General features: G+C 53.9%; 52 protein-coding genes, 3 tRNA genes and 1 CRISPR repeat array (2 of these 56 running past the window's edge). Of the genes, 22 read left to right on the forward strand and 33 right to left on the reverse strand.

What is annotated here, in order from left to right:
* Window positions 1–2494 carry the 3' portion of a maltodextrin phosphorylase gene (gene malP, locus E3E37_RS01240; protein ID WP_167714477.1) on the forward strand. 5 nt of this gene lie to the left of the window's left edge, so the window shows 2494 of its 2499 coding nt (coding positions 6–2499); its start codon lies beyond the left edge, outside the window; it ends in the stop codon at window positions 2492–2494.
* Between the two features lie 27 nt (window positions 2495–2521).
* Here malP and E3E37_RS01245 read toward each other — a convergent pair whose 3' ends face one another.
* From E3E37_RS01245 to dcd, 6 genes are all read right to left on the reverse strand, one after another.
* Window positions 2522–4240 carry a glutamate--tRNA ligase gene (locus E3E37_RS01245; RefSeq protein ID WP_167715235.1) on the reverse strand — a complete coding sequence of 573 codons (1719 nt, stop codon included), beginning with the start codon at window positions 4238–4240 and terminating at the stop codon, window positions 2522–2524.
* 77 nt (window positions 4241–4317) lie between these two features.
* A complete protein-coding gene (dnaG, locus tag E3E37_RS01250; protein WP_088864248.1) occupies window positions 4318–5712 on the reverse strand; it encodes a DNA primase DnaG in 1395 nt (464 codons plus the stop codon).
* Entirely contained in the window at window positions 5709–6110 is a 402-nt protein-coding gene (locus E3E37_RS01255) for a toprim domain-containing protein (protein WP_167714478.1), read from the reverse strand. Before E3E37_RS01255 ends, dnaG begins: the two co-directional genes overlap by 4 nt.
* 74 nt (window positions 6111–6184) lie before the next feature.
* Window positions 6185–7459 (reverse strand): TIGR04013 family B12-binding domain/radical SAM domain-containing protein, encoded by a 1275-nt coding sequence (locus E3E37_RS01260; protein WP_167714479.1) that lies wholly within the window; start codon window positions 7457–7459, stop codon window positions 6185–6187.
* A gap of 71 nt (window positions 7460–7530) precedes the next feature.
* Window positions 7531–7734, reverse strand: coding sequence for an archaeal histone HpkA (gene hpkA / locus E3E37_RS01265; protein ID WP_088864251.1), 204 nt, complete (start codon window positions 7732–7734; stop codon window positions 7531–7533).
* A 340-nt stretch (window positions 7735–8074) separates the two neighbouring features.
* Entirely contained in the window at window positions 8075–8545 is a 471-nt protein-coding gene (gene dcd, locus E3E37_RS01270) for a dCTP deaminase (RefSeq protein WP_167715237.1), read from the reverse strand.
* Between the two features lie 48 nt (window positions 8546–8593).
* Between dcd and E3E37_RS01275 the strand changes: the two genes are divergently transcribed.
* Window positions 8594–8669, forward strand: a tRNA-Arg gene (locus E3E37_RS01275).
* A 185-nt stretch (window positions 8670–8854) separates the two neighbouring features.
* Here E3E37_RS01275 and E3E37_RS01280 read toward each other — a convergent pair.
* From E3E37_RS01280 to E3E37_RS01320, 9 genes are all read right to left on the reverse strand, one after another.
* Window positions 8855–9151, reverse strand: a complete 297-nt coding sequence (locus E3E37_RS01280) for a hypothetical protein (RefSeq protein ID WP_167714480.1) — start codon at window positions 9149–9151, stop codon at window positions 8855–8857.
* 98 nt (window positions 9152–9249) lie between these two features.
* On the reverse strand, window positions 9250–9567 hold the full coding sequence (gene rpl12p / locus E3E37_RS01285) for a 50S ribosomal protein P1 (RefSeq protein WP_088864254.1): 318 nt from the start codon (window positions 9565–9567) through the stop codon (window positions 9250–9252).
* Between the two features lie 76 nt (window positions 9568–9643).
* On the reverse strand, window positions 9644–10663 hold the full coding sequence (locus E3E37_RS01290) for a 50S ribosomal protein L10 (RefSeq protein WP_088864255.1): 1020 nt from the start codon (window positions 10661–10663) through the stop codon (window positions 9644–9646).
* Between the two features lie 5 nt (window positions 10664–10668).
* A complete protein-coding gene (locus E3E37_RS01295; protein WP_088864256.1) occupies window positions 10669–11319 on the reverse strand; it encodes a 50S ribosomal protein L1 in 651 nt (216 codons plus the stop codon).
* 79 nt (window positions 11320–11398) lie between these two features.
* Window positions 11399–11890: a 50S ribosomal protein L11 gene (locus tag E3E37_RS01300; RefSeq protein ID WP_088853943.1), complete on the reverse strand. Its 492-nt coding sequence runs from the start codon at window positions 11888–11890 to the stop codon at window positions 11399–11401.
* A 26-nt stretch (window positions 11891–11916) separates the two neighbouring features.
* Window positions 11917–12375 (reverse strand): transcription elongation factor Spt5, encoded by a 459-nt coding sequence (locus E3E37_RS01305; protein WP_088864257.1) that lies wholly within the window; start codon window positions 12373–12375, stop codon window positions 11917–11919.
* A 20-nt stretch (window positions 12376–12395) separates the two neighbouring features.
* Window positions 12396–12581, reverse strand: coding sequence for a protein translocase SEC61 complex subunit gamma (locus E3E37_RS01310; RefSeq protein WP_088864258.1), 186 nt, complete (start codon window positions 12579–12581; stop codon window positions 12396–12398).
* Between the two features lie 39 nt (window positions 12582–12620).
* Window positions 12621–13742, reverse strand: coding sequence for a cell division protein FtsZ (ftsZ, locus tag E3E37_RS01315; RefSeq protein ID WP_088864259.1), 1122 nt, complete (start codon window positions 13740–13742; stop codon window positions 12621–12623).
* Between the two features lie 121 nt (window positions 13743–13863).
* Window positions 13864–14682: a D-aminoacyl-tRNA deacylase gene (locus E3E37_RS01320; RefSeq protein ID WP_167714481.1), complete on the reverse strand. Its 819-nt coding sequence runs from the start codon at window positions 14680–14682 to the stop codon at window positions 13864–13866.
* Window positions 14683–15059: 377 nt separating this feature from the next.
* On the opposite strand from E3E37_RS01320, the gene E3E37_RS01325 reads away from it, so the two are divergent.
* The 4 genes from E3E37_RS01325 (at window position 15060) to E3E37_RS01340 (ending at window position 20941) form a co-directional block, all read left to right on the forward strand.
* Window positions 15060–16973 (forward strand): KamA family radical SAM protein, encoded by a 1914-nt coding sequence (locus E3E37_RS01325; RefSeq protein WP_198362188.1) that lies wholly within the window; start codon window positions 15060–15062, stop codon window positions 16971–16973.
* A gap of 161 nt (window positions 16974–17134) precedes the next feature.
* On the forward strand, window positions 17135–18172 hold the full coding sequence (locus E3E37_RS01330) for a TAXI family TRAP transporter solute-binding subunit (protein ID WP_088864261.1): 1038 nt from the start codon (window positions 17135–17137) through the stop codon (window positions 18170–18172).
* 73 nt (window positions 18173–18245) lie between these two features.
* The gene (locus E3E37_RS01335) at window positions 18246–18635 is read left to right on the forward strand and encodes a DUF1850 domain-containing protein (protein WP_157723214.1); all 390 of its coding nucleotides are present in this window, start codon (window positions 18246–18248) and stop codon (window positions 18633–18635) included.
* Window positions 18635–20941, forward strand: coding sequence for a TRAP transporter fused permease subunit (locus E3E37_RS01340; RefSeq protein ID WP_088864263.1), 2307 nt, complete (start codon window positions 18635–18637; stop codon window positions 20939–20941). Before E3E37_RS01335 ends, E3E37_RS01340 begins: the two co-directional genes overlap by 1 nt.
* A 67-nt stretch (window positions 20942–21008) precedes the next feature.
* On the opposite strand, the gene E3E37_RS01345 is transcribed toward E3E37_RS01340, so the two are convergent.
* Window positions 21009–22217 carry a hypothetical protein gene (locus tag E3E37_RS01345; RefSeq protein ID WP_167714482.1) on the reverse strand — a complete coding sequence of 403 codons (1209 nt, stop codon included), beginning with the start codon at window positions 22215–22217 and terminating at the stop codon, window positions 21009–21011.
* Window positions 22218–22277: 60 nt separating this feature from the next.
* Here E3E37_RS01345 and E3E37_RS01350 point away from each other — a divergent pair, with 60 nt between their 5' ends.
* Together E3E37_RS01350 and E3E37_RS01355 are read left to right on the forward strand one after the other, a co-directional pair.
* Entirely contained in the window at window positions 22278–22862 is a 585-nt protein-coding gene (locus E3E37_RS01350) for an RNA ligase partner protein (protein ID WP_088864265.1), read from the forward strand.
* A 41-nt stretch (window positions 22863–22903) separates the two neighbouring features.
* Window positions 22904–22980: transfer RNA gene (locus E3E37_RS01355), tRNA-Thr, on the forward strand.
* A 317-nt stretch (window positions 22981–23297) separates the two neighbouring features.
* Here E3E37_RS01355 and E3E37_RS01360 read toward each other — a convergent pair.
* Window positions 23298–23375: transfer RNA gene (locus E3E37_RS01360), tRNA-Pro, on the reverse strand.
* 169 nt (window positions 23376–23544) lie between these two features.
* Here E3E37_RS01360 and topA point away from each other — a divergent pair.
* A complete protein-coding gene (topA, locus tag E3E37_RS01365) occupies window positions 23545–25692 on the forward strand; it encodes a DNA topoisomerase I (protein WP_167714483.1) in 2148 nt (715 codons plus the stop codon).
* On the opposite strand, the gene E3E37_RS01370 is transcribed toward topA, so the two are convergent.
* The 3 genes from E3E37_RS01370 to E3E37_RS01380 are packed head-to-tail and all read right to left on the reverse strand — an operon-like array spanning window position 25693 to window position 27777.
* A complete protein-coding gene (locus E3E37_RS01370) occupies window positions 25693–26874 on the reverse strand; it encodes an NAD(P)/FAD-dependent oxidoreductase (protein ID WP_167715239.1) in 1182 nt (393 codons plus the stop codon).
* 5 nt (window positions 26875–26879) lie between these two features.
* The gene (locus E3E37_RS01375; protein WP_088864267.1) at window positions 26880–27083 is read right to left on the reverse strand and encodes a DUF362 domain-containing protein; all 204 of its coding nucleotides are present in this window, start codon (window positions 27081–27083) and stop codon (window positions 26880–26882) included.
* A complete protein-coding gene (locus E3E37_RS01380) occupies window positions 27055–27777 on the reverse strand; it encodes a transcriptional regulator (RefSeq protein ID WP_167714484.1) in 723 nt (240 codons plus the stop codon). Before E3E37_RS01380 ends, E3E37_RS01375 begins: the two co-directional genes overlap by 29 nt.
* 131 nt (window positions 27778–27908) lie before the next feature.
* Between E3E37_RS01380 and E3E37_RS01385 the strand changes: the two genes are divergently transcribed.
* The 3 genes from E3E37_RS01385 to cas2 all read left to right on the forward strand — a co-directional run bounded on the left by E3E37_RS01385 (window position 27909) and on the right by cas2 (window position 33267).
* Entirely contained in the window at window positions 27909–28589 is a 681-nt protein-coding gene (locus tag E3E37_RS01385; protein ID WP_088864269.1) for a thioredoxin family protein, read from the forward strand.
* 117 nt (window positions 28590–28706) lie between these two features.
* A complete protein-coding gene (locus E3E37_RS01390; protein ID WP_167714485.1) occupies window positions 28707–29639 on the forward strand; it encodes a hypothetical protein in 933 nt (310 codons plus the stop codon).
* A gap of 6 nt (window positions 29640–29645) precedes the next feature.
* Window positions 29646–32495: direct repeats of the CRISPR family, unit length 30 nt; unit sequence GTTTCAATTCTCCTAGAGTCTTATTGCAAC.
* A 514-nt stretch (window positions 32496–33009) separates the two neighbouring features.
* Entirely contained in the window at window positions 33010–33267 is a 258-nt protein-coding gene (gene cas2, locus E3E37_RS01395) for a CRISPR-associated endonuclease Cas2 (protein ID WP_014788235.1), read from the forward strand.
* Here the strand turns inward: cas2 and E3E37_RS01400 are convergent.
* From E3E37_RS01400 to E3E37_RS01440, 9 genes are all read right to left on the reverse strand, one after another.
* Entirely contained in the window at window positions 33264–33977 is a 714-nt protein-coding gene (locus E3E37_RS01400; protein WP_240921879.1) for a PD-(D/E)XK nuclease family protein, read from the reverse strand. The genes cas2 and E3E37_RS01400 overlap by 4 nt on opposite strands.
* 4 nt (window positions 33978–33981) lie before the next feature.
* Window positions 33982–34962 carry a type I-B CRISPR-associated endonuclease Cas1b gene (cas1b, locus tag E3E37_RS01405; protein ID WP_167714486.1) on the reverse strand — a complete coding sequence of 327 codons (981 nt, stop codon included), beginning with the start codon at window positions 34960–34962 and terminating at the stop codon, window positions 33982–33984.
* Window positions 34963–34971: 9 nt separating this feature from the next.
* Window positions 34972–35505, reverse strand: coding sequence for a CRISPR-associated protein Cas4 (cas4, locus tag E3E37_RS01410; protein WP_167715243.1), 534 nt, complete (start codon window positions 35503–35505; stop codon window positions 34972–34974).
* Between the two features lie 35 nt (window positions 35506–35540).
* A complete protein-coding gene (gene cas3 / locus E3E37_RS01415) occupies window positions 35541–37718 on the reverse strand; it encodes a CRISPR-associated helicase Cas3' (protein ID WP_167714487.1) in 2178 nt (725 codons plus the stop codon).
* On the reverse strand, window positions 37715–38332 hold the full coding sequence (cas5b, locus tag E3E37_RS01420; RefSeq protein ID WP_167714488.1) for a type I-B CRISPR-associated protein Cas5b: 618 nt from the start codon (window positions 38330–38332) through the stop codon (window positions 37715–37717). Before cas5b ends, cas3 begins: the two co-directional genes overlap by 4 nt.
* 4 nt (window positions 38333–38336) lie before the next feature.
* Window positions 38337–39425, reverse strand: coding sequence for a type I-B CRISPR-associated protein Cas7/Cst2/DevR (cas7i, locus tag E3E37_RS01425; RefSeq protein WP_167714489.1), 1089 nt, complete (start codon window positions 39423–39425; stop codon window positions 38337–38339).
* On the reverse strand, window positions 39422–40858 hold the full coding sequence (gene cas8a1 / locus E3E37_RS01430; RefSeq protein WP_240921880.1) for a type I-B CRISPR-associated protein Cas8b1/Cst1: 1437 nt from the start codon (window positions 40856–40858) through the stop codon (window positions 39422–39424). The genes cas7i and cas8a1 overlap by 4 nt, the downstream gene beginning before the upstream one ends.
* Window positions 40859–41617: a CRISPR-associated endoribonuclease Cas6 gene (cas6, locus tag E3E37_RS01435; RefSeq protein ID WP_167714490.1), complete on the reverse strand. Its 759-nt coding sequence runs from the start codon at window positions 41615–41617 to the stop codon at window positions 40859–40861. It lies immediately after the preceding gene.
* A gap of 276 nt (window positions 41618–41893) precedes the next feature.
* Window positions 41894–42592 (reverse strand): acetate--CoA ligase family protein, encoded by a 699-nt coding sequence (locus tag E3E37_RS01440; protein ID WP_167714491.1) that lies wholly within the window; start codon window positions 42590–42592, stop codon window positions 41894–41896.
* 142 nt (window positions 42593–42734) lie between these two features.
* On the opposite strand from E3E37_RS01440, the gene E3E37_RS01445 reads away from it, so the two are divergent.
* Entirely contained in the window at window positions 42735–44051 is a 1317-nt protein-coding gene (locus tag E3E37_RS01445) for a DUF4139 domain-containing protein (protein WP_206203994.1), read from the forward strand.
* Here the strand turns inward: E3E37_RS01445 and E3E37_RS01450 are convergent.
* A complete protein-coding gene (locus E3E37_RS01450) occupies window positions 44048–44281 on the reverse strand; it encodes a hypothetical protein (RefSeq protein WP_088864284.1) in 234 nt (77 codons plus the stop codon). The two genes, E3E37_RS01445 and E3E37_RS01450, sit on opposite strands and share 4 nt — an antisense overlap.
* A gap of 93 nt (window positions 44282–44374) precedes the next feature.
* Between E3E37_RS01450 and E3E37_RS01455 the strand changes: the two genes are divergently transcribed.
* From E3E37_RS01455 to trmBL2, 3 genes are all read left to right on the forward strand, one after another.
* The gene (locus E3E37_RS01455) at window positions 44375–44917 is read left to right on the forward strand and encodes an SWIM zinc finger domain-containing protein (protein ID WP_088864285.1); all 543 of its coding nucleotides are present in this window, start codon (window positions 44375–44377) and stop codon (window positions 44915–44917) included.
* Window positions 44918–44956: 39 nt separating this feature from the next.
* Window positions 44957–48622: a reverse gyrase gene (gene rgy, locus E3E37_RS01460; protein WP_088864286.1), complete on the forward strand. Its 3666-nt coding sequence runs from the start codon at window positions 44957–44959 to the stop codon at window positions 48620–48622.
* Between the two features lie 366 nt (window positions 48623–48988).
* Window positions 48989–49783 (forward strand): HTH-type transcriptional regulator TrmBL2, encoded by a 795-nt coding sequence (gene trmBL2, locus E3E37_RS01465; protein WP_167714492.1) that lies wholly within the window; start codon window positions 48989–48991, stop codon window positions 49781–49783.
* 52 nt (window positions 49784–49835) lie between these two features.
* On the opposite strand, the gene E3E37_RS01470 is transcribed toward trmBL2, so the two are convergent.
* Genes E3E37_RS01470 through E3E37_RS01480 form a run of 3 tightly spaced genes read right to left on the reverse strand, consistent with a single transcriptional unit; the run spans window position 49836 to window position 51104 of the window.
* Complete coding sequence (locus E3E37_RS01470; protein ID WP_088864288.1) at window positions 49836–50048, reverse strand: ArsR family transcriptional regulator; 213 nt, start codon at window positions 50046–50048, stop codon at window positions 49836–49838.
* Window positions 50045–50374, reverse strand: coding sequence for an Sjogren's syndrome/scleroderma autoantigen 1 family protein (locus E3E37_RS01475; RefSeq protein ID WP_167714493.1), 330 nt, complete (start codon window positions 50372–50374; stop codon window positions 50045–50047). Before E3E37_RS01475 ends, E3E37_RS01470 begins: the two co-directional genes overlap by 4 nt.
* A gap of 4 nt (window positions 50375–50378) precedes the next feature.
* Window positions 50379–51104 carry an arginase family protein gene (locus E3E37_RS01480; protein WP_088864290.1) on the reverse strand — a complete coding sequence of 242 codons (726 nt, stop codon included), beginning with the start codon at window positions 51102–51104 and terminating at the stop codon, window positions 50379–50381.
* Window positions 51105–51243: 139 nt separating this feature from the next.
* On the opposite strand from E3E37_RS01480, the gene hxlAB reads away from it, so the two are divergent.
* The 6 genes in view from hxlAB to E3E37_RS01510 are tightly spaced (at most 9 nt apart) and all read left to right on the forward strand, a layout consistent with a single transcriptional unit that may run on beyond the window.
* Window positions 51244–52464: a bifunctional 3-hexulose-6-phosphate synthase/6-phospho-3-hexuloisomerase gene (gene hxlAB, locus E3E37_RS01485; protein WP_088864291.1), complete on the forward strand. Its 1221-nt coding sequence runs from the start codon at window positions 51244–51246 to the stop codon at window positions 52462–52464.
* A 9-nt stretch (window positions 52465–52473) separates the two neighbouring features.
* A complete protein-coding gene (locus tag E3E37_RS01490; protein ID WP_167714494.1) occupies window positions 52474–53229 on the forward strand; it encodes a hypothetical protein in 756 nt (251 codons plus the stop codon).
* 1 nt (window position 53230) lies between these two features.
* Window positions 53231–53875, forward strand: a complete 645-nt coding sequence (locus E3E37_RS01495; protein ID WP_088864293.1) for a TIGR02253 family HAD-type hydrolase — start codon at window positions 53231–53233, stop codon at window positions 53873–53875.
* The gene (locus E3E37_RS01500; protein ID WP_167715247.1) at window positions 53872–54051 is read left to right on the forward strand and encodes a hypothetical protein; all 180 of its coding nucleotides are present in this window, start codon (window positions 53872–53874) and stop codon (window positions 54049–54051) included. The genes E3E37_RS01495 and E3E37_RS01500 overlap by 4 nt, the downstream gene beginning before the upstream one ends.
* Complete coding sequence (locus E3E37_RS01505) at window positions 54048–54857, forward strand: glutamate cyclase domain-containing protein (RefSeq protein WP_167714495.1); 810 nt, start codon at window positions 54048–54050, stop codon at window positions 54855–54857. Before E3E37_RS01500 ends, E3E37_RS01505 begins: the two co-directional genes overlap by 4 nt.
* Window positions 54858–54861: 4 nt before the next feature.
* Window positions 54862–55432, forward strand: the 5' portion of a protein-coding gene (locus tag E3E37_RS01510; RefSeq protein WP_167714496.1) for an HD domain-containing protein. The gene runs 50 nt beyond the window's last position; 571 of the gene's 621 nt are visible here — the first part of the coding sequence; it begins with the start codon at window positions 54862–54864; its stop codon lies off the right edge, out of view.

Here is a 55432-nt window from a genome sequence, read left to right on the forward strand (position 1 = left end):
TGAACTTGACACCTGTACCCAGGATGTAATCAGGGAGAAGCTTCCGCATCCCCTGAAGGATCTTGCGGAGCTGGCCTACAACTACTGGTGGAGCTGGAACCGGCGCGCAACAAAGCTGTGGGAGTACATAGACCCGGAGCTCTGGACGGAGCACAAGAACCCGGTTAAGCTTCTCCTCGACGTCCCCCAGAGCCGCCTTCGCGAGCTTCTCAAAGATGACGATTTTATGAACCTCTATGAACTCGTCATGGACCAGTTTGAGAGCTACATGAATCCACAGTCCACGTGGTTCTCCACGAATTACCCAAAGTGGGACCGTCCGATAGTGTACCTGTGCATGGAGTACGGCATAAGCAGGAGTCTGCCGATATACTCCGGCGGGCTGGGCATACTGGCCGGGGACCACGTCAAGACCGCCAGCGACCTTGGCTTGCCCTTCATCGCGATTGGCCTTCTCTACAAGCACGGCTACTTCCGGCAGGAGATAGAGAAGGACGGCAGGCAGAGGGAAGTCTTCCCGGAGTATAAACCCGGAGAGATGCCGATTAAACCCGTTCTCGGCAAGGACGGAAGACCTCTGCTGGTGGAGGTTCCCATAGAGGACAGGATAGTTTACGCTCGGGCCTTCGAGGTGACCGTGGGGAGGGTGAAGATATACCTCCTCGATACTGACGTGCCTGAAAACGGTGCCGACGACAGGACGATATGCGACTACCTCTACAACGCGGAGATAGACAAGAGGATAAAGCAGGAGATCCTCCTTGGAATCGGTGGTATGAGGCTCCTGAAAGCCCTCGGCATAGAACCAGGCGTGGTTCACCTTAACGAAGGCCATCCAGCCTTTGCAAACCTCCAGAGGATCGCCTGGTACATGGAGGATGGCCCCACGTTCACAGAGGCTCTCAGCATAGTCAGGGGAACAACCATCTTCACTACCCACACGCCCGTGCCAGCGGGCCACGACAGGTTCCCGATTGAGGAAGTTCGGAAGCGCCTTGCCAAGTTCCTTGAGGGGAGGGAGGAGCTCCTTGAGCTCGGCAGGGAAGGTGACCAGGTCAACATGACCCTCCTGGCAATAAGGACATCGAGCTACGTCAACGGCGTGAGCCAGCTCCACGCCGAGGTCAGCAAGAGAATGTGGAAGGACCTCTGGCCCGACGTCCCGATAGACGAGATACCCATCGAGGGCATCACCAACGGAATCCATACCATGACCTGGGTTCACAACGAAATGAGGAAGCTCTTCGACCGTTATCTCGGCAAGATCTGGCGCGAGCATACGAACCTTGAGGGTCTATGGTACGCCGTTGAGATGATACCCGATGAGGAACTCTGGGAGGCCCACCTTGAGGCCAAGAGACAGTTCATAGAGTTCCTCAGGAGAAAGGTCATGAGGCGGAACGAGCGCCTTGGCACAGACGACCCGTTACCCGATATGGACGAGAACGCACTCATAATAGGCTTTGCCAGGCGCTTCGCGACCTACAAACGTGCGACCCTTCTGTTCACCGACCTTGAGCGGCTGAAGAGAATTCTCAACGACCCCGAAAGGCCGGTTTATCTGGTCTTCGGCGGAAAGGCCCATCCAATGGACGAGGCCGGAAAGGAGTTCCTCAAGCGTGTCTACGAGGTCAGCCAGATGCCCGAGTTCCGGGGCAAGATATTCGTGATGGAGAACTACGACATGGGAAGCGCCAGGCTGATGGTTGCCGGAGTTGATGTCTGGCTCAACACGCCTCGCAGGCCGATGGAAGCCAGCGGGACCAGCGGCATGAAGGCCGGTCTGAACGGCGTCCTCAACGCGAGCATCTACGATGGCTGGTGGGTTGAGGGCTACAACGGCAAGAACGGCTGGGTCATTGGAGAGGAGAGCACGGAACCGGAGACTGAGGTTGATGATGTCAAGGATGCCCATGCCCTCTACGATCTCCTTGAGAGGGAGATAATCCCGACCTACTACGGCAACAGGGAGAGATGGATATACATGATGAAGGAGAGCATCAAGAGCATCGCACCTCGCTTCAGCACCCACCGGATGGTCAAGGAGTACGTCGGCAGGTTCTACGCCAAGGCCATGAGCAACCACATATGGCTTACCCGCGAGAACTACCGTGGAACCAGGGAAATAGCCGCATGGAAGGACCGTGTTACCGCATCGTGGAACAACGTCGTGATAGAGGCAGTTAAGGTCAGAGATGACCGGGGGGGCCTTGAGGTTACCGTTTACCTTGACGGCCTTAATCCGGAAGACGTAAGGGTCGAGCTCTACTACGGCGTCAAGGCTGAGGGCTACCATGTTGAGAAGCCCTACATCATAGAGCTCAGACACCCTAAGGACCTCGGCGGCAACCGGTGGCTATACGCCTACGAGGGAACTGCCCTGAGGCACTTTGGCGACCCCTGCTGGCACTACGCGCTCCGCGTTTATCCGCACCACGAGAAGCTGCCCCACAGGTTCCTGCTGGGTCTTGTAAAGTGGAGGGGCCTGGAGTAGCCCCGTCCCTTTTGAAATTTTAAAAGGTCACTTGTGGGCAAATATCGCCACGACCTTTTCCCCGACCTCGTCTATTCTGACGAAGCCAAAGCGCTCGAACTGGACTACCTCATCGACCTTGAGCTCAGCGCCGCTCTCCAAGAGACCCTTTCTGACAATCAGCTCGTCTCCCTCCGGGACGAGAACCTCGCAGGGCTTCCCCTCGGTGACCCAGTGGACCATTCTCCAGCGGTGTTCTCTAGCTATTTCGTACTCGACGCTGTGGAACTTTGCCCTAATCCCTTCTTCGCTCACCTCGATTATCTCGACGTTGAAGAGGTCCTTGAGCCTTACGAAGTTGCCGGGCTTGAAGAGCTCCATGTCGTCCTTTGAGACGTAGACCGGTTTCCCAGGTGTGAATTTAAGCCTTCTAACGCCCCTCTCCGGATAATCGGGGTGGAGCGGTATCTCGGCCGTGAATTCCTCCTCATAACCTTCAACCCACATCGGAATCGGGTCGGCGACGAAGAAGTAGCGGTTGGCTATTGGTTCGATAATCCTCCTGTTTATAGCCGCGAGGTTGTCCCAGCTTATTGTCGTGTCGCTCCTCTTCAGCCCGACCTCGATGATGAGTTCCCTTATTGCCTCTGGCCTTATACCGCGCCTTCTCAGGGCACGAATGGTTCCAAGCCTCGGATCGTCCCAGCCGAGGTACTTGCCCTCCTGGATTCCCTTTCTCGTCTTCGACTTGCTGAGGATTACCCCCTCTATACTCAGCCTTCCGTGGTGAACCGTGACCGGGTACTCCCAGCCGAAATAGTCGTAGATATAGCGCTGCCTTGTCTCGTTCTCCGCGTGCTCCTGTCCGCGGAAGATGTGGGTAACGCCAAGCTCATAGTCGTCTATGGCCGAGGCAAAGTTGTAGAGCGGCCAGACGCGGTACTTGTCACCCACGCGCGGGTGGTTGGCGTTGTCAATTATCCTGAGCGCCGGCCAGTCCCTTACTGCAGGGTTGGGGTGATTGAGGTCGGTCTTTATCCTCACCACTGCTTCGCCCTCTTTGTACTCTCCGTTCAGCATCTTCCTCCAGCGCTCCAGCTGGACCTCAACGGGCTCGTCCCTGTGGGGACAGGCGATGCCCTTGTCCCTTAGCTCACGGAACTTCTCCGGCTCACAGGTGCAGACGTATGCTTTTCCCATCCTGATGAGCTTCTCAGCGTAGTCGTAGTAGATTTCGAGCCTGTCGCTGGCGATGTGTATCTCGTCTATCTTGAAGCCAAGCCATTCCAGGTCCTCCTTGATCCACTCGTAAAAGATTGGCTCCGGCCTTTTGACCTTCGGGTCGGTGTCGTCGAAGCGGAGTATGAACTTGCCGCCGTAGAGCCTCGCGTACTCGTGGCTGAGAATGGCCGCCCTCGCGTTCCCGAGGTGGAAGGCTCCATCGGGGTTGGGGGCGAAGCGTGTAACGACCTTTCCTTTCTCGGCCTTCGGGAGGGGTGGAAGGCCCCTCTTCTCTTCCCTCTTCTCCTTCTTGGCCTCGAAAAACTCCGGGTAAATCTCCTTTAGCTTTGACTCCTGCTCCTCGATGCTCATGCCGTTAACTCTCTCAACAATTTCGTTCACGAGGGGGATTATCTCTTTCGCCTTAGGCCTCAGCTCCGGATTCTCGCCGAGAACCTTTCCTATAACAGCCTTTGGGTTTGCCTTCCCTTTGTGGGTGTAAGCGTTTATGAGCGCGTACTTCAGTATGAGCTCCTCCACGTTCATTCTCCTCACCGGGGGGAGAAAGGTGGGAGTGGTTATAAAGTTAGTCCTCAAGAATGGGGGGAAAAGGAGGGCGGAGCTCACTCCGCGAAGGTAACTATCTTGAGGTTTATCGGCCTTCTGACGACGTTGTACTTCCTTGCGCCCACTAGGTATTTGACACCGCTCTCGCTCACCGTGTCTATAAGCCTCTGGGTTATAACGCCGTTGAAAACCACCGCGTAGATGTCCTTGCGCTCCTTGAGCTGGTTAGTTAGCTCCCTGACAGGTATCTCGGCGACGATGTTCTTGTCCTTGTCGAGGAGAAGTGCCATGGACTCCTTGGAGGCTTTGACCTTCTCTATGAACTCGCCGAACTCGTCGAGCTCGCTCGGCTTTGGCTGCTGAATGGGCTTTATTATGCGCTCCTCCTTCTTGGGCTCGGGCTGGTGCTTCCTCTCCTCGACCTTCTGTGGCTGTGCCGGTGCCACTACCTGTGCGGGCGGTTTGGATTCCCTCTTTTCCTCCCTGCCCTTTGCCTTCTCCTTTTCCTTGATAACGTCGTAGAAGTTCCTGCCCTTGTAGAATATCTCCGTTATGACCTGCTCGGCCGGAACCTTGCTCCTGAGGGACTTGACTATCTCCTTCTTGGTCAGTTCCTCAACCTCTTTGCCCTCAGGGGCGCGGGCCACGTAGTCTACATCTGCAACCTGCAGGAGCTCCTTGAGTATGAGCTCGCCGCCGCGGTCGCCGTCTGTGAAGGCCGTAACGATGCGCTCCTTGCTGAGCTTGATTATCGTCTCCGGAACGGAGGTTCCTTCAACGGCTATGGCGTTCTTTATGCCGTGTTTGAGGAGGTTGAGCACGTCGGCCCTTCCTTCAACGACTATGATTGAGTCAGAGAACGGCACGTGCGGACCGGCTGGAAGCTTCTCCGGACCGTACTCTATGAGCTCCTTCGCCCTTACCGCCTTCTTGACCTCTTCCGTGAGCTCCTGCGTTTCCGGAATCTCCTGCTCCATAAGGCTTTCGAGTATCTCCTTGGCCCTCTCTATTATGTACTTCCTTTTGGTTGCACGAACGTCCTCAATGCGGAGGACCTTTATCTTGGCCTCGGCCGGACCGACGCGGTCTATGGTCTCCAAAGCGGCCGCGAGGATGGCCGTCTCGACCCTGTCGAGGCTCGACGGGACGGTTATAGTTCCGTAGGTCTTTCCGGCCTTCGTGTGAACCTCAACCCTTATCCTTCCAATCCTACCGGTCTTCTGGAGTTCCCTTAAATCGAGATCGTCACCCAGAAGGCCCTCAGTTTGACCAAAAATAGCACCAACGACGTCGGGCCTTTCAACAATTCCGTTCGCTTCAAACTCCGCATATATCACGTATTTCGTGGTTCCAAACTCGTCCTTGGCTGACATACCACCACCTTCTTTCCGTTTTTCAAACTTTTGCTTTTCAGCCAAAATGTGGTGAAGCACTGTCTTCTTCCTCTTCATCGAATCCCCTCCAAGTGGGGGTCAGAAACGGAGACGACCTTAAGGTAGAGACCGTAGAGGTCCTCAATCCCTTTGATGTCCTTCTTTGCTATTCTCCTGAGCTCTCTGCGCGTCTCTGCATCAACCCTGCAGGGATAGCCCTCCATATATCGGAGGAGCTTCCTTGCGAGTTCTTCCCCCTTTCTGTCGAAGTCTGTAAGTATCATGACCTCTTTATGTGATGACGCGATGAGCGCAACTTCCGTTAAAGGCAGGCGGGAGAGCCTTATTATCTCCGCCCTGACCCCCAGATTCCTCAGAGCCACCTCGTCTCGCGGGCCCTCCACGATGAGGGCTCCCTCAAACTCTCGCAGTTTATCTATAAGCTCCAGGAATCTTTTATAGTTTTCGGCGTACATATTGCCGTCGGTTAGGTAACGAAGGAATGGGGTTATAAGCTTATTGGATAATTTTTGACCCCTTCCTGTCTACCTCAGCAGACGTTGTGCACGGGCACTGTATGGCTCATTGGCTCCTCGTAGAACTCGTCCATGAGCTTCTGGAGCCGTTTTGAGAGTTCAATTTGCTTGCCCCACGAGCCCTCTATCTTCCCCTTAGCCGCCATCCTGCCCAGGAAGCGCTTCATCTCCTCGCTCAGAGGTGAAGGCTTACAGCGCGCCCAGGGGGTTCCTGGGAGGGGCATGAAGTAGTGGGCGCGAACCTTTCCACCCTTTCTCATTATCCACCTCATAAGCTCGATGCTCTTTTTCTGGCTCTCCTCGCTCTCGTTCGGCAGGCCCACGATGAAGTCAACCACCGGTTCGAAGCCGTACTCGAGCATGTAGTCAACTGCCCGCTGGACGTGTTCCACCCGGTGAATCCGGTGCATGGCTTTGAGCATCGCATCGTCACCGCTTTGAGCACCTATGGCCAACCTCTTGTTGTCTGCATAGTCGATGAGGAGCTCCAGCGTCTCCGGGATGACGAACTCAGGCCGGACCTCGCTCGGAAAGGTCCCGTAGAAGAGCCTCCTGCCCTCTTTCCTTAGGGGCTGGAGAGCCTTTAGAAGGGCCTCAAGCTTGTTGAGTTTCAGTATCGCACCCGGTGAGCCGTAAGCAAAGGCGTTGGGGGTTATATAGCGCATGTCCTTCATCCTGCGGGAGTATTTTACAATCTGGTCTATGGGCCTGTGCCTCATCCGGAGCCCCTTGATGTAGGGCGTCTGGCAGTAGTAGCAGCCGAAGGGGCAACCGCGCGTTATCTCTATCGGAGAGATAAGTCGAACGCTTTCTGGGTACGGTGGAAAGCGCCAGAAGTCCTCCACCTTTGCGAAGCCTGTGAAGACGAACTCGCCGTTGAGGTGGAAGGCGAGGCCTTTGATGTCAAGGAACTCCCTTGTAACACGGTATTCTGTCTTTTTCAGCAATGCGAGTAGCCTGTAAAGGACCTCCTCCCCTTCCCCGATAACCGCTACGTCAAACCCGAGCTGATTGAGCGTATGTTTGGGCATCGCTATCGCGTGGTAGCCACCGGCAACGAGAAGGGCGCCCTTTTCCTTCAGCAGCCTGACCTCCTCGGGCAATGGGCCCCAAATCTCCTCTGTGAAGAATGAATAAAGAACCACCTTCGGCCGGGCTTTCAGTATTTCCCTGAAGTCCTTGGATATCAGAAGCTCGCTCAAGTCGAAGCCCTGACTTTCCAAGGCACCGAGAAGATGTACGAAGGCGTTGTGGTTGCGCTTGGTCATTCGGACGGCTATCTCCGGCATGGTTGAAGCCTGGAGAAGGGACTTAAAACGCTAACGGTTGAGAAATGGGAAGTAAAAGAAGCCAAAGGCCTTCAAGCCTTGATGGCGAGCTTGATGTCCTCGGCCTTGACGGTCTTTCTGCCGGCGTGCCTGGCGAACTGGACGGACTTCCTAGCAAGCTCAACAGCGTACTCCTCGAGGTACTCGGCGAGGACCTTGGCGGCCTCCTCGCTGACCCTCTCAGCGCCGGCCTTCCTTATAAGCCTGTCAATCGGGGCAATCGGCAACTCAGCCATTCACAACACCTCCGGGAAGAGTTTTTCGGTATTCTTTAAGGAAATGGAGATATATAAACCTTTCGGTAAATAGAGCCGTCTACGTCGGCCAGATAGCCAATGCGCCTTTGCATACAATCGGCTTGACCAGTGGAATATTTTTATTAGCATTCCCGGCGATAGGTAACCCGATAAAAGCAGAACATTCTATAGAGGGCCTCACCTGGATGGTGCCTTCTCGCGCCCATAATCCGATTATGGCTGGAAATATCGATTATTGGAAACCAGAAAAATCCGGGTTGATTTCTATCTGCCAGAGGATGTTCCAAGAAATGGAACGAGGGTCAATGGGCAGATTTGGTTATTTTACCTTCCGCTTCGAAAGCGCGAGATGCTGGCTCCCCTGGTAGTTCCCCCTGTAGGGATTTTTCGCAGGTCCCTCCAGCCTGATGAAGGCTATCTGAACAAATCGCTCTCCGTAGGCGAGTTCAACCGGTTCAGAGGAGGCATTGTATATTCCAAGGGTGAGGTTGCCGTCCCAGCCGGGATCGACCCATGCGAATGAGCCAAGGAGACCTTCCCTGGCGAGGCTGCTCCTGAGCTTCATGTCGCCCATCACATCATCCGGGAGCCTGACACGCTCAAGGGTCAGGATGAGGGAGTACGTCTTGGGGGGAATCACGACTTTTCCGGTCCCTTCCACGTCGATGAGTTCCCCGTTTATGTATGCCTCCCGGCCAACCCGCAGGTCGTAGCCCGCCGGCTGGAGGGACTTCTCGTTGAACGGCTCGATGAGAATTTCCTTCCTGATTTTCCAGTCCGGGAGCATCATTGCCAACCACCGCAAGCTTTATTTTGCCGCCCCTTAAAACACTTCCGAGGGCCCGTGGCCTAGGGGACATGGCGCCGGCCTTCGGAGCCGGTAGTCGCGGGTTCGAATCCCGCCGGGCCCGCCAGAAATACAAACTTTCGCTTGGCGAAATTTTGAGCAAAGTCTGCGACTCACGGGTTTCACAGTGTTCCCCACAAGGTGTCCTTCGGACGCGAGAAGCATATGGCTGTGGATTTGAAGTTGAAGCCAGTAATAGAATTGCAAAGCCGGAGTGGCTATAAAACCTAATACCAAAAAAATGAAAGGGTCTCATTCCTGAGTTAGGCTTCTTATGAGGTCGTCAAGCGCTTTGTAGGCCTCGCTGGTTGCGTAAACCTTCCCCATCGTGTTCATAATCTTGTAATGGGCATCGACGCGGTAGGCCCCGATGTTCTTCCTCAGCCCGTACGGACCGACGAGAACTTCACTAACCATGCTGACCCATTCGATATAGACTGTCATAAGCTCCTCAAGAATCATCACCTTGGAGGCCATCCCCATCTCCTGGAGGGCCTCGTTGAGGGGTTTGCCACCCGTTTTTTCAAGGGTTATGGGCATGGAAACCACCGGAGAATTATGGAATTCATGTTATTTAACGGTGGCGAATTACTGCAAAGAAAAGTGGTTAAACGTCCGCCGGAGGGCGGACAAAAAGGGAAGGGATTTCAGCCGAAGAGGGCTCCGAGACCGGCGAGGGCCTCCTCCTCGCTGGCCTCCTCTTCCTCTTCCTCCTCTTCCTCCTCCTGGGCCTCAGCCGGAGCCTCAGCGGCCGGGGCAGCGGCAACTGCCACCGGAGCGGCAACCGGCATGGCGGCCTTCTCGATGACCTCGTCGATGTTGACGCCCTCAAGGGCGGCAACGAGAGCCTTTATCCTGGCCTCGTCCGGGCTAACTCCAGCAGCCTCAAGGATTGCCTTAAGGTTCTCCTCGGTTATCTCCTTACCAGCGGCGTGGAGCAGCAGAGCGGCATACACGTACTCCATTTTTCGCACCTCCAATCATCTTCATTTTCATTCATTTCACACGGATTTGTTCAGGGATACGAGGGAAATGGAAAGTTCAGCCGAAGAGCGCGCCCAGTCCCGCGAGCGCGTCCTCCTCGGAGGCTTCCTCTTCTTCCTCCTCTTCTTCCTCAGCCTCCTCAACCTTCTCCTCCTGAGGCTGAGCGGCAACGGCTATTTGTGCCTGTTGGTTTAAAAGCTCTTTGGTCTTTTCGTCGAGCAGGTCCTCAGGCAGCTCCTGCGCTATGAGCAGTACTGCACGCAGGGCCCTGCCAAAGATGTCCTCGACTGTCTCTGGGGTAATGTATCCAGCCTCCACAGCGACGTTCTTCGCGCCGAGGAAGGCCTTTTGGATGATAGCCTCGATGGTCTGGCTGGTCGGATAGGCGGTGTTGACGGAGAGGTTGAAGGCGTGCATGTAAGCCTGCTGGAGCAGGTTGATGTACTCGCTCTCGTCTATCGCAAGAACCTCTGGGGTGTAGACTATGCCGTCCTCGTAGGCCGCGAGCAGGTTGAGACCGACCTCCAGCGGCTCGATGCCGAGCGCGTTGAGGATCCTCGCGAGCTGGTCGGTTATGACCTCACCCGCCTTGAGGACGGTGTAGTCCTTCTGGATGCTGACCTTACCCTTCTCGATTCTCGCGGGTATGCCAAGAGCCTGCATCTCACCGACAAGGGGACCCGGTGAGATTGAGGTTGGACCCGCTGGAATCACGACGTCCTTGGGAACCGGCACGCCGGGCTTTGCTGGGGCAGGGGTCTTGCTCTCCTCAAGGAGCTTGTAGAGCTTGAAGGGGTTCATCTCGGTGGCGAGGATTCCGGCTCCGCCCTGAATGTAGTCAATGAGCTTCTCAAGGTCTGGGTTGTTGAGCTCCTGGGCGGCCCTCTTTATGGCGAGCTCTATGAGGGTGTTCCTGCTGACCCTGAGGAGTGCCTTTCCGCGGAGCTTCTCACGCATCTTGCTGAGCGGGTAGGCAGGGACGTTGGCAACGTCAACTAGAGCTATCACTGGGTGGCTCTTGATGATGTTGGCGAGTTCTTCAACTTCCTTCTTCTTCCACTCGGCTACGTGGGCCATCTCCCTCACCTCTCCACCTTAACTGCCGGTCCCATGGTGGTCTTGACGTACACTGACTTCACTTGGTTCTCGCCGCGCTCCAGCTTGTTGATGATGGCGTTAAGAACGGCCTCGGCATTCTCTGCCAGCTTCTCGTCATCCATGTCCTCGGTTCCTATCCTGGCGTGCACAACGGGGTTGTTCTTGAGCTGTATCCTGACGGTCTTTTTGAGCCTGGCAACTATCGGTTCAAGGTTGGTCATGGTCGGCGGAACTACCTGCGGCATCTTGTTCCTTGGACCGAGGTACCTACCGAGGTACCTACCGATCTTTGGCATCAGCGGTGCGGCCGCTATGAAGAAGTCGTAGTTCTTCGCCAGCTTCCTTGCCTCCCTTGGGCTCTTGGCAAGTTCCTCAAGCTGCTCTCCACTAATCACATCAAGCCCGAGCTTTTTAGCCGCCTCGGCAACGGCACCATCAGCGATGACCGCGATTTTGGGCTCCTTCCCACGACCGTGGGGCAGCACAACCTCAAGCTTAAACCTGTTCTCCGGCTTGCGGAGGTCTATATCCTTGAGGTTGACTGCCATTTCGACGGTCTGTGTGAAGTTGCGCGGCTTAGCCCGGGCCTTCGCCTCCTTCACCGCTTCCACGAGTTTCTGCCTGTCAAAGGCCATTTACAGCCCTCCTTTCGTTTTTGATTTAAGCAACGAAAAGTCAAAAATGCGTAAAAAGAGGGATTTTTAAACTTTTCCCTCACTCCTCGGCGTTGGCGAAAATCTCGTCGTAAACGCCTTCGTCAATCTCCTTCTGGACTTCCCTCGGGTCCTTGCCCTCAACGGTAACGCCCATGCTGAGCGCCGTACCGATGACCTCCTTGGCGGCAGCCTTAAGGTCGGCCGCGAGCATCTGCTCCTGCTTGGCTTTGGCTATCCTGATGACCTGCTCCATCGTTAGGTTCCCGACCGGGCTGTGGCCGGGCTCACTGGAGCCCTTCGGGGCGCCGATCTCCTTCTTGATAAGCTGGCTGACCGGCGGGACACCGACCTCTATCTCGAAGGTCTTCTTCTTCGGGTCGGTGACGATGATCTTGACGGGAACCTGCATTCCCTCAAAGTCTTTGGTGGCCTTGTTTATCTCATCAACGACCTGCTTGACGTTGAGTCCGAGCGGACCGATGGCGGGACCGAGCGGGGGTCCGGGTGAAGCCTTTCCTCCCTCAACGAGCACCTCAACAACCTGTGCCATTTTTCTCACCTCTGTCTGTTGACCGTTCACTCCTTCTGGCGTTTGCTTATAAGTCTAACGTATTCGCCCCTCACCGTGACCGGAATTGGGACGATTGAGCCTATGAGCTCGACTACTATCTCATCCTTGGCTTCGTCGACCCTTACGACTTTTGCCTTCTCACCCTTGAACGGTCCGGCAATGAGCTCGACTATGTCGCCGGGTTCGAAGCCGCTGACTGCCGGTTTCTCCTCAAGGAAGTGCTCTATCTCCTCAAACTTAACCTCGCCCGGAAGGGTACCTTTTGCGTGCCGTATGCCCTTTATGGCCTCGTCAACGGCACTCTTGCTGGGCGCCTCGACGAATATGTAACCCTTCACCTTGGACGGGGCGAGTATGGCGTAGACCGGCAGATTATACGTTTTAATCTTGCTGTATATCAGCTTGGCCGTGGTCTCTTCCTGGCCTACGGTGACGCGTACTGTGAAGATTCTGCCTTCGCTCATTTCTATCACCTGCTGCCGGCTCAGGAGCCAGTAATGAGGTAGCCGAACAGACGGATAACAAGGCCAATGAGGCCGATTAGTATCATTCCAATGCCGGTAATCTTGGCTGCCATCTTGAATTCTTTCATTCCCGGCTTTTTTGTAACCATCAAAACCCTCCGCGACTCCGCGAAGAAGTTTTTAAGCTTTTCCGTGCTTGTTGCCACCCTCGTCACCTCGCTGAATTTTGAAAATGAAAGGGGTCGTCAAAGCTCCTCAAGGTCGAGCTTAATAACTTTTCTCTCTGACTCCTCGGGGTAGTAGAGGGTCTCCTCTTCGGCGACGGCGTAGGGTGAGCTGACGCCAGTGACGACGATGAGGATTCTGATCATCTTGCCGAGCTCCTCGTCGAGCTGGATGCCCCAGATGACTTGGGCCTCTGGGTCGAGCTTGCTGGTCACGAGCTCGATTATCTGCTGGGCCTCTTCGAGCTTGACGTCGCTTCCGCTGATGCTTATGAGCGCTCCCTTGGCACCGCTTATATCTACGTCGAGGAGCGGGCTGTTGAGTGCCTGCTGGGCGGCTTCGAGGGCCCTCTTCTCGCTGTCGCTCTCGCCGATACCTATCATCGCAACGCCGCCGTCCTTCATGACGGCGCGAACGTCGTTGAAGTCTAGGTTAACCAGACCCGGCTTGGTGATGAGCTCGGTGATTCCTTTAACGGCCTGGACGAGTATCTCGTCGGCCACCTTGAAGGCCATGTGTATCGGAAGGTTCGGGGCAACCTCCATAAGCTTGTCGTTCGGGATAACTATTACCGTGTCGCTGTTCTTCCTTAGCTTTTCAAGGCCGTATTCTGCGTTCTTTATGCGCCTTATGCCCTCGACGGTGAACGGAAGGGTGACCACCGAGACCGTTAGGGCGCCCATCTTCTTGGCTATCTCGGCAACGACAGGGGCGGCACCGGTGCCGGTACCACCGCCGAGACCGCAGGTGATGAAGACCATGTCGGCGCCCTCAAGGGCATCGCGTATGTCCCTCTCGTTTTCCTTGGCGGCCTCTTCACCCATCTTCGGGTTGTTTCCGGCTCCGAGGCCTCTGGTTAGTTCCTTACCGATGAGTATCTTTTTGTGAGCGCGAACCTTGAGGAGGTCCTGGGCGTCGGTGTTAACCGCGATGACCTTCGCACCCTGGATACCAACCTGCATCATCCTGTTAATGGTGTTACAGCCGGCACCGCCGACACCAACGACATAAATCTTGGCCTGTATCTGCTCAAGAATCCTCTTAAGCTCCTCATCAATGTCCGTCTGAGGAACTTGGGCCTCCGGGGCCTTGTTAAGGTCGGCAGAGGTTCTTTCGATAGCGTCTTCAATCAGCTTCAGCATCTTTTCACCCTCCGGGCAATTTAACATCTGTTTCACTTTGTAGGCAGGTAGTATATAAATTTAGCTAAGGGCGAGTGCTGATTTTAAAATCCCGCTTAACATCTTTAAAGATTTCGATTGTTTAGTCACGTATGAACTCCAAGCCCAGTTCCTCGGCCAGCGCCCTAGCCATCTGCCTTGTTTCGCCCTTGCTGCCCTTCCAATCAACGTATATAGCGTCCACGTTCCCCGAGGTTCTCTCTATCGCCTTCAGCAGGAGTTCCCTCTTTAGGGGATGTGTGTACTTCGCCGCTATGTGGCTGAACGCCAGGTCAGTCTCGAGTGCCCTCTTTGTCTGCTTAGGTGCATAGTGACCTCCCCCTATCCCGATGGCAACCGGAAACTTGGCCTTCTCGTAGTTCTCGAGCACATAGATTATCGTCTCGGCTATTATTTCACCCGCCCTGTCAACGACCCATTCCTCCTCGCTGGAACCTATCTCTATGAAGAAGCTCGGCACATCAATCTCACTCGGACCGTGATGCGTTGCTTCGTAGCAGACGGTCCAGCCGAGGTCGTTGAGTTCGTTCATCTTCAGAAGGGCGAGTTTCATTGCAACAGGCTGTGAAACCGCGAGGCTCTCGTCTCTCCCACCATATATGCCCTCTCCCCAGTTCCCGGTTACGTGGACCGTGAGGGCGGGCAGTTTTTGCTTGCTTGAGTGCCTGGAGGCAAAGGCTATTATCTCTGGTTTAATTCCCAGCTGTTCTTCAATGGCCCTGTCAAGTTCATCGTAGTATATCATTTCCTCGTTCGTCGTCAGTATCAGCGTTTCTCCTTTCTTGTACACGGGATTTCCATCGAAGGTCTCCTCGCTTTCATTGAATCCAAAGTTTTCAATAAGCTTGTTCATGATGTTCATTGAGGCCAGGTCAACCTTTGTCGTCATTATAACCTTCATCTATATCCCCCGCTGAACTTAAGATTGGTCGTTATAACCCTTTTGTTCCGAATGCCCGATGTCTGAAAGGGCAGGACAAAATGTGTTGGTTCATGTAAACCTGAACCCCTATGTTTGTAAACTAATGCTTCTTGTTTTGATGTATGTTAAGTTAAACTTTAGCAATTTTTCAGATTTAAGGCTGGAAAATGTGCAAAATTTTCATAATTTCGGGTTCAAAACTTTAATTTTGTCATGTTTTACTCTCTGGTAAAAGTAAAGTATATATATCCTTTCGAGCCCACTAAAAGCGGAAACATGGCCTCCAATGATGGTAAATATGCATTGATGTCCCTGAGGGGGCTTCATGTTCGTGTTTAGACATTGGGGGTGTGGATATGGAAAAGCAAATGGAAAGTGCCATTTCGACCTTCAACGTTGAGGAGTCCCCCTGGGGCCTCAAGCAAGGTATAGCTCATGAAAAGTTTTTGGAGGTCTTTGAACCCCTTCCCGAAATCAAGGAAATCCTGCTCACCAGTGAAAGCCTGGACGAGGCCAGAGAAAGGCTTTCGAAATTTGCCGAGGAACTTCTATGGAAGTATAAAAACGGCGAGATTAGCGTTGATTCCATAGACAGATGGCTTGCGATAGAGTCAATAAATGTATTCCTTAACATAATCTCCGAGTATGGTGAGAAAGCGGCCGGCTTCAGCACTCTAGAGTATCTATGGAAAGCCGCCAAGGGGGATAAGCACGTACTCAGCATTATAACTGAGGGCTTCGTGGAGGAGTTCAGGCATCTTTTCAGGGCGATGGCGGCCGTCAGTGGTTACTCCAAGGGATGGCTTGGACCGAAGCTTGAGGCGGCTGGAATAAAGTTCGTGGACTTCAGCAAGATCAAGGGAAGAAAAGCTGCCCTTGCCCGCTCTGAATACCTCGACAAGGAGTGGAACTACATCCGGGGATACCTTCAGAGGTATCCAAGTGGCCTTGACAAGGAGATAATAGAGAAAAGGAAGAAGCAGAGAGAACAGCTCATGGAATACTTCGGAATAACCGAGGATGAGTGGTTCGATTACAAGTGGCAGTTTTCCCACGTTCTTAAGAGGGAGAAGGGCCTTGAGACCCTGAGGGAGCTTAACGAACTGGGCATCGTGAAGGTTCCCGAGGATGACCTGAAACAGGTCGAACTCGCTGTGAAGTACCACATTCCCTGGGGAATAACTCCCTACTACCTGCACCTCTGGGACTTCCAGGAGCCGTATCTACATGACAGGCAGGTGAGGAGGCAGGTGATGCCCCCCGACTGGTACATGAAGAACATGATAATCCACCGTGAGGACAGGGAGTACTACTTTGACTTCATGGGTGAGCACGACACGTCTCCGATAGACCTCGTTACAAGGAGATACGTCACCATTGCCATCCTCAAGGCCTACGATACCTGTCCGCAGATATGTGTCTACTGCCAGAGGAACTGGGAAGTCCTTGAGCCCTTCATGGCGGGTTCTTTCCCAGGATGGGACAAGATAGAGGAGGCCCTTAACTGGTTCGCCGAGCACGACTCCATGATGGACGTCCTGATAACCGGTGGCGATCCGCTGGCCCTGAGCGACAAGATCATCGACAAAATAATGGCCCGCTTCGCCGAAATGGACCATGTCGTCAACATAAGATGGGGCAGCAGGATTTTCGTGACCGTCCCAATGAGGATAACCGACAGCCTTGCCGAGATACTTGGCTCGTACATAGAACCGGGCAAGAGAAACGTTTCCATCTCAACTCACGTTGAGAGCGCCTACGAAGTTACACCCGAGATGGGTGAAGCGGCCTATAAGGTGAGGAGACAGGGAATCTACATCTACAACCAGCTGGTCTATCAGAGAAACGTCAGCAGACGCTTTGAGAACGTTGCACTTAGAATAGCCCTCAAGAAGGTGGGTATAGACCCGTACTACACCTTCTATCCAAAGGGCAAGATAGAGCAGAAGGATTACCTGGTTCCAATAGCAAGGGTTGTTCAGGAGAGAAAGGAGGAGGCCAGGCTTCTTCCTGGACAGTTCAGGCCGGATGAGCCGGTCTTCAACGTGCCCAGGATGGGTAAGAACCACCTCCGCGCCTGGCAGGACAGGGAGCTCGTCGGGATAAGGCCCGATGGAAGCAGGATATATCTGATGCATCCCTGGGAGAAGGGCATCAGCGAGACCAAACTATACACCTACCCGGACGTTCCCATAAAAGAGTACCTGGAGTACCTGGAGAGCATAGGTGAGGACCCGAACGACTACTGGACTATCTGGTACTACTACTGAAGGATTTTCAATCTCCGAACTTTTATTTTTGTTTAATACCCTGTAAAACTTCCAATCAGCCAAAAAATATATAATAGTGTGGTGCTCATATACTCTAATACTTGTACTTACTTGGACGCCTGCACACATGCGGGCGTCAAATTTGAAGGGGTGAAGAAAAAATGAAGAAATGGAGTGCCCTTGGTTTGGTGTTTGTTTTGGTCTTGGCAGTAGTGGCCGCCGGTTGTACCGGTGGAGGCGGTGGAACCCAGACAGGAACCGAGAGCAAGCCAATTGTGCAGAAGAACGACGAAGGAAAATACGAGATTACCATCTATACCGGTTCAGGCCCAGGTAGCGTCTATTTTGCCATAGGCTCAATGCTTGCCAAAATTACAAACAAGAAGAGCGATTTGATAGCCGCCAAGGCCGTTACCAGCGGAGCCAGTGTCGCCAACTGTAAGGCCATCGACAAGGGGGAGGCCCAGGTTGCAATAGCCCAGAACGACGTCACCTGGTACGCCTGGGAAGGCAAATTCCAGTTTGAGGGTCACCCGGTAAAGGTTCTCAGGGCCATCGGAACTCTCTACCCAGAGCCCGTTCAGATCGTCGTCAGGGCCGACAGCGACATAAAGACCATCTACGACCTCAAGGGTAAGAAGGTTGTCGTCGGTGCCGCGGGAAGCGGTGTCGCCGCCACCGCCGAGAGGGTTCTCAAGGCCGCTGGAATATGGGATGAGATCGAGCCCGTTTACCAGACCTTTGAAGAAGCCGCCCAGAGCCTTGTTCTCGGCCAGGTTGATGCAGAGTTCACCGTCATAGCTTACCCGGCACCTGCGATCAACCAGATAGCGGTCAAGGTTCCGGTTAGGATCCTTAACGTTCCCGACGAGGTTGTTCAGAAGCTCCACGACCAGGGATACCCGTTCTACGTCAAGGTAGTCATCCCCAAGGGCACATACAACGGAATGGACGAGGACGCCCAGACGATAGCCGTTAAGGCTACCCTCGTTGTCCACAAGGATCTCCCGGACGAGGTGGTCTATGAGCTCACCAAGATTCTCTACGAGAACATTGATGACCTTGCCAAGGCTCACCAGGTGGCCAAGCAGATTAAAATGGACGAAGCCTTCGAGGGACTCATGGTTCCGCTCCACCCCGGGGCAATCAAGTACTACGAGGAGCACGGAATAACTGTCCCCGACAAGTACAAGGGATGAAGGGGGGGAGTCCTTGAAAAAACTTTTTCTTTTTTTGTTGTTGCCTTTAATTGCTCTCCTTCTCCCTGTCTCTGTGATCGGGGTAGAATTTGATGGGGCTGAGTGTTACTATCATGTGGAATCCAACTCAAGTCTTGAAATCCACTACACCCACAGCGTCTCTTTGACCAAGGTCGTGGACGTGTACCGTGTATCCCCGAACGGAATTTACTTCGTCCAGGAAAGGTGGCAGGAGTTCCTCGCGGGACAACCCATAGAGTTTAACTACAGGTCTGGGACATTCTACGTGAAAAACGCCAATGAATTTCTGGGAACATCCTGGCGCTACTGGTTTATTCCGGTCAACAACGCAACGATAATCATTGACGGCAAAACGGCATTTGTCCAGCCCCCCGAGGAGGGTATACTCGAAATCAGAACCCAAAAGATCCCTCTCGTTCTCTTAATACTCAGGAGGTGTTGATGGTGGGGGAGAATTTGGAAGCCATCGAGAAAAAGATAAAGCTTGAAACAGTCCGAACCCTGTCACCGAGGCTCGATAGGGTAGTTAGTATTGCAGCGATACTCATAGGTATATTCGAGATATTGTTCATCTTTAACTTTACTTTCCTGCTGTACTCTATCTTCGACAAGCTCGGAATAACCATCGAGTTCCTCAAGCTGGACTTCCAGGATCAGCAGATAATGGCGTTTGTCCTTGGCATGATATTCATAATAACGTTCCTTCGATATCCTGTGATGAAAAAGCAGAAGTACCTCGACAAGGTCATGATACTCGACTATGTGCTGATAATCCTTGGTCTGGCGGCTGCATTCTACAAATTCTGGCGCTGGCCCACCTACATGGTCTACTACGACGTCAATCAGACGGACGTTATCTTCGGATTCCTTGCCATAATCCTCGTCCTCGAAGCGACAAGGCGTGCCATAGGTTGGATACTGCCCACGATAGTCACTGTTTTTCTGCTCTATGGAATCCGTGACGCCGGCTACAACTGGACGAGAATAGCCCAGTACCTTTACCTCGACCAGGGTATCTTTGGGATACCGTTCTATGTCATGACGATATACGTCTTCGCCTTCGTGTTCTTTGGAGCGTTCCTGCTCAAGATTGGTGTCAGCGATTACATAACGGAGTTCATGATAAGCCTCTTTGGAACGAGACCGGGCGGTCCGGCCAAATCCGCCGTTATCTCAAGCGGCCTCATGGGAACCGTCAGCGGTTCGAGTGTTGCGAACGTTCTCACCACGGGAACCTTCACAATACCCCTGATGAAAAAAGCCGGATACCCGCCGGAGATAGCTGGAGCCGTGGAGCCGGTTGCCTCAACGGGCGGACAGTTGATGCCCCCTGTTATGGGAGCGGCGGCTTTCATCATGGCCCAGTTTCTCGGGGTTCCCTACAACAAGCTGATCATCGCGGCCGTCCTTCCGGCTCTCATCTACTATGCAGGTGTCTACCTCTTCATAGACCTGGAAACGAAGAGGCTTGGCCTCAAGGGAATGCCACGTGAGCACTTCCAGCCCATAAGCTACTTCCTGCGGAAGATATACATCCTCCTGCCCATCATCGTCATAACGGTGGCCCTCGTATGGGGTATAGCCCCCCACATAGCGGCGGTGTCTTCCCTTGGAATAGCCATCTGGGTGGCGTGGATTTCAAAGGACAACATCCCCGGACACGAGCATTTCTACGTGGCCCTGGCGCTCGTTACGACCCTCCTCATGTTCACGAGCAGAGAGTATGCAAAGCCAGTGGGGATTGTACTCCTCCTGCTTGCCGCAGTCCTGATTGCCGCAGCCTTCTTCACCGACAAAGTTGAGTTCAACGAAAAGTTCTACATAAGTCTGCTCTTCATCCTGATGGTGGTTCTCGGGAAGTTCCTCTACATGAGGAAGGAGGAAATCCTCCTGATGAGCGGTACCTTCGGGATAATATTCTCCCTGATAGTCGGCTACAAGTCGAGGACAGAGGACGGAAAGAAGATGTACAGCGCCACGTACGAATCCATGATAGACGCGGGCAAAACAAGCACCACAGTCATGCTCGCAGCCGCGAGTGCCGGTCTCATCCAGGGCGTCCTGACGATGACAGGTCTCGTTACATCCCTCGGCTACAAGCTCGTTGACCTCGCCGGAGGAAACCTGTTGTTGCTCCTGATAATGGCCATGGTCTTCAGCCTGATACTGGGAATGGGAGTGCCAACAACGGCCAACTACGTCATCACCTCCTTGGTAGCGGCCCCTGCGGTGTACACGGCCGTGGCGGGCAATCCAATCTACGATGCACCCGTTCCTGGGTACAGCACAGCGATAGCCCTCCTGGCGGCTCACTTCTTCGTGTTCTACTTCGGTATACTGGCCGATCTAACGCCACCGGTGGCACTGGCAGCGTACGCGGGTTCGGCCCTGGCGGGAGGAGACTTCTGGAAGACGGCAATAAACTCGGTTAAGTACGCCCTGGCAGGTTACATCGGCCCCTACATATACTTCACCCATCCGGAGATGTTCCTGATAACGGTTCAGGAATGGACACCGGAAGTCGCACTGAGGGTGCTCTACTACTTCATTGCAACGATACTGATAATGTACATGATGGCCATAGCGATAACGGGACACTTCAAGGCAATCTCGGTTCCCAAAGTGCTGAGGGTGGTTATAATAGCCCTCAGTCTGGTTTCAGCGACGCTCCATATAATACCAGTTGGCCTGGAGGTTGCCCTCCTTGCTGGCCTTGTACTCTATGGGAAGAAAGCGGAAAAGACCTGAACTTTTCCTTTATCCCTCTTTTGGGCTTTTGAGCTTTTATACATGACATGAATATTAAAACGAAAGCTCAGTAGAGCATTACCTCAAAGCCGAGCTCGCTCAGCAGGTCCGCCAGCTCCTCGCTGTCGACGTAGACGAGAAGATGGTGGTTGCCCAGAGTGCCGTCCAGAAAGTCCTCGGCGTCCTCAACGCGGAGCTTCACCTGGGTTCTGCACCGAAAGTCGCTGTGCTCCTGGCCAATAACCTCGACGCCGGCAACAACGGCCTTTCTGCCGCGTATCTTCACGAGGCTGGCCCTTCCCTTCGGCAGCTGGACATCGACACCGACGCCCATGCCGCTCTCGAAGTGGGACCTGACGATGTACTTTCCAATGAGGGGGGCGGTGCAGTGGGCGAGGATTATGTAGCTCTCCCCGTAGTCGGCTATGTTGCCCATGAACGCGGGCTTGTCAAAGAAGCGCCTCGCTATCATCATGCCCAGAAGGGCGTTCAGCTCGCCCTCACATGCAGCGGGGATTCCCTCAGCGTTGAACATGGCCAGCGCCAGACAGGGTGTCGCTTTGAGCTTGCCAATTAAGTCAAAGCAGCCGATGGTGAATCCGTCCAGCCGGTAGTCTTCCAGTATCCTCTTTATGGCCAGGTATATCCTCCCCGCCTTCACGAGGTCTTCTCTGCCCGGCTCCTTTATCTCGATGGCCTTCCCAACGATTTCTTCCACCGCTTTCCATCCTTCCGCGTCGGTGGTCGCCTCGTAGTACTCGTAGAACTTCTTGAGGCTGATGCTGGTGTAGGGGAGCTCGAACTTCTCGTTGATGAGCCAGGGTGAGACTCTGCCGATTATGCCGATGCGCATGCGGAGGAACCTATCCAGAACCTCTCTCATGTCGTCGTAGCCAAGAAGTGCCGCTTTAAGCTCGTTAAAGTCCTTTACAAGCGTTGAAGGGACCAGCCTGTCCCTGAAGTATTCCCTGAGTTCGATTCCAGCGGCGAGGGAGTTGTTGAAGGGGTCACCGTAGATGACTATCGGCCGCCTGTAAACGAAGAACTCCTTGAGCGGGCCCTCTGTTCCGCCGGTCAGGGGGTAGAGGACTATAGCGTCAACGTCGTTGAAGTTGACCTCCTCCCTTGCCTCCCTGAAATCCCTCTTCGTCGAGATGAAGAAGCCCCCCACAACATCGAACTCCTGAGCGAGGTTCGTTATGAACTCCGAGGCCTTTTTCTCGAATGCCTTCGGGTTCGCAAGCTCGCTAACTCCAAAAACAACTCCGACCTTCATGCTTTCACCTAACCGTTTTAAACTCCCGCACTTAAATAAGCTTGTGGTGGTACCGTGTCAATGCGGTTCGTCCTCGACACGAGCATCTTCGTCAACCCCGAGATACGGGACAGGTTCGGCGACTCCCCAACCGAGGCCATGAGGACTTTTCTGAGCTACGCTGAGAGGCTCTTTGGAAAGGTGGAGTTCTACATGCCGCCCGGCATATACCGTGAGGTCATGCACTTCGTTGACGAGGAGGAGCTTCTCCCCGAGATAGAGCTCTACGTGATCAAGAAACCCCCCAACGTCCACGACATCAAGATTCCAGCCTTCGTCGTGTACGAGCTGATAGACGACATCAGAAGGAGGATAGACAAGGGACTCCGTGTGGCGGAGAAAGCCGTCCGAGAGAGCGTCATCGAGACGGACAACGTGGACAAAATAATCCAGAAGCTCAGGAGGAACTACCGGAAGGCCCTCCGGGAGGGCATCGTGGACAGCAAGGAGGACTTTGAGCTTATCCTACTTGCAAAGGAGCTGGACGCTACGATAGTCTCTGCCGACGTGGGGATACTGACCTGGGCGCAGAAGATGGGCATCAAGTGGATAGACGCGGCCAAATTCAGGGACGTTCTGGAGGGCCTCGTTGAGAAAATGGGCTGAGGGAAAAATTTATAAACGCTGGTCTGCATGGTATCATCGACGCCCCGGTGGCTCAGCCTGGTGGAGCGGCCGCTTGGTAAGCGGCAGGTCGCGGGTTCAAACCCCGCCCGGGGCTCCATTCTAACAAACTTTTGCAGAGCAAAAGTTTGATCAAAAGTTTGTGACTCCTATTGATTGGCCAAAATTATTATGTGGATTTTCTGTTTTACTGGGTTGGTTTGTACGTCGGATTCAATAGTCAAGAAGGCGCTTTTAATGGGTTCACTTTGACTCACACTCCTATGGAGCACTAAAAATTTGAACCTCATCAAAGACTCCTTTGAATAAAGAATCCTCTCACTCACAAGCAAACCTCTGAAGAGATTACTTCCAATAAAGCATTCTTGAGAAGGAATCACGAACTTTGATCAAACTTTTCGTTAGAAAAGTTTGTTATGGTGGGGCCGCCGGGATTCGAACCCGGGTCACGGGCTCCCAAAGCCCGCAGGATGGACCAGGCTACCCTACGGCCCCGCCCGCGGTAGTGCATTGAGAGGTTCCTTATTAAGCTTTTCGCTGAAGCTTCACCAAAAGTTAACAGTCTCTCAAAGGCGGGCGTTCGGTGGAATCCTGGACATCTTTGCTAAAAGCCTGCTCCGCAGGATTTTTATACGGCCGCCCCGTAGGGAGTAGAGGTGTCACCATGGTCACGCTCATTATAGCGGAAAAGCCCAACGTCGCCCGTAAAATCGCGTATGCCCTGGCTGAGGGCAAGCCCGTTAGAAAGACAATTGGAAAGGTTCCCTATTACGAGTTCACCCGCGACGGGAAGAGAATAATCGTAGCTCCAGCAGTTGGCCACCTCTTCTCGCTCGCCCCAAAGACGAAGACCTACGGTTATCCGGTCTTTGACATAGAATGGGTTCCGGTCTATGTCGCCGAGAAAGGCAAGAGCTACGCGAAGGACTACATCAAGGCCCTGGCCACCCTCGCCAAGAGGGCCGATGAGTTCGTGGTTGCCTGCGACTACGATACCGAGGGCGAGGTTATCGGTTATACTGCCCTCAAGTACGCCTGCGGCGTTGATCCGTCCAAGGCCAAGCGCATGAAGTTCTCAGCCCTGACGAAGAAAGACCTTCTGAGGGCATGGTACAACCTCGAACCGACGATAAACTTCGGGATGGCCGATGCTGGAATAGCGCGCCACGTCCTCGACTGGTACTGGGGTGTGAACCTCTCCAGAGCCCTCACCTCCGCCATAAAACGCGCCAGCGGCAAGTGGCAGGTTCTCTCCACCGGCCGTGTTCAGGGGCCGACCCTCAAGTTTCTCGTTGAGCGTGAGAAGGAAATCCAGAACTTTAAGCCAACTCCTTACTGGGTCATCAAGATGCTTCTGGAGAAGAACGGGGAGCAGTACACGGCCGTTTACGAGAAGGAGCGCATCCTTGATGAAAACGAGGCCAGGCGCATCGTTGAGGAGGCCAAGAAGGGGCCGGCCTTCGTTGAAAAGGTTGAGGTAAAGCAGCAGAACAGGCATCCCCCAGTCCCCTTCGATCTTGGAACGCTCCAGCGGGAAGCGTATTCAGCGTTTGGCTACTCCCCGAAGAAGACGTTGGAGATTGCGCAGAAGCTCTATGAGAAGGGTTACACGAGCTATCCGAGGACAAGCTCGCAGAAGCTCCCCAAGAACCTCAACTTCCGCTCCATCCTCCAGAACCTTGCAAAGCTTCCGGAGTATAAGCCCTTCGCCCACGAGCTTCTGGGTAAGGAGAGGCTCAAGCCCGTCGAGGGCAAGAAGGACGACCCGGCCCACCCGGCGATTTATCCCACCGGCGAGCTTCCAAAAGCTGGAGAGCTGACCAAAGACGAGGCCAACCTCTACGACCTGATCGTCAGGCGTTTCCTGGCCCTCTTCATGGAGCCAGCTGTCAGAGAGATAATGAAGGTCATCATAAACTCCAACTCCCACCGCTTCATCCTGAGTGGCGCAAGGACTGTGAAGGAGGGCTGGCTGAAGGTCTACGGCAAGTACGTCAAGTTCGACGAGGTTATTCTGCCGGCCTTTAGGGAGGGCGAACCGGTGAATGTTCTTCAAATAAAGCGCGAGAAGAAGAAGACGAAGCCCCCAGCGAGATACTCTCCAGCCGCTGTAATCAAAAAGATGGAAGACCTTGGAATCGGCACCAAAGCCACGCGCGCCCAAATCCTTGAGACGCTTTACAGCCGCGGCTACATCGAGGGCAAGAGGAAGATAAAGGTCACCCCGCTCGGCATGCGCGTCGTCGAAGCCCTGGAGAAGAATGTTCCTGACATAGTGAGTGTCGAGCTGACGAGGGCCTTCGAGGAGAAGATGGAGGAGATAATGGCCGGAAAGGCCGATAAAGAGAGCGTCATCGAGGAGAGCAAGAACCAGCTCATCAAGATCCTCGGGGTCTTCAAGGAGAGGGAGCTCGACATAGGGAAGATGCTAGTGGAAACGACGGGGACCGGGACAACCACCTCTAAATCCGCCGCCAAAAAGGCCGGCGTGGTGAAGGAGCTCAGCGAGAAAGAGGAGATGGCCGTTAAAAGGGCATCTGAGGAGAAGAAAGGCCCGCTCGTCATAGGCAAGTGCCCCAAGTGCGGCGGTGATTTGGTCGTCAGGTACAACAGAAAGACGGGCAAGCGCTTCGTCGGCTGCTCCAACTGGCCCAAGTGCAACGTCACATACCCGCTCCTTCAGAGGGGAGAGATAATTCCAACGAACAAGACCTGCTGCAACGGCGCCCCTGTTGTCAAGATACGCGAGAAGGGAAGGGAGTACGAGATATGCGTTGACATGAACTGCAGGGACTGGAAGAAAAAAGGGTAATCAGAGAAGCTCCTTGAGGAGTTTTATCCTCCTCGGGCTGAGGATGACCTTCGGGTGCTTCAGGAGCGCTCTTATGACTTCCCCGTAATCTCCACCTGCTATCTTCTCCGCGTCGGTCCCGCTAAGTATCTGGATGAAGAGGTCGAGGTCCTCATCGGTCAGCTTCTCGGTAACGCGCCTCACTTTGAGAACCTTCTGGAGCCTCTCCCCGTCGGTCTCCCACCACTCGGTCGTGTAGTTCTTCAGGAGTTCGGAGTTCTCCTCCTCAAGTGCCTTGACGATCCACTTGCTCGCTATCGTCCCCGCCTCCATCGCCTCGGCCATCCCACCGCCGTGCATCGGGTTGACCTGCCTGGCAGCGTCGCCGACTACGAGGACGTTGTCCTTCACCAACTCCTTGACGAAGCCGCCAACCGGCACCACTCCCACGTTTATCTCAAGGAGCTTCTTGGCGGGGATGTTGTTTTCCCTCAGCCACTTGTCAAGGTAGTACTTGGCCGTCTTTGGATTGTCCGAGGCTATTCCTATACCCACGTTGGCCCTGTCCTCGTCCTTGGGGAAGACCCAGACGTAGCCCCTCGGCGCTATCTCGTTTCCGAACCAGAGGTGTATCAGGTCGGGGTCGTAACCCTCTATGAGCATCTCGTACTCGTAGCTTGAATCGAATTCATGCGGCGGAGCGTAGGTGTTTATCCCGGCTTTCCGTGCTATGGTGCTCTCCACGCCGTCGGCGGCGACTATAACATCGGCATAAATTTCAACAGGCTCGTCCTCATGCTTGGCTTTTATTCCAGCTATTTTTCCATCTTTCCTGATAACATCGAGGGCCTCCGTCCTTGCGAGAACGTCCGCGCCAGCCTTGGCAGCGTAGTAGGCAAGCATCTTGTCGAAGACCTTCCTCTCAAGGATAACGCCGCTGGCTTCCTTGTAACGGAGCTCAAGCTCGTATCCGCTGGGTGAGTAGAGCTTTGCTCCATAAATCTCGCGGTTGATGAAGCGCCTGTCGTAGGGTATGTCGTACTTCTCGAAGACCTTTATGCTTATTCCCTCAGCGCACTGCTTGGGCGTTCCTATGGCTGGCTTCTTATCGATGAGCAGGACAGAAAATCCGGCTTTAGCAACGTTTCTCGCGACTATGGGGCCGGCTATTCCGGCGCCCACCACGACGACGTCGTATTTCATCTCCTTCACTCTCCCACCTCCAGGGGTTCGGCGCTGAGCGCTCCGACGGGGCAGGCGGTTATGCATATCCTGCAGTAGATGCACTTGTCCTGGAAGAACTCCCAGCCGCTTGAGTGAACCTCTATCGCTAAAGTCGGGCAGACACCAGCGCAGCCACCGCAGAGATAGCACCTGTCCTCGTTAACCACGACCCTTATTTTCTCCGGCATATTCGACACCGCCAAGCTTTTGTTTTAGCTTGTCCTCGTCGATTTTGATGATTCCGTCTTTTATTGTTAACGGTACGAACCTGTCCAGCTCCTGGGCCTTGACCAGAACTTCCCTCTCCTTGAGGTTGAGCCTGTCGCTCAGCTCTTCAACGGTCGCCTCGCCCGTGAGGAGGAGGTAGTGCAGTATAGCGAGCTGGGTCATGTCCCCTATCTCATTGAGGTAGCGCTCCTTAATCTCTTTCATAAGCCTGTCACGCCTGCTCTCTATGCTCTGAAGTGCGCGGAGTACCTTCTCAAGCTCCGAGCTCAGCTCCAAGAAAGAGCTGACCATCTCCAGAAGACTGTCGTGCTCCGGAGGTATGCGGCTCAGATCAATTCTGACCTTTTCGAGGGGCACCCCTTCGAGGTCCAGACCGCGGTACCAGAAGAGGTTGGGAGTTACCGTGGTAACGTAGGTCTTCGAGATGGCGATGTCGTAGTACTTCCTGGCCGGTCCTATGAACGGTCCTTCCCGCTCGTAGGACTTCAAAATGCCTTCGCGTTCCATGATTTTAAGGTGCTTGGCTACCGCCGTCGAGGAAACGCTAACCTTGCTGCTGAGGAAGCTGAAGTAGCACTCGGTACAGGTGAGGTGGCTGAGCAGATCGCGCCTCACCTTGTTCCCCAGTATGTAAAAGATATCGGGTTCAGTCATGACCTACACCACCCAAATCTGTGACGTAAAGCTTATATAGTGAACATTTAACCTTAGGTTGCAAACCGGAGTTGAATTCCACGGAGAGATTGTAATCCAATCGTTATAAACCTTATGTGGAGGTGTTTGGAATGGGACTGATTAGTGATGCGGACAAAAAGGTCATCAGGGAGGAGTTTTTCTCCAAGATGACGAACCCCGTCAAGATCATCGGGTTTATTGGAAAGGAGCACTGCCAGTACTGCGATCAGCTGAAACAGCTCGTTCAAGAGCTTGCAGAGCTGACCGACAAGCTCACCTATGAGTTCCACGACTTCGACACGGAGGAGGGCAGGAGGATAGCCGAGCAGTACAGGATCGACCGCGCCCCGGCCGTGACCATAACCCAGGACGGAAAGGACATGGGCGTCAGATTCTTCGGCCTTCCTGCCGGCCACGAGTTCGGGGCCTTCCTTGAGGATATAGTTGACGTCAGCAACGCGAGCACTGACCTCATGCCCGAGAGCAAGGAGGAGCTGGCGAAGATCGACAGGGACGTCAGGATACTCGTCTTCGTCACCCCCACCTGCCCCTACTGCCCGCTCGCGGTCAGGATGGCCCACAAGTTCGCCATCGAGAACACCAACGCCGGCAAGGGCAAGATACTCGGCGACATGGTCGAGGCGATCGAATATCCGGAGTGGGCCGACCAGTACAGCGTCATGGCAGTTCCGAAGATAGTCATCCAGGTGGACGGCGAGGACAAGGTCCAGTTCGAGGGGGCCTATCCGGAGAAGATGTTCATGGAGAAGCTCCTCGCTGCAATCGAGTGAGGTTCTCCGTTTTCCACTCTCTTTTGTGGTTTTCTTGTCAATGTGCACCAGATTCCTAGTCGGACTTTTCACGGAAAAGTTATAAATCCAGCCGCCCAGCCCATACCGGGTGGGCAGATGGGAACGAGAATCGGCGGTGTGGACGTTAAATTCACGGGAGAACTTGACGACGGTTTTGAGGCCGCTTTCACGGGACTCTTCGCGAGACGCTATCTTCCGGACGTGGGGGAAGGCTCCGGGGACGCGCAGGTCATCGTGGAACGCTTCAAGGGGGAGAAGTTCAGGGTCTTCAGTGCGGCCTACGATTACATGGGTCGGGACGAATACAAAATCGAGTCCGGCGTCCCCTCAGCTTATGGAAACGAGGCTCCTGTATTCTTCATCCTTCAGGCCGCGGCCAGGGCGGGTGCAAAGCTCGGGAGGGTCTTCATAACGGACTCCGTTGGGGTGGTGGCGCCCAACGGGAAGGCGATACTCTTCGTCGGCTATCCTCACACCGGGAAGAGCACCATGTCGGTTCTTGCTATGGCGGCAGGAATGCCGGTTCTGAGCACGGAGAACACCGTTGTGGAGGTCAGGGACGGGGGACTCACCATAGTCGGCGGCACCGACGTCCTCGTCTATGACCCCAGGGTGGAGGGAATTTACGACATCGATGTCCCCTACGACGAACAGACGAGAAGCGGCTACAGGATAAAGGACCTCCGGTGGGACTCCGAGCGGGAGAGGCTTCTTAGAAAGGGCGTCGAGATAGACATGATAGTACTCCTTCACGCGGCCTTCAACTGCATGGAGGCGAGCTTTTCGAGGATAAAGGGCAGGAAGGTCAGGAAGACACTCTGGTACTTCTCGACGGCTCTCATGAAGGGGCTCGATTACTACGACCCGATGCCGCTCCACGTTCCAATGAACGACGAGATAAGCAGGAACCTCAGACTGTTCCTTGAGACGGCGTCCAGGAACTATTCTGACAGAATGTTTGAGGCCTTTGGGAACCACAAGACCGTCTTTGAGCGGGTTACCGAGATGGAGCTGGCGAGAGAGGAGTGATTCCCGCTTTCGATTTTCATGGGGCCTTATTGCAACAGAGTGAACGGTGAGGATAACCTTATCCTTCAAGATGACCTTTCAATTCTCCTAGAGTCTTATTGCAACGACGGCCTCGTTATCCTATCCTCTAAAATTTTCAACAGTTTCAATTCTCCTAGAGTCTTATTGCAACAGCTGTGCACGGTGTAGACCACCAGGGCGATGAAAAGTTTCAATTCTCCTAGAGTCTTATTGCAACGTCAAGGAGCTGCTCATTTGCAGGGAGCTGAAGCAGGCGTTTCAATTCTCCTAGAGTCTTATTGCAACTAAAAAATCAGAGAAGAATCCTCCAATAACCCGAATCGTTTCAATTCTCCTAGAGTCTTATTGCAACACGCCAGAAGGGCGCGAGGTTATTCTCAAGCGCCTTGAGGTTTCAATTCTCCTAGAGTCTTATTGCAACAGCTTCCTTACTGCCGTACTTCTTTGCCACCGAGAAGTTTCAATTCTCCTAGAGTCTTATTGCAACGAGTTAATACAACTGATGAAGTATCACAGGGAGTTAGTGTTTCAATTCTCCTAGAGTCTTATTGCAACTTAGCGGCAGAGCTCGGATACTCAGAGCGCCACATCGTTTCAATTCTCCTAGAGTCTTATTGCAACACCCTAACTTAGCCAAAACCTCTTTTGCCCTGTCTGAGTTTCAATTCTCCTAGAGTCTTATTGCAACGGGAAACGTGGGTACACTACAGGAACGAGCTACTCAGTTTCAATTCTCCTAGAGTCTTATTGCAACAACCGACACAGTAACCGTAAAATTCGATTTTACTCCGGTTTCAATTCTCCTAGAGTCTTATTGCAACACGACGAGACTGCGAGGCGCGCGATTGAGACCCTCCGCAGTTTCAATTCTCCTAGAGTCTTATTGCAACTTGGCTAACGTTAAGGATACGGTGACCGGGAAGCTAGTTTCAATTCTCCTAGAGTCTTATTGCAACATAGACTTAAACCAAACCGCGAACATGACAGTAACAGGTTTCAATTCTCCTAGAGTCTTATTGCAACAAATGTCCAAGATGTTGAAGACGTGCCAAACTTGCGCCGTTTCAATTCTCCTAGAGTCTTATTGCAACGGGAAGATGGGCTGGAGGCGATACGCAAAGCCCAGGTAGTTTCAATTCTCCTAGAGTCTTATTGCAACCAAGTAGTAAACCAACCACTACACCGAGCCCCACCCCGTGTTTCAATTCTCCTAGAGTCTTATTGCAACAAAATTTTCGATTGATTTTGTGAGATCAGGGTCAGGGGTTTCAATTCTCCTAGAGTCTTATTGCAACCTTATGTTCGCCTTGGTGGTCCTACTCCCAAGAACTGGGTTTCAATTCTCCTAGAGTCTTATTGCAACCCACAAAGCCCGTAACCTTATCGCCAGCCGAACCTGTTTCAATTCTCCTAGAGTCTTATTGCAACCCGCTTAGGGTTATGTTGTAGTAAACCACCTGGTCGCCGTTTCAATTCTCCTAGAGTCTTATTGCAACCGACGGGGAGCTTTTCGTTAGGGCTGATTTTGAGCCGGGTTTCAATTCTCCTAGAGTCTTATTGCAACCGCCGTAAACGATGTAATAGTAGTTCTTCGCGAGAAGTTTCAATTCTCCTAGAGTCTTATTGCAACGGAGGCCTACAGGCGGACTTACCGCAGGGACATCATGGTTTCAATTCTCCTAGAGTCTTATTGCAACGCCCTGGCTGCGACCATCACTCCCCACCTCCGAGGAGGTTTCAATTCTCCTAGAGTCTTATTGCAACCTCCGGTAGGCGTCAGCGAGGGGCATTATCTCGAAAGTTTCAATTCTCCTAGAGTCTTATTGCAACAGTTCAAGATACTCCTGATACTTCTTCTTAAGCTTGTCGTTTCAATTCTCCTAGAGTCTTATTGCAACCGTTGAGGTCCTTCTCCTTGTTCATCTTGTACGCCTTGGTTTCAATTCTCCTAGAGTCTTATTGCAACTTGCAGAACTCAGTCAGCTCGTTAATTTGAGAAAGAGTTTCAATTCTCCTAGAGTCTTATTGCAACCGGTAAATGAGCTCCTTCATTATCTCCATGTCGCTCTGTTTCAATTCTCCTAGAGTCTTATTGCAACCCAGGACTGATGAGAATGGCCAGACTTCTATGTTCTGTTTCAATTCTCCTAGAGTCTTATTGCAACTGGGTAGCGGTGTTTGGAGTTTACAACGCTTCTGGAGAAGGTTTCAATTCTCCTAGAGTCTTATTGCAACATGTCATGCTGTTCAAAGGACACCCACCTGACACAGAGTTTCAATTCTCCTAGAGTCTTATTGCAACTCCCCAGGCTATTGGCTACATGATTGAGGCACTCTCTGTTTCAATTCTCCTAGAGTCTTATTGCAACTTCGGGGACAGGGAAATGGTCGAGAAATCTATCATGGTTTCAATTCTCCTAGAGTCTTATTGCAACATTCGATTAATTTTAGAATACGTTCGTAAAGTTTTACGTTTCAATTCTCCTAGAGTCTTATTGCAACGCTAGATGATGCGATAAAAGTCGAGTGGGAGAGCGGTTTCAATTCTCCTAGAGTCTTATTGCAACCCCCTATCGCCGAAGATAAGCATTATGTCGCTAGCGTGTTTCAATTCTCCTAGAGTCTTATTGCAACCCTTAAACCGCCTGCCCTTAATCTCCACTTCTCTAATGTTTCAATTCTCCTAGAGTCTTATTGCAACAACGTTCAGCAGGTTTATTATTATCAGTGAGGTGGGGTTTCAATTCTCCTAGAGTCTTATTGCAACTAGGGACCTTGGCGGGGCTGGGGTTCTGGAGGCCGTCGGTTTCAATTCTCCTAGAGTCTTATTGCAACAGGGCGGAAAATTTGCCCGTTTGCCCATTGGAGTATTGAGAGGCTTCGAATATTTAAGTCTTTCTGAAAACCGATGGAAAAAGGGTCCCATCAGGCTTCGAATCCGAGCCTTTTCAGCGCTTTAACCCACATAAAGAATGCTCCTGAAAGGAGCTTCCCACGGGGCCGATGGACACTGCAGGGTAATGCAAAGGGTTAAACGGGCTGTAAATTCGCGAATAGACAGCATCTAATGCCAGAATGGGAAAGGGACGTATCTCCTCAAGGAAGTGGTATGCCCAGGCCCAATCATGGCTCGGTTTTACTTTTCGAAAATATTTCGTTACGCGATCGTGAAATATATGAAACAAAAAGTTACAAATTAAAAGGCCTAAAAATCGATTTCCAGAGCATGGGGGAGGGCTTATTCGAGGTTCTAGTCCCTTCAACGACCCGTTTCAAAGAATAAAGCGTTCCAGGCGTGATACGCCACAAAAGTTAAATTCAGAGACCTCAAATTCAAAAAGGTGGTGCCATGTACATCATCGTGGTCTACGACGTGAACGTGAGGCGCGTCAATGGCGTGAAGAAGTTCCTCCGCCAGCACCTTCACTGGGTTCAGAACAGCGTCTTCGAGGGCGAGGTTACGAAGGCGGAGTACGAGAGGATTAAGGCCGGGCTGAAGGGGATAATAGACGAGGGTGAGGACTCAGTTGTAATCTACCGCCTCCGCTCCCAGCCCCTCCGCGATGTCCTCGGCACGGAGAAGAACCCGATGGAGGACATCATCTAACTCCTTGGACATATCGGTCGGTAGATGCAGTTCCTGCACTCCCAGCCGAACCTTGGTTCAAAACTATCTGGCACGTTTCCGTTCTCAAGATCCTCAACGAGCTTTACAACCCTTCTTGCGCGCTTTAGTAGTTCATCAAACATCTCACCATTTTTCTCCACGAGTATCTTTTTCCAAGGCACGAGACTATTCCTGTTGAATATCCAGAGGTGCCCAACTTCAACGTCGGGAAGCATGTGGAGGTACGCATTCAGCTGTTCAACGTATGCCTTCACCACGCTGTCGTCTGGTATTTCGTCTATCTCCTCAATGCTCTCCGGTATCGCTTCATATGGGTACTCGTGCAGGAACTTGAACTCGAAGACATGCTTTCCGACGACCAGATCGGCCCGTCCACTCAGAACCCACCCGTTCTCAAGTTCGTATTGGAGAGGGACTTCAACGAGCGGTTTCTCCGTTAGATTGCCCCTCAGGTAGTCCCAAGAATCAACTATCGTGTTCAATAGACCAGCGTGTAACACCGTTCCCAGAATCTGGCCGTCGTTCTTGGTTCCAAAATAACGAACGTCAAAGCGCAGGCTCAACGCAAGCTTAAGAGGGCAAAAGGATAGCTGTGTTATGGGTATGCTTTTCTTTGGTCCCCGAGGATTCCCGTGCCTCAAATAGTTCTCGAGTCTCCTGGCAAACTCCTCCACTTCACCCATGGGCATCACCTCAGAACCACGCTACCAACGGTTCGTATTCATTCACCCCAACGAGGTGCTTGATGAGCTTGTATGCCTCGAGGCGAATAAGCCTCTTCTTCGTCACGTTCTTCTTGAGCTCCGGGTGCTTCACGCTCTTGGAAAGCTCGTTCTCGTACTCGCTCAGAACCTTTCTCATGCCCTCCTCCGTGAGCAGGACGCCGTTGAGCTCTCCCCTGAAGTCGTCCTTTGAGAGCATTCTCTTCATCACGAGCCTCGTCGCGAGCCTGTCCGCTATGACTGGCTTGAAAATCTCGCTCAGGTCGAGCGCCAGAGAAAAGCGCCTCTCTCCCGGCTCGTGGAGGTAGCTGACGGTTGGGACCAGCTGGGTGTTGTATAGCTCGCTCACGATAGTCGCGTAGAGCCTTGAGTTGAGGAAGCTTATAAGCGCGTTCATCTCGTTCTCCGGCGGCCTGCGCCTTCTCTTCACTATCTTGAATCCATCTGGCAGGTGCCCGTCCCAGCGGGCGTAGTACTCTCCCCGTATCCGCGCCTCGACGTTCATAACTTCGGTGATTTTGCGGGTCTCTTCAAGCTCTTCGAAGAGTTCCTCCAAGGGTTCCGAGAATCCATCGGCGACCTTCCAGCGCCTCAGGTTCCGCTCCATGTTGAGCGCGCTCCCCCTGACGAAGAGCTTCGCCAGCTCCAGTCTTCTCTCCCGGTCGAGGTAGTGCTCGGCCTGCCTAATGACCAAATCGCCGGAGTTCAGGCTCTCCCTCGGATAAAAGCTTCCGTCATAGTAGCCGTAGTGGTTGAAGAAGTGTACGGCTATGCCTTTCTGAGCCAGAAAGTGGAGCGCCTGCGAGGTTATGTTCACGTGGCCGTAGATGTAGATGTCGTAGATTCCCTCGACCGCGAGCGGCTTCCTACCGCGCTCGTTTTCAAAATAGAGCGTGTTCTCCCGCCTGAAGAGCGTCCCGTCCGAGAGCAGGGTTATGGAGCGCTTCCTCATGCGACCACCTCAAATCCAGCAGAGTTCGTAGTAGGCACATTTGAGGCACTTCTTTGATTTAACGGGCTTCGGCGGGACTGGGAGGGATTTAATCCTCTCGACGTCTTCTATCGCCGCTTTGATTTCATTCTCTCTGCCATCGAGAGTTACTTCCTTCGTCTCGTTGAGCTTTGGGTAGTGGAGAACCGCCCTCGCCTCGATGCCGAGCCTCTTGAGGTAATAGAGGTAGTAGAGCGCCTGCATCTCGTGGGCCTTCTCCATGCCTTTGCCCAGCTTGACCTCGTGGACCTCTATGACGTCGCCCCTGCGAATGAAGTCAATCTTTATGCTCCCGATCTGAACTTCCTTCTCCTCGTTAGCGTAGCGCCGCTCGTGGAGGAATCTTCCCAAATCGACCCACTCGCTTTCCTGCTCCATTGTGATGCCCTTAGCGAAGTACCAGAGCTTGGTGGGGCAGATGAAGAGGTAGTTTATCTCGGTGCCGCGGATGAGGAGTTCGTCGAGAGGATAGGTGGCTGGGTTATACTCATTGGTATAACGAATTTTATGGTCTGAACTGTTATAGTCCGAGGTGTAATTCACAGCACCTCACCGCCCGAAGACTCCTTCAGAAGGCCGAGGTCTTGGCTGTAGTCCAGCTCCGCGACGATGATGTGTTTTCCGGGCCCCGTTGAGCTGAGCCTGTGGAAGGCGTCGCTTTCACTCATGAAGAGCCACAGGGGAACCGGGACGAGGTAGCGGTGAACTTCCATGTAACGTTTCTTGGTGAGCAGCCCCAGAACAGCGTCCTGGTAAGCGCCGGGTATCGCCTCCAGCCCCCTGAACATCTCGTAGAACCTGCGCTCGTTTTCGCCACTCTTGAGAGGCCTCAGGGCCTCAAAGAGTTCGAGCGCCTGGGCCTTATACTCCAGAACCTCCCTCCTGAGCCTGTCCGCGAGCGGTTCGTAGGCCAGCGTCACAAGCTCCGAGACCTTTGACTCGAGCAGGGGCTTCCCGTCAAGCTCCTTCAGCAGTCCCAGGCTCCTCCTGACGACTTCGGGTGGGTAGATGCGTTTATCCCCCTCTCCACCCTCGGTTAGGATGTAAACGTTCCTCGGGTTCCCAAAACCCCTCCTGTTTACTCTTCCGAAGCGCTGAATCAGGGCATCCAACGGTGCCGGTTCCGTGATAATCGTGGAAAAGCTCACGTCGAGCGAGACCTCCACCACCTGGGTGGCAACGACCACGTCGAAGTCGTTGAGGTTTGCCAGGAGCTTCCGCTCCTTCTCCTCCCTGTCACCGTACGTGAAGCGACTGTGGAGGAGCATCGCGCTGTAATCGTCCCTGAGGCGTGAGTAAACCTCAACCGCCCTTGATACCGTGTTGCATGCCACCAAGGCCGGCCCGTCCTCAGGTTTGAGTTCCTCGATTAGCTCCTCTATGCTCTCCATCGAGCCGTCGACGACGTTTATCCTGTGCCTCGTGAAGCGATCCGCCTCCTCCGGCGGAGCCTGAAGCTTCCTTGGTTTTATCGTTTCCTCGATTAGCCTCTCAAGGAACTCTGGCAAAGTTGCGGTCATGACCATTGCCTTTGTCCTTTTCCCCTTCAGTAGCTCGAGGATCGCCAGGATTATGCCGAGGACGTTGGGCTCGTAGGCGTGGATTTCATCGAAGATCAGGAGCGAGCCTGTCAGCTCGATGAGACCCATCTCAAAGAAGCCGACGCCAAAGAAGGGCTTCATGAGCTGGAAAGGCGTCGTGACCTTGAGGGGGGTGTAAATCTTCCTGTAGAGGGAAGACAGGCGCCTGTATTCCAGCTCCGAAGAGTAGAGGTAGAAGCCCGAGGAGCTGTGGAGAACACCGACGAGCTCGGGGTCCTTGAAAAGACCGAGTAACCTCGAGTGCATCGCGTTAATGCTGGCCTTGTAGGGGAGCACGTAGAATATTCTGCTCGATACACCCTTCCTCGTTCTTTGGGCGTTCCTGTCGGCCCACAGGAGGGAAGCCTCGGTCTTGCCGTAGCCCGTGGGGGCCCTCAGGAGGAGGTTTCCTTCGGTGTTCCATGCAGCTCTCTGCAGGGGCCTCCAGCCCTCCTCCGGAATCCGAAGCTCAACCGCCGTTCTGATGTCAGGCAGAAGGCGTACCTCAAGCTCTCCCGCGGATGCGAGGTGGTCGGAGGCGTTGAGGAGGCCCCTCAGATAGACCAGTTCCTCCCTGTATCTCTCCACGTTCCGCTCGTACCAGCTAATAAGAGCGTCGAAATCGTAGCCCCGGACGCGCTCCGACCAGTCTTTGGGCGGGTTAAAAAGCTCCAGCCTTCTTCCAAAGAAATACAGCTCCCAGTATGGAACTCGCTCGAAGAAAATCCCCTCGATGTAGTCCCTGTTCTGAAAGAGTTCCTCAACTTTATCCTCGAACCCTCCGCGGTGTTCCCCGCTGGGCAGTATCTCCTCAAGCTCGTCGAGGGTTCGATGGTGGGTGAGGATTGCGAGTGCAATGAGGTTTCTCTCGTCCTCGGGAAGGTCGAGGAAAGAGGCGAAAGGTGCCGAGAGAACCTCGTGTCGGTAGCCCCATTCCCTTGGATTCCTCTGAAAACCGCTCGCGCACTTGCCGAGGTCGTGGAGGAGAACGGAATAAAAAGAAAGTTCCCAGACACGCGGGGAGAGCTCCTCAAGCCATTTGAACGCGGTTTTCATGCTCTTCAGCACGTTTATGGCGTCGTTTGTGTGGCACTCAAGGAAATCGTGCGGGAGGAACTTGGCGTAGCAGACCCTCATTCGTGCCACCTGTGGAGGTAAACCCCGACTCCAAGTTCCTCGTCGTAGGGGAGTTTCAGTTTCGACGCTTTGCCCTTTGGAAACGGCAGGACGACGAAGGGCCTGACGAGTCTCGCCTTCCTCGGCGTTACGGAGTAGTCGTACTCGACGACGAGGGCGTGAACGACGCCGGGGACTCCAAGCTCCAGGGGAAGGACCGTCCCGCCGACGGGAGCTTCGGTCTCCTCAAGGTGGACTTCCTTTATCTCCTCAACCGTCGCCACGTCGCTCGAACGTCCAAGGAGGAGCTGGTATCTGGGCCTCCTGAAGTGCTCTTCCCATTCATCGGGGAGATAAAGGTAAAGCTCGGCGTTGTAGAGGAACTCGCGCCTCATTATGTCCGTCTCGACCTTTCCGAGGGCATAGATCTTTTCGAGGTCAAGCCCTTTACCTTCGCTCCTGAAGACGTAGCCGACGTATGGAAGCTTGGTTAGATACACGGGCTCGCCCTTCGCCGCCGAGAGGATTCCCTGAACCGTTGAGGGCGGTGGAACGGGCAGCGTCGGCTGGTAGCCTGACTGGAAGGTGGGATAGCGGAACGAGGCAGTCCACGCCCTCAGCTTGACCCTTATCATGGGCTCACCCGTAGTAGGCCTCGATTTCCCTGGCGAACTCGTCTACCGCTTCACCAACGGTGCCCGTGAAGACCTCGATGCCTGCTTCTTTCACCGCCTTGGCCATTTCATCGACGTCCCAGCCAAGGGAGCGGACGAAGCCGGCATCGTAGCCGATGTAGAGCTTTGTACCCTCGGGAATTACCTCCTTGAGGTCCTTGAGCCTCTTTGCAAGGGCCTCGGCGTCGAAGCGGATCTCGCCCTTCTCCTCGAAGACTAGGTCGCTTATGAAGGGGTTTATGCCGGCATCCACGTTGAGGAGCAGGACGAACTTCGGGGTCACGTCGGTGTGGTACTGGCTCTGCTTGGCCCCGCCGGTCAGGAGGCGGAGGGCCTTGATAGCCTCGGTGGCGCGTCTCTTCCTGATCTCGGGGGGCATGAGCCACTCTTTTTCGGTTCTCTGAACGCCGAGTTCCTCTGCTATGCGCTCCATCTCTTCGATTTCCTTAACGACCTCCTCGGCGTTCTTCTTCGGGTTGCCCTTCTTGTCCCTTGGAACGTCGTCCCAGGTGAGAAGGTTCTTGAAGCCTGCCTTGCTGACTATCGTGAACCTGCCGACGGAGTCGAGGTCAAGGGAGAACGCACCCTTGAAAACCGTCGAGTAGAACTCCTGGCTGTAGGGAACGGGGTCTCCCTCGTGCCTTGAGGCGTAGCCCTCATCGACGGTTATGGAGCTCCTGTCGGGGAGTACAGAAATCAGCGGTGTGTTCTTAAGGGGCGAGACCCGCGTAACGGTCACGTTCACGCCGCCCTTCTTGAAGGCCCTCATGTAGCCGAAGACGTCGTCATCGGGGTACTTGAGGGGGTTCGCCGCGGTAAAGACCTGCTTCTGCTCGCGGTAGAGTGGGGAGAGCTCCCAGTTGAAGTGCTCCTTCAGCGTGAACCGCCACCAGTAGCGCCAGGCCTGCGGTGAGACGTAGGGGTAGCGCTTTCCACCGCGCCTGAAGGTCTTAACCCTCGTCACGTTCCTGTCGGCGAGGCTCTCGTCGATTCCGAGCATGTTCAAAGCGGAGTGCGGCGCGTCGATCAATACCATTCCGGTCGCAAACCTCATTCTTCCACCCCCATTCCAAAGATCCCAACTTCTTCGTTCTCCTCAACCTCTTCCCCGGCCTCCTCCGAGGCCTTCATCAGCCTGTCGTGGAGCCTTTCATAGACCCTGAAGAGGAGCAGGTGCTTTACCGTCCTCCACGAGACGTTCAGGTCTTCCCCGTAGGAGGTGAGAACCGTCGCGAACTCGTCGAACGTCATGAGCGGCTTCTCTATCCCGAGCCTCTGGCGGAGCTTTTCGAGGTTCACGAAGAAGGCCTCGAACTGGTAGAGCCTTTCCGTCCTCTCAAGCTCCCTGACGCGCTTCGAAAGCTGGTTGTCCGGGAGTTTCTCCAGCGTTTCGACAATCCTATCCCCGATGTCCTTAATAAACTCCAAAGCCTCCTTATCCAAACCCAACACCTCCGAGCAGTAGAAAGCCAAAAGCGACCATTTCGCGTTCGCACGGCGGTTTTTCATGTCGATGAAGTAGGGCAAGATGCTCTCCTCGGCCAAGAGCCTGGCGTAAACCTCGTTGGCGTAGCTCCGCTCGTACTTTTCAAACTCCTCCTCGCTCGGCCGTTTACGCCAGCCCATCGAGACGATTCTTCTCCAGCCTGCCCTGTCGTAGCGGGCTGCGTGGGCAACAAAGCGCAACACGGGCGTTGGAACGTGGATTATCTGAAGGTCCTGCCCCTGGTTGTTGTTCACGAAGTGGTAGAGCGTTATCGAAGCCCTGCCCCAGAGATCGTCGCGCTCCGTCTTCCTCGTCAGCTCCCCGAGAAGGCGGAAGAGAAAGTTCTCCGGTCTCTTAAAATCCCTTGCGTTCGAGGCGAGGAAGCTCTTCCTGACGTCGTTTATGGCCTCGCCGTGGAGTTCGAGCATAAGCTCGTGGGGGTAGGTGTGCATCACTAGAACCCTTCCCCCGACCTTGTAAGCCACCAGCGGGAGGAACTGCACGAGGAAGAGACAGTGGGAGCAGACGTTGGCTCCATCTTTCGCCGAGGGGAAGTAGTTTGGAACGCCACCGGTTCCAACGAGGGGAAAGTCCGAGCGGTAGACCGGCCTTGGGCGCGAGTGTCTCCTTCCGCAGATTTCGCATACGGGTGCGTTGTTGTCTTCTGGCTCGCTGAGGAGGGCCTTCAGGTTCTTGGCTATAGCTTCGGGCGTTCTCTTCCTGGCCATGCTCGGGTTGGCCATCAAAATGCCACTGTTCGGGAGCATCATCGCGTGAATGTAGCCCGAACTCCACTCCTTACGCGCGTAGAGCTTCGAGGCAAAGTCTATCGTCTTCTCGATGTCTTCCCTGGTGAGCTCCTCGGGCGAACGCTTCTTTCTCAGTAGCAGCAGCGCTGTGAGACCTGCATCGACGAAGGGGTGCCCGGTCCAGTCAAAGGGTGGTGCCCCCCTTTGCCCCTCCCCATGGAATCCTTCAGGAGGATTTCCCTTCCCGATCATTCACACCTCCCTTCGGGTTTTTTTCATCTTCCGCCCATCAACCTTCACCATCCCGAACCCTATCGAGTTCTTCTCTCCGAAGCCGGCCAGATAACCTGCCCTCAGCAGGCCCTCGTCACCCTTCGCGCGGAACACGAGGTGCCACGCCACCTGGAAGATGCCGGGCTTGACCTCGAAGCGCTTGGGCTTGGCGTTTAGGACCTTCATCTCGAAGTCCTCGGGCGGCTTCGAGCCAAAGATGTGGAGGTACTTCTCCCTGAGGTTCTCCCGTATCAGCTCGTAGAACTCCGGTTCGGCCGGGCTTAAATCATAGCTCCTCGGCCTTCCGAACTGGATCCGCCTTGTGGTCACTGCCACCGGCGAAAGGGTCACGAACTTCCTCCCGCTGAGCTTCTGCGGCTCCGCGATGGCCTTTACTTCCTCGACGATGAACCTCTCGCCCCAGAGCTCGACCTCCGGCTTCTGGAGGAGGCCGCCTATGAAGGCCTCGGCTATTTCTGGAACGGCCGTTGAGAAGTAGAAGAATCCCCTTCTGTAGCCCAGCAGAGAGCTCCTGTCCTCGGCCAGCTCGCGCCTTTCTGCCATGAAAAGGGAATACGTGAACAGCTTTGGAACCTTCGGCGAGTGGAGACGTAGACTGAGGTCAGGGTTCACCCGCTGAATCCTCCTGTATATCAAACCCTGGAGCTTGTGCTGGTGGTTGAAGGGTATGCGAAACGGCTCATTCTCCGGGTGGAGTCTTATTAGGAACCTGACCATTTTGTCCACCATTTGTGGGTATATAGCAAGAAGGGTACGTTGCTGAGCTTTATAAGGTTTTCTTCGATTTATAGTACGAACCAGCTGAAACAGGATGTTCTATTGGTGAATCGAAGGAAGAGTAATTCCTGAAAAGTTCCACAAAGTCCTCACAGTCCAGAACAGCTGTTTCCTCGGGTTCGCGGTGGAGAACCGCCCCTCCAAGAGCAATTATGGGGTTTCTCGCCTTTATATAGGGGCGGGTCAATAAGAGGGAATGGAAAAGGGCAAAGGCCCTCAGAGAAGCATCCTAGCATCAACCGCAACCGCGCTGTCCTCGTAGGCGAAGATCGGGTTGATGTCGAGCTCCTTGATCTCTGGAAGCTCAAGGGCGAGCTCGCCGACCTTGGTGATTATCTCTGCAAGGGCCTCGATATCCACCGGCTTCTCACCGCGCGCTCCGGCCAGAATCGGGTAGGCCTTGATCTCCTTTATCATGTCGAGGGCTTCCTCCTTCGTTATCGGGGCGACGCGGAAGCTGACGTCCTTGAGGATCTCGACGAAGATTCCACCGAGACCGAACATTATCGCCGGGCCGAACTGCGGGTCGCGGATCATACCGACGATGACCTCCTTGCCGAGCGGGAGCATCTTGTAGACGATGACGCCCCAGAGGTCGGCGTCCGGCTTGTAGTTCCTGGCGTTCTCCATTATCTTCCTGAAGGCCTCTCTCGCCTCCTCGTCGCTCTTGATGTTGACCTTGACACCGCCAGCATCGCTCTTGTGGATGATCTGCGGAGAAACGATCTTCATGACGACCGGGTAGCCTATCTCCCGGGCGAACTTTACGGCCTCTTCCTCGTTGGTTGCAACTTTGAAGTCCGGAACGGGAACTCCGTAGAGCTTGAGTATCTCCTTCGCCTCCGGCTCGACGAGCGGCCTGTTCTCGGCCTTGGCCTTTTCGATGATTGCCCTAGCCTTTTCAATCCTGTCCATACCAATCACCCCATCAGCTTGACAGTTCTCAATCCGAGCGGGCAGTTAAAAGGGTTTCCATTCGTCAACCTATCGTTTCTTTCGTTTCGGCTCCGTTTGAAGCGATGTCAGGGGTATAAATACTCCAAAAACCAAGGTATCAATGGTGATCGCTGTGAAGAGGAAGATTATTGCTGGCATTGGGGGAATCTTGATCGTAATCCTAGCGGTTTTTTCGTTTCAGGGTGGAAAGGCCGCGGCAAGTGAGGCGACTGTGGTTCTCTACAACTCGGCCAAGATAGGGGTCGTGGAGAAAACCCTGGAGCTTGACCTCAAGGAGGGGGTCAACGAGGTGCCCCTGGAGGAGCTGGCCGGACTGAACATAGCGGAGGTAACGATAACCCCCCTCCAGGATGGAGTTCAGGTTCTTGGGGTCTTCAGCAGGGGCTCCGGAGGGGACATCTACAGCGCCAACGTCGGGAGTGAGGTGGAGGTGAAACTGAGGAGCGGGGAAACGGTGACGGGTAAGTTCCTCGGCTTCAAGAACGGAAAGATAACCATCGAGGGCGACGGCTATTACCTCATAAACCCGAACGAGGTTGCCTATTTCAAGGCCAAGAACCTCGATGGCAAGGCCAGCGTTTACGCGGTTCTCCAGGCGGCTGAGACCGGGAAGTACGAGGTGAGCATAATCTACCGCGTCGCCAACATGAGCTGGGAAAGCAGGTACAAGCTCTACATCGGCGATGACGCGGAGCTCTACGGCTACATCGTGCTGAGGAACCCCACCGCCCAGGAGTTCAAGGATTCGAAGGTCCTGCTGGTGGCCGGCGACGTTCAGCTCTACCAGAACGTTCCCCAGCCGAGGGTTCTCTACGCAATGGCCGAGAAGGGAGCCGATCAGGTTGAAGTCGGTCAGCCCGAGAAGGTGGAGGCGTTTTACCTCTACAAGCTCGGTATAGCGGACATCAACCCTGCCAGCACCATGATGTACCCCTACATAAGCTTCGAGGTTCCCTTCGAGAGGGAGTACCTCTACGAGAGCTGGCCCTACAGTCGGGAGGGACCGGTTTACGAGTCGATATCCTTCAAGACAGAGAAGGTCCTTCCGGCCGGTGTGGTGGAGATATACCGGGAGACCGATGACGGGTCGCTTCTCATCGGGGAGAGAGCCATAGAGCACACTCCTGAGGGGGACACACTCAGGATAGGCATCGGCAGGGACTACGACCTCAAGGGCAGTACTGTGGTTCTTGAGGAGAGGCACGATGATCACTACGCCTACTACAAGGTCAAGGTCACCGTTGAAAACTTCGGAAAGGAGGCCAAAACCGTCGTGGTCAGGCACTACAAGTGGGGCAAGGTTCTGAGCTCCAGCATCGAGCCCATTGATGAGACCCAGAACTACGTGGAGTTCAAGGTTACGGTTAACCCCGGAGAAAAGAAGGAGATAGTCTTCGACTACGAGAACCGCTATTAGCTCTTCCGGAGCGTTACCTCGAACCTCTTTTCTCCTTTTGACACGTCGAGGACGAGGCTCTTGTCGTAGTCTATGAACTTTGTGCCCAGTATCGCGTAGCCCTCACCCTGGAGAAACTCCGCCATTTTTAGGCCGAGGTCGTCGAAGAACTCCGCCGCCATGGTTGCCATGCTCGGCTCCTTTATGCCGAGCTCATCGTGATAGCGCCTCGCAAGCTCGAAAACATCCATGGTCACCACCGTATATAGTACCCGAGGGTGGATAAAACGATTGCGGTCGAAAGACTTAAAGCGAGCCTAACCGAAGGCTCTAAAGTGAGTACCATGGACGAGAAAACCCTCAGGAAGGGGGAGCGTTATTACAGGGCGGGAAAGGTTCTGTGGGTAGTTAAACGTGGCAGCAAGCTCTTCTCCAAGGTCCTTGGTACGTATCCCTACTACGTCGAGGTTGACCTCTCAACGGGCGAGAACCGCTGCACCTGCCCCCTTGGAGGGGACTGCAAGCACGTGGCCGCTGTCATAAAGGCCCACGAGAACGGCTTCTACTTTGAGGCCCTGGGGAAGCATGCCGAACTATATCCCGAGGCGGTTGCGATGGAGTTTCTTGCTGAGGTGCCGGAGCTGGCGCTCGACGTTACCCTCAAGGAGCTCCGCTTTGCCATGAGCACCGATGAGAGCGGGAGTGAGGTGGCGAGGCTCTTCAGGAGGGCCCTGAAGCTCGTTGAGATGACCCGCAGGGTTGAGGCCATCCACTCCCTCGAAGAAATCATCGAGGAATACAGGCACGTCTTCAGCGACTACGAGCTTGCGGTGAGACTTGAGGATGAGTTCAGAGAGCTCAAGGCCACAATCCAAAAACCCTTATAAATCCCCCTAACACCAAATACGAACTTAGAGGGTGAAAAAATGAAGGCGATCTATCGCGAGATGTGCCCGAACTGCCTCGGTAAAATCTCTGATGAAAGGCTGTACCTCAAGAACCCATGCGATGAGTGCCTCGATGAAACCGTCTGGACTGACTCTTATTTTGACCTCGTAACCGCGGTTAGGAATGCCCTCCAGCTCAGGGGGACTCTTAAGGAGTGGGAGAGAATATACGGCCTCGAAAAGGGCGTTAGGGAAATAGAAGAGTTCTTTGAGAGGGCGACGGGCTTCACCTTCTGGAGTGCCCAGAGGACGTGGGTGAAGCGCCTCCTCAAGGGGAGGAGCTTTTCGATAATAGCTCCCACCGGAATGGGCAAGAGCACCTTCGGTGCCTTCATGGCGGTATGGCATGCCACTCGGGGAAAGAGGAGCTACATAGTGGTTCCGACCACCCCTCTGGTGATTCAGACCGTTAAAAAGCTTCGGGCGATAGCCGAGAGGGCGGGTGTTGAGATAAACCTGGCCTACTACCACGGCAACCTCCGGAAGAAGGAAAGGGAGGAGATGCTGGCAAAAATCCAGAACGAGGATTATCAGATACTCGTCACCAGCGCCCAGTGGCTCGCGAGAAAGTTCGATGAGGTTCTCAGGGGCAGGCACTTTGACTTTATCTTCGTTGACGATGTCGATGCGTTTCTCAAGGCCAGCAAGAACATAGACCGCTCCCTTCTTCTCCTCGGTTTCAACGATGAGGTAATCGAAAAGGCGTGGGAGATAATCCGCCTGAAGAAGCAGATGTCGAAGTACCTCAACGGTCGCGCTCCAGACAGGGAAGAGAGGCTCAAGGAGCTGAACTCCCAGATCTCGGAGCTACAGCGTGAAATTGAGGAGTTCAAGCGCAAAAACCCTGTTGGGATAATGATAATTGCCTCGGCCACCGGGAGCGCCAGGGGCGACAGGATAAAGCTCTACCGCGAGCTCCTCGGCTTCGAGGTTGGAAGCGGGAGGAGCGCCCTGAGGAACGTCGTTGACAGCTACCTGATGCCCACCAAGGACATCAGGGAGCACGTCGAGGAGCTTCTCACGAGGCTCGGAAAGGGAGGGATAATATTCACCCCGATTGATCAGGGACTTGGCTACGCCGAGGAGCTGGCCAAGTACCTCCGCGAGAGGGGTTTTAGGGTGGAGCTGGTAAGCTCGAAGAACAGAAAGTCCATCGAGAGGTTTGAAAACGGCGAGGCGGACTACCTCATAGGCTCCGCCACCTACTACGGCTCCCTCGTGAGGGGCCTTGACATGCCCCACCTGATACGCTACGCCATCTTTACAGGCGTCCCTAAGTTCCGCTTTTCCATAGACCTTGAGAGGCCGACCATCTACCGTGCCCTCGGCCTTCTCAGCGAGATAATGGAGTTTTTGAGCGATGAGGATAGGAAGACCGCGGAAAAGCTCCATGCCAGGCTGAGACGCCTGATCCGCAACATCCCGCAGTTTGAACTGCTTAAAATCGAGGAGGCCCTCGCCGAAGGTCTGCCCATCGAGAACGGCTTCCATAACCACGTACTCGGCGTTTTCCGCGAACTGGTGGAGTTCCTGAGGAGGGTGCTTAAGGACGAGGAGGTTCTCAAAAGACTTGCCGAGGATCCGTTCATCAGCCTGAAGGAAGAGGAGGGCAAGTGGTACATCGAAATCCCCGATGTCAGAACCTACATCCAAGCCACCGGAAGAACGAGCAGGCTCTTCGCCGGTGGAATAACTAAGGGCCTCAGCGTTCTCATAGTGGACAACGAGAAGGTCTTCAACGGCCTTCTCAGGCAGATGCGCTGGCGCTTTACAGAGTTCAAGATGGTGCCCTTCGAGGAGCTCGACCTTGAGGAAATCCTCAGGCAGATAGACGAGGACAGGGAAAAGGTAAGGCTCGTCATGGAGGGTAAGATAAGCGCCAGGGTCAAGGATTTGGTCAAGTCGGCACTCATGATAGTCGAGAGCCCCAACAAGGCAAGAACGATAGCCAACTTCTTCGGTCAGCCGAGCAAGACCCGGATAGGTGACCTCGTCGCCTACGAGGTGAGCATAGGCAACATGATGCTGACGATACTGGCCAGCGGGGGGCACATGTTCGACTTGGTAACTAACGAGGGCTATCACGGCGTCCTCGTTGATGAAAAAGATGGCATGCTGAGGTTTATCCCCGTTTACGACACCATAAAACGCTGCCGCGACTGCGGACACCAGTTCGTTGACTGGGAGGAGAAAGGCGTCTGCCCGCGTTGCGGCTCAACGAACGTGAGGGACGCGCTTGAAAACGTTAAGGCCATGCGTGAGATAGCCCAGGAGGTTGACGAGATACTCATCGCAACCGACCCCGACACGGAGGGTGAGAAGATAGCCTGGGACATAAGGAACGTTCTCAGCCCCTACACGCCCAACATCAAGCGCATAGAGTTCCACGAGGTCACGAGGCCGGCGATAATGCGCGCTATCGAGCAGGCCAGGGACGTCAACGAGGGCCGTGTAAATGCCCAGCTCGTCAGGCGCATAGAGGATAGATGGATAGGCTTTGAGCTGAGCCAGGAACTCCAGCGCGTCTTTGAGAACCGCAACCTCTCAGCCGGAAGGGTCCAGACGCCCGTCCTCGGCTGGATAATCGAGCGCTATAAGGAGTTCACCGAGAGCGAGACGTATTTCATGGGTCTGAAGCTGGAAAACGACCTCCAGATTACGGTGGAGCTTGGAAAGGACGGAAAGGAAGTCGAACCGCCGGAGTACGTCACCGTTGAGGACGTCCAGCTTGAGGAGCGCGAGCTTAACCCAATGCCGCCGTATACGACCGATGCCATGCTGAAGGACGCCTCGACCTTCCTCAAGCTGTCCGCGCCCGAGACGATGCGTTTAGCGCAGGATCTCTTCGAGATGGGTCTTATCACATACCACAGAACCGACTCAACCCACGTCAGCAACACGGGAATCGAGATAGCGAAGGAGTACATCACCCAGGAGCTTGGCGAGGGATACTTCAAGCCGAGACCCTGGGGGGAGGAGGGAACCCACGAGGCCATAAGGCCGACCAGGCCGATAGACACCGGCAGGCTCATGCAGCTCGTCCGTGACGGGATAATACAACTACCCAAAAACCTCACCCGGAACCACTACCGGCTCTACGATATGATTTTCAGGCGCTTCATGACGAGCCAGATGAAGGCTGCGAAGCTTCTCATGGAGAGGGCGGTCATCGATGCCTGCGTTGGAAAGGTTGAGATAGAGGGTTATGTCGAGGTTATTGAGGACGGATGGACAAAGTTGAGGAGCCCACCGATGAGGCAGCTGCCAAAGCTTGAGCCCGGAGCTAAGCTTAAGGTCGTCGAGGCCAAGAAGTGGAAGGCACCGAAGGTTTCGCTCTACACCCAGGGCGACATAATAGCCATGATGAAGGAGCGCAAGATTGGAAGGCCATCAACCTATGCCAAGATTCTTGAAACTCTCATAAGACGTTACTATGTCATCGAGACCCGGGGAAGGAAGAAGCTCGTGCCGACCGAGCAGGGCATCAAGGTGTATCACTATCTCATAAGTAAGTACAAGGAACTCGTCAGCGAGGAGAAGACAAGGGAGCTGGAGGAGATAATGGATCTGGTAGAGGAGAACAAGATGGATTACCAGGAGGTTCTCAGGAGACTTCATGGAGAGATACGCCGGTACCTGGGATAGAGTTCGTTCTTCATACTTTTCTCTGTGTTCCGGTGCCAACTTGGAATCATGTTTATCTAACGCATTGAAGTATGCTTAATTTGTTGTATATTCCGCAATAACGTTACATCATGTTTTGCTTTTTTATGTTTTATAGTTCATTTAGTACCCTGATGATACCTGTAAATTTTGCTTTTCAGTAAAACCAAAAATTTTAAAATTTATCCAGTGGTAATGCTTTTGTATATCCATGCAACGGCAATAATATCCAGAGAAGTCATCTTTGAATAATCTTCGAAGCATAACCCACGACACTAACGACCTTTGGAAAAAATTTATATGGGATGAAATCCAAACAAGAAATAGAAAATTGGGTGGTGGTAAGAAATGGTTAAGGACAGAATGGTAGAGCTCCTTCAGGAGCACTTTGAGTTGAACCTCTACGAAGCCAGGGCGTACGTGGCATTAGTCGGTTTTGGCGTTCTCACCCCGGCCGAGCTTGCGAGCGTTTCCGAAGTCCCGGCGCCGAGGACCTACGACGTCCTCAGGAGCCTTGAGAAGAAGGGCTTTGCCATAAGCCAGCCGGGCAAGGTCAACAAGTACAGGCCGGTGCACCCGCAGAACATACTCGAAAAGTTCATAGAGGAGTGGCAGGAGCGCGTTGCCGAGGAGCTTGAGGCCAAGAAGAAGGCAAAGGAGGAGCTCCTTGAGCTCATGAGCCCGCTCATTGAGACCGAGATTCCGAAGTATGGCGTCGAAAAGGTCTGGGTCGTCCGCGGAATTAGAAACGCCACTCTGAAGACTAAGGAAATGTTTGAGGAGGTCAAGGAGCAGATTCTCCTGGCGGATGACGGCTACATAGCCATTAACCTTGAGAGTGACATCATAAAGGCTATAGACAACGGCGCCAAGGCCAAGATAATCGTCACCGAGAATGTCTACCACAGGCTCGGCACCTCAAAGATAATGGACTACTACAAGGAGGGCAAGCTTGAGCTTAAGGTGATAGACAAACTCGAGCTCCCGATGCTTATCTGCGACGACGAGGTTTTCTTCGCCCTTGAGGACATGGCAGCGAGATACTTCAACTACGAGACACAGATATGGATCAAGGACTTCCGCGTCAAGGCCCTCTTCGAGGGCAAGTTCAACGAGTACTGGAAGGCCGCCAAGAAGGCCTGATGCCTTTTCTTTCCTCTCCCCTTTGTTCGGGAGAGATGTAGAAAAGAAAGGTTCAGACGTATTTGAACTCTTCTTCGGCTTCGCTCGCCTCTTTAATCTTCCAGAAGAGCTTCCCCTCCTTCTGGTAGCTCTCAACCTTTCCCTGCTCGACAAATCGGAGAAGGTAGCGCCTGACCTCCATGGCCGGGAGCTTCGTGATTTCAACTATCTCCTCGATGGTTTTCGGGCCATCCTCCAGAGCCTTCAACACCCTGACGTTCTTCATTTCCCTCCCTCCAGTTTCCTGTACCTTTCCAGCAGTTCTATTATCTTCTCCATTGCCCTTAAGTGTTTCTCAAGCTCATCGATGTCGTCAGGCAGGGAGTTGGCGAGTTCGTTCAGCTTCTCCATTAGGCGTTCCTCAACGCCTTTCATCTCGGCCCCTCTCTGCTTCTTTCTGTGCTCACATATCGGACAGAAAACCCTCCCGTCCTTCTCGAAGAGAGGGGAACCGCACTTGGGGCAGTGCTTGTCCAGCATCCTTGCCCCGGACAGCATCAGGGGCATGAGGATCGTCCTCATCTCCTCTTCTGTGGGCCCCTTGAGCGCCATTTCATCACCCCGTTAGCAGCTGGAAAACCTCAACCAGGGCCTTCTTGCCAAGCCTTGAGCGGCGAATCCTGTCTGAGACCTCGGCTATGTCGAAGGCAGCTATCTTGAAGTTTTTCTTTACCTCCTCAAGGAGGTCGAGGAGTTCCTCAAGCGTGAGCTCGCCGTGCTGGAAGCGTGCTATCTTGTATTCCGGCCTAAGAACGTCCAGGTCAACCGTCAGATACACCTCATCTCCAAGGTATCTCTTCGCTTCGGAGATTATCTCGTCGAGGGAGTTCGTCTGAAGGTTCTTGTACGCCCTCCATCTTCCACGGACCTTTCTGCTCCTCAACAGGGCAGGGAAGACCTTCACGCGCCTCGTCCAGAGCTGGGTTCTCTCGGTGGTTGGTATCATGAGAACGGGTGCCAGAACCGCGGCCCGGTTAACGACGCGCTCCTCCAGGGCATAGGCGAGCCACGAGCCGTGGTCGAGGTAGTCATGCATGAGGTCCGTGTGGGCGTCGACGCTCACCAGGGATGTCGGCCTCAGCTTTTTGATTATGCCATAGGTCGCGAGGTGCTCACCAATTATGTAAGCGTTGTCGAGGGGGATCCTCTCGGGGAGGAGCTCAACCCTGCTCGACTCGACTATCATGTAATCCTCTATGAGCTTATTCCTCTTTAAAAGCTGCAGAACGTAGAGAACTCCGTCCCTGTTGGGCTTCTCGCCGAAGGGGATGAACGTTACCATTGATTCCACCCACCCGGAATTGCCCCTTCACTTTTTAAACCTTGGCTGAATCGTTTAACATGATTCTGTCAAATTATGACGCCAAAGTTTAAAAAGTAGCCCCCTAAGATTAAAACGAAAACTCCTTGGAGGCGAGGAGATGATACTTCAGGTCGCTCTTGACTTGACTGACGTTGAACAGGCCATTTCTATCGCGGAAAAGGCCGCCCGCGGCGGTGCGCACTGGCTCGAAGTCGGAACGCCGCTCATCAAGAAGGAGGGCATGCGTGCCGTGGAGCTTCTCAAGAGGCGCTTTCCCGACAGGAAAATAGTGGCGGACCTCAAAACCATGGACACCGGTGCTCTGGAGGTTGAGATGGCGGCAAGGCACGGCGCCGATGTCGTTTCTATCCTCGGTGTTGCCGACGACAAGACGATAAAGGACGCGGTTGAAGTTGCAAGGCGCTATGGAATCAGGGTCATGGTTGATTTAATCGGTGTCAAGGACAAGGTTAAGCGCGCCAAGGAACTTGAGAAGATGGGCGTTCACTACATCCTGGTTCACACAGGAATAGACGAGCAGGTTCAGGGCAAGAGTCCGCTGGAGGATCTTGAGAAGGTCGTCAAAGCCGTCAGCGTCCCGGTTGCAGTGGCAGGTGGACTGAACCTTGAGACCATCCCGAGGGTTATCGAGCTGGGCGCAACCATCATCATAGTCGGGGGCGCGATAACCAAGGCCAAAAACCCCGAGGAAGTTACCAGGAAGATAATCGACCTCTTCTGGGGAGAGTACATGATGACGATAAGAAAGGCCATGACCGACATAGTTGACCACATAAGCAACGTTGCGGAGGAGCTCAAGATAGAGCAGGTTCGCGGCTTTGTCGATGCCATGATAGGCGCCAACAAGATATTCATCTACGGTGCCGGAAGGAGTGGCCTCGTCGGCAAGGCCTTCGCCATGAGGCTTATGCACCTCGACTTCAACGTCTACGTCGTCGGCGAGACCATAACACCTGCTTTCGAACCCGGTGATCTGCTCATAGCCATCAGTGGCTCCGGTGAGACAAACAGCATAGTGGATGCGGCTGAAATTGCCAAGAAGCAGGGCGGGAAGGTCGTGGCAATAACTTCCTATGCCAACTCAACCCTTGGAAAGCTCGCCGATGTCGTCGTTGAGATACCCGGAAGGGCCAAGACGGACATTCCAACGGATTACATAGCGCGCCAGATGCTCACCAAGTACAAGTGGATAGCCCCGATGGGGACGCTCTTCGAGGACTCAACGATGATATTCCTCGATGGAATTATCGCGCTCCTCATGGCAACCTTCCAGAAGACCGAAAAGGATATGAAGAAGAAGCATGCGACCCTTGAGTAAGGGGTCGCCATGCAGTCTTTTACCCATCTTTTTGTCGGAATCGGAAACACCGGAGCCAGGATAGTCAACAGCATAACCGCGGACGGCATCGTTAAGGTGACCGTCAACCCTGCCTATTACCTCCTGCCCCGTTTTGATGAGTACGAGGAGAGGCTCAGGAACTTCTTCTCCAGCCTCCCCGAGAACACCTTTCTGTGGCTCGTCTTTGACGACAGGGACATAAACCATGAACTGAGGGGGATAATAACTGAAAGCGCCCCGAAGGATACGATAAAACTGGCCTACGTTCTGACGCCGAAAAAAGAGCTGGTAACCGAAAAAAAGCCCCCATGGGCCGGGGATTTTGAAACCGTCTTTTACGACTCCCTCTGGGACTTCTTCGGCAGCGATGACGTTTCAATCTCAACCGCGTTCCAAGGCGCATCGGAAAACATCGCCGAGATGTTCAGCAGGCTCTACTACTACCTGGAGACACAGATGCTCGTTAACATCGACTACGCGGACCTATTCAACATGATACGGGGCGGCAACGTTGGAATCCTTCGCCTCCTCAGGGAGGTTGACTTCGGCTGGCACTGGGGCATCTGGGACAGGGGCCTCGTGGGAATACTCGTCGGAAGGGAATTCCCCCTGAAAGATGCACACGGGATACTAGGTCATTTTCAGGAGATACTGGCCGAGAAGGACGTGATATGGGGCGTGGTGATGGACGAGAACCTCACCAGAGAGGTGGAGATACTGGCACTTCTGGTCAAGAGGTGGTAAAATGAGGGCGGTTCTCTTTGATATAGACGGCACGATACTAACCGAGATGCCGCTCATCCAGCTCTTTCTCCCGCAGGTCTACGACAGACTCTCGAAGAAGTTTGGAATAAGCAAGGATGAGGCCAGGGAGCAGTTCCTCGGCGAGATATTCGGCAGAAGGGACACCTACGACTGGCACGACTGGAACTTTTTCTTCAGGCTCTTCGACCTCGACCTCAGTTACGAGGACCTGCTCAGGAATTACCCCCACAAGCTCCACGTTTACCCGGACACGGTTCCTACCCTGGAGTGGCTTAGGGAGGAGGGTTATCTCCTCGGGGTGGTCACGAGCGGTCCTGAGTACCAGAGACTGAAGCTCAAGCTCGCCGGTCTGCTTGATTACTTCGACGTCGTCGTCACTAGGGACGACGTGAACGCTATAAAACCCGAGCCGAAGATATTTCTCTATGCCCTTGAGCGGCTCGGTGTGGATACGGATGAGGCCATGATGGTCGGGGATTCCCTGAGCCAGGACGTTTACGGAGCCAAGAACGTTGGAATGGTCGCGGTCTGGATAAACCGTGATGGAGAAAAGGGTTATAACATGGCGGACTATGAAATCAGAACCCTTCATGAACTTAGAAAGATACTGGGGGGATGGGAATGAAGGAGATATTCAATATGGAGGGTGTTTTCGTCAGATACCACGAGAAAAAGGTCAGGCTCGAAAATGGAGATGAGCTGGTCCACAGGAGCGAGGAGCCGACTGAGCTCTGGTGGAAGCTTAAAGAGGCCATAAAGGGCAGGAAGGTGAGGGTCGTCGTCTACGAGGTGGAAGAATGATAGCCCACCTCATAAACACCGATGTTGGCAACAGGGGCACGCTGGGCGTTTACCTGGACTACCGCAGGGAAAACCCCAGCTTTTTACATAATTCTGCAAAGATGTTCTTGGATAATTATGAGCGCGTTCTGGTGATAACCGGGTTTCCGATTCCGCCCGTGATGCAGGCCGAGACTGACGGCCCGCCCGGTGCTCTGGCCATAGCGAAGGCCGTCGAGACCCTCGGGGGACGGGCTGAGATACTCACGTATCCAGAGGTGATGAACGCATTAGAACCCTTCGGGCTCAGCTTTACGGACAGACCTGACGTTGGGAACTATTCCCTGGTTATCGCCGTGGAGACCCCTGGAAGGGCAAGGGACGGAAAGTACTACTCCATGAGCGGCCTGGAGATAACCAGGGAAACGTTTGACTGGGCCGTTCTGGAGGCCAGGGAGCTGGGGATACCAACGATAGGAATAGGCGACGGTGGAAACGAGGCAGGAATGGGCAAAGTGGTCAAGCTCATCGAGAGGTACGTTCCCCATGGGGATAAGATAGCCAGCGTTGTTGAGACCGACGAGCTCATCCTTTCCGCCGTCTCCAACTGGGGAGCCTATGGGCTCGTGGCTCAGGCGTCGGTAGAGTTTGGCCGTGAACTCCTCCTCGGCTGGGACGAGAGAACGATAGTCAGGGCCATCTCAAAGCTCGGCCTTATAGACGGTGTCTCCAAAACCCAAGCTCCAACGGTTGATGGAATAAGCCTTGACGTTCACGAGAAAATCGTTGAGCTTTTAAACGCCCTCGTAAATGAGGCCCTAAGGTGATGGAATGAGGCTCGATGAGTTCATAACCAGCGAGGAAAGCCTCAGGCTCATAGAGAGGACCCGGGAGTATGCCAGGCACTTCTTCGAGCGGGAGGGAACCCATGGCTTCAGCCACGTTGAGAGGGTCTTCAACCTCTGCATGCACATAGGAAAGGCTGAAGGGGCCGACCTTGAGGTCTTGGCACTGGCGGCGCTCCTTCATGACATTGCGCGGCCCCTCGAAAGTGCCGGAAAGGTAAAAGACCACGCACTTGAGGGGGCGAGGATAGCGAGACAGTACCTCAGGAGTCTTGGCTATGCCGAGGATAAAATCGAGGCCGTTGCCCATGCCATCGAGGCCCACCGCTTTTCCCGCGGACCCGAACCGAAAACGCTGGAAGCCAAGATACTAAGCGACGCCGACAAGCTCGACGCCATTGGCGCAATAGGAATCGCGAGGGTCTTCATGTATTCCGGCGAGCACGGGAGGGACGTGGAGGCCTCGCTCAGGCACTTCGAGGAAAAGATACTGAAGCTTAAGGACCTTATGTACACGGAGACGGCAAAAAAGATGGCCATGGAGCGGCACCGCTTCA

The sequence above is a fragment of the Thermococcus sp. ES12 genome, assembly GCF_012027515.1.
Classification (GTDB): domain Archaea; phylum Methanobacteriota_B; class Thermococci; order Thermococcales; family Thermococcaceae; genus Thermococcus; species Thermococcus barossii.

What these genes read in the sequence shown, in the direction of transcription:
- E3E37_RS01245 (WP_167715235.1), bottom strand. Translation starts at nt 4,240, where the DNA reads ATGAACGTGGAGGAGCTCATACTGAAGTACGCGCTCATAAACGCTTAC.
- dnaG (WP_088864248.1), bottom strand. Translation starts at nt 5,712, where the DNA reads ATGAAGAGGAAGAAGACAGTGCTTCACCACATTTTGGCTGAAAAGCAA.
- E3E37_RS01255 (WP_167714478.1), bottom strand. Translation starts at nt 6,110, where the DNA reads ATGTACGCCGAAAACTATAAAAGATTCCTGGAGCTTATAGATAAACTG.
- E3E37_RS01260 (WP_167714479.1), bottom strand. Translation starts at nt 7,459, where the DNA reads ATGCCGGAGATAGCCGTCCGAATGACCAAGCGCAACCACAACGCCTTC.
- hpkA (WP_088864251.1), bottom strand. Translation starts at nt 7,734, where the DNA reads ATGGCTGAGTTGCCGATTGCCCCGATTGACAGGCTTATAAGGAAGGCC.
- dcd (WP_167715237.1), bottom strand. Translation starts at nt 8,545, where the DNA reads ATGATGCTCCCGGACTGGAAAATCAGGAAGGAAATTCTCATCGAGCCG.
- rpl12p (WP_088864254.1), bottom strand. Translation starts at nt 9,567, where the DNA reads ATGGAGTACGTGTATGCCGCTCTGCTGCTCCACGCCGCTGGTAAGGAG.
- E3E37_RS01290 (WP_088864255.1), bottom strand. Translation starts at nt 10,663, where the DNA reads ATGGCCCACGTAGCCGAGTGGAAGAAGAAGGAAGTTGAAGAACTCGCC.
- E3E37_RS01295 (WP_088864256.1), bottom strand. Translation starts at nt 11,319, where the DNA reads ATGGCCTTTGACAGGCAGAAACTCGTGGAAGCGGTGAAGGAGGCGAAG.
- E3E37_RS01300 (WP_088853943.1), bottom strand. Translation starts at nt 11,890, where the DNA reads ATGGCACAGGTTGTTGAGGTGCTCGTTGAGGGAGGAAAGGCTTCACCC.
- E3E37_RS01305 (WP_088864257.1), bottom strand. Translation starts at nt 12,375, where the DNA reads ATGAGCGAAGGCAGAATCTTCACAGTACGCGTCACCGTAGGCCAGGAA.
- ftsZ (WP_088864259.1), bottom strand. Translation starts at nt 13,742, where the DNA reads ATGCTGAAGCTGATTGAAGACGCTATCGAAAGAACCTCTGCCGACCTT.
- E3E37_RS01320 (WP_167714481.1), bottom strand. Translation starts at nt 14,682, where the DNA reads ATGAAGGTTATAATGACGACAAAGGTTGACCTGGCCTCAATGAACATC.
- E3E37_RS01325 (WP_198362188.1), top strand. Translation starts at nt 15,060, where the DNA reads ATGGAAAAGCAAATGGAAAGTGCCATTTCGACCTTCAACGTTGAGGAG.
- E3E37_RS01330 (WP_088864261.1), top strand. Translation starts at nt 17,135, where the DNA reads ATGAAGAAATGGAGTGCCCTTGGTTTGGTGTTTGTTTTGGTCTTGGCA.
- E3E37_RS01340 (WP_088864263.1), top strand. Translation starts at nt 18,635, where the DNA reads ATGGTGGGGGAGAATTTGGAAGCCATCGAGAAAAAGATAAAGCTTGAA.
- E3E37_RS01345 (WP_167714482.1), bottom strand. Translation starts at nt 22,217, where the DNA reads ATGAAGGTCGGAGTTGTTTTTGGAGTTAGCGAGCTTGCGAACCCGAAG.
- E3E37_RS01350 (WP_088864265.1), top strand. Translation starts at nt 22,278, where the DNA reads ATGCGGTTCGTCCTCGACACGAGCATCTTCGTCAACCCCGAGATACGG.
- topA (WP_167714483.1), top strand. Translation starts at nt 23,545, where the DNA reads ATGGTCACGCTCATTATAGCGGAAAAGCCCAACGTCGCCCGTAAAATC.
- E3E37_RS01370 (WP_167715239.1), bottom strand. Translation starts at nt 26,874, where the DNA reads ATGAAATACGACGTCGTCGTGGTGGGCGCCGGAATAGCCGGCCCCATA.
- E3E37_RS01375 (WP_088864267.1), bottom strand. Translation starts at nt 27,083, where the DNA reads ATGCCGGAGAAAATAAGGGTCGTGGTTAACGAGGACAGGTGCTATCTC.
- E3E37_RS01380 (WP_167714484.1), bottom strand. Translation starts at nt 27,777, where the DNA reads ATGACTGAACCCGATATCTTTTACATACTGGGGAACAAGGTGAGGCGC.
- E3E37_RS01385 (WP_088864269.1), top strand. Translation starts at nt 27,909, where the DNA reads ATGGGACTGATTAGTGATGCGGACAAAAAGGTCATCAGGGAGGAGTTT.
- E3E37_RS01390 (WP_167714485.1), top strand. Translation starts at nt 28,707, where the DNA reads ATGGGAACGAGAATCGGCGGTGTGGACGTTAAATTCACGGGAGAACTT.
- cas2 (WP_014788235.1), top strand. Translation starts at nt 33,010, where the DNA reads ATGTACATCATCGTGGTCTACGACGTGAACGTGAGGCGCGTCAATGGC.
- E3E37_RS01400 (WP_240921879.1), bottom strand. Translation starts at nt 33,977, where the DNA reads ATGCCCATGGGTGAAGTGGAGGAGTTTGCCAGGAGACTCGAGAACTAT.
- cas1b (WP_167714486.1), bottom strand. Translation starts at nt 34,962, where the DNA reads ATGAGGAAGCGCTCCATAACCCTGCTCTCGGACGGGACGCTCTTCAGG.
- cas3 (WP_167714487.1), bottom strand. Translation starts at nt 37,718, where the DNA reads ATGAGGGTCTGCTACGCCAAGTTCCTCCCGCACGATTTCCTTGAGTGC.
- cas5b (WP_167714488.1), bottom strand. Translation starts at nt 38,332, where the DNA reads ATGATAAGGGTCAAGCTGAGGGCGTGGACTGCCTCGTTCCGCTATCCC.
- cas7i (WP_167714489.1), bottom strand. Translation starts at nt 39,425, where the DNA reads ATGAGGTTTGCGACCGGAATGGTATTGATCGACGCGCCGCACTCCGCT.
- cas8a1 (WP_240921880.1), bottom strand. Translation starts at nt 40,858, where the DNA reads ATGATCGGGAAGGGAAATCCTCCTGAAGGATTCCATGGGGAGGGGCAA.
- cas6 (WP_167714490.1), bottom strand. Translation starts at nt 41,617, where the DNA reads ATGGTCAGGTTCCTAATAAGACTCCACCCGGAGAATGAGCCGTTTCGC.
- E3E37_RS01440 (WP_167714491.1), bottom strand. Translation starts at nt 42,592, where the DNA reads ATGGACAGGATTGAAAAGGCTAGGGCAATCATCGAAAAGGCCAAGGCC.
- E3E37_RS01445 (WP_206203994.1), top strand. Translation starts at nt 42,735, where the DNA reads ATGGTGATCGCTGTGAAGAGGAAGATTATTGCTGGCATTGGGGGAATC.
- E3E37_RS01450 (WP_088864284.1), bottom strand. Translation starts at nt 44,281, where the DNA reads ATGGATGTTTTCGAGCTTGCGAGGCGCTATCACGATGAGCTCGGCATA.
- E3E37_RS01455 (WP_088864285.1), top strand. Translation starts at nt 44,375, where the DNA reads ATGGACGAGAAAACCCTCAGGAAGGGGGAGCGTTATTACAGGGCGGGA.
- rgy (WP_088864286.1), top strand. Translation starts at nt 44,957, where the DNA reads ATGAAGGCGATCTATCGCGAGATGTGCCCGAACTGCCTCGGTAAAATC.
- trmBL2 (WP_167714492.1), top strand. Translation starts at nt 48,989, where the DNA reads ATGGTTAAGGACAGAATGGTAGAGCTCCTTCAGGAGCACTTTGAGTTG.
- E3E37_RS01470 (WP_088864288.1), bottom strand. Translation starts at nt 50,048, where the DNA reads ATGAAGAACGTCAGGGTGTTGAAGGCTCTGGAGGATGGCCCGAAAACC.
- E3E37_RS01475 (WP_167714493.1), bottom strand. Translation starts at nt 50,374, where the DNA reads ATGGCGCTCAAGGGGCCCACAGAAGAGGAGATGAGGACGATCCTCATG.
- E3E37_RS01480 (WP_088864290.1), bottom strand. Translation starts at nt 51,104, where the DNA reads ATGGTAACGTTCATCCCCTTCGGCGAGAAGCCCAACAGGGACGGAGTT.
- hxlAB (WP_088864291.1), top strand. Translation starts at nt 51,244, where the DNA reads ATGATACTTCAGGTCGCTCTTGACTTGACTGACGTTGAACAGGCCATT.
- E3E37_RS01490 (WP_167714494.1), top strand. Translation starts at nt 52,474, where the DNA reads ATGCAGTCTTTTACCCATCTTTTTGTCGGAATCGGAAACACCGGAGCC.
- E3E37_RS01495 (WP_088864293.1), top strand. Translation starts at nt 53,231, where the DNA reads ATGAGGGCGGTTCTCTTTGATATAGACGGCACGATACTAACCGAGATG.
- E3E37_RS01500 (WP_167715247.1), top strand. Translation starts at nt 53,872, where the DNA reads ATGAAGGAGATATTCAATATGGAGGGTGTTTTCGTCAGATACCACGAG.
- E3E37_RS01505 (WP_167714495.1), top strand. Translation starts at nt 54,048, where the DNA reads ATGATAGCCCACCTCATAAACACCGATGTTGGCAACAGGGGCACGCTG.